Annotated in this window: 46 protein-coding genes and 2 riboswitches (1 of these 48 running past the window's edge); of the genes, 32 read left to right on the forward strand and 14 right to left on the reverse strand. The window is 71.8% G+C overall.

Going from position 1 to position 57671, the window contains the following annotated elements:
• Window positions 1–37: 37 nt before the first annotated feature.
• Window positions 38–1687: an FAD-dependent monooxygenase gene (locus ACFWVC_RS25115; protein ID WP_384290347.1), complete on the reverse strand. Its 1650-nt coding sequence runs from the start codon at window positions 1685–1687 to the stop codon at window positions 38–40.
• Window positions 1688–1826: 139 nt separating this feature from the next.
• Between ACFWVC_RS25115 and ACFWVC_RS25120 the strand changes: the two genes are divergently transcribed.
• The 10 genes from ACFWVC_RS25120 (at window position 1827) to ACFWVC_RS25165 (ending at window position 10793) form a co-directional block, all read left to right on the forward strand.
• Window positions 1827–2939, forward strand: a complete 1113-nt coding sequence (locus ACFWVC_RS25120; protein WP_384290350.1) for a SchA/CurD-like domain-containing protein — start codon at window positions 1827–1829, stop codon at window positions 2937–2939.
• Between the two features lie 86 nt (window positions 2940–3025).
• Window positions 3026–3526 (forward strand): cupin domain-containing protein, encoded by a 501-nt coding sequence (locus tag ACFWVC_RS25125; RefSeq protein WP_384290353.1) that lies wholly within the window; start codon window positions 3026–3028, stop codon window positions 3524–3526.
• Window positions 3523–4791: a beta-ketoacyl-[acyl-carrier-protein] synthase family protein gene (locus ACFWVC_RS25130; RefSeq protein ID WP_384290355.1), complete on the forward strand. Its 1269-nt coding sequence runs from the start codon at window positions 3523–3525 to the stop codon at window positions 4789–4791. Before ACFWVC_RS25125 ends, ACFWVC_RS25130 begins: the two co-directional genes overlap by 4 nt.
• Window positions 4788–6008, forward strand: coding sequence for a ketosynthase chain-length factor (locus ACFWVC_RS25135; protein WP_384290358.1), 1221 nt, complete (start codon window positions 4788–4790; stop codon window positions 6006–6008). Before ACFWVC_RS25130 ends, ACFWVC_RS25135 begins: the two co-directional genes overlap by 4 nt.
• A 32-nt stretch (window positions 6009–6040) precedes the next feature.
• Window positions 6041–6298, forward strand: coding sequence for an acyl carrier protein (locus ACFWVC_RS25140; RefSeq protein ID WP_319659883.1), 258 nt, complete (start codon window positions 6041–6043; stop codon window positions 6296–6298).
• A 3-nt stretch (window positions 6299–6301) separates the two neighbouring features.
• Window positions 6302–6769 carry an SRPBCC family protein gene (locus ACFWVC_RS25145; protein WP_384290360.1) on the forward strand — a complete coding sequence of 156 codons (468 nt, stop codon included), beginning with the start codon at window positions 6302–6304 and terminating at the stop codon, window positions 6767–6769.
• Entirely contained in the window at window positions 6766–7098 is a 333-nt protein-coding gene (locus ACFWVC_RS25150; RefSeq protein WP_384290363.1) for a TcmI family type II polyketide cyclase, read from the forward strand. The genes ACFWVC_RS25145 and ACFWVC_RS25150 overlap by 4 nt, the downstream gene beginning before the upstream one ends.
• 1 nt (window position 7099) lies before the next feature.
• Window positions 7100–8815, forward strand: coding sequence for a carboxyltransferase subunit alpha (gene accA / locus ACFWVC_RS25155; RefSeq protein WP_384290365.1), 1716 nt, complete (start codon window positions 7100–7102; stop codon window positions 8813–8815).
• A complete protein-coding gene (locus tag ACFWVC_RS25160; RefSeq protein WP_384290367.1) occupies window positions 8812–9441 on the forward strand; it encodes an acetyl-CoA carboxylase biotin carboxyl carrier protein in 630 nt (209 codons plus the stop codon). Before accA ends, ACFWVC_RS25160 begins: the two co-directional genes overlap by 4 nt.
• A gap of 5 nt (window positions 9442–9446) precedes the next feature.
• Complete coding sequence (locus ACFWVC_RS25165; RefSeq protein WP_384290369.1) at window positions 9447–10793, forward strand: acetyl/propionyl/methylcrotonyl-CoA carboxylase subunit alpha; 1347 nt, start codon at window positions 9447–9449, stop codon at window positions 10791–10793.
• 7 nt (window positions 10794–10800) lie between these two features.
• Here the strand turns inward: ACFWVC_RS25165 and ACFWVC_RS25170 are convergent, their stop codons facing one another.
• The 3 genes from ACFWVC_RS25170 to ACFWVC_RS25180 all read right to left on the reverse strand — a co-directional run bounded on the left by ACFWVC_RS25170 (window position 10801) and on the right by ACFWVC_RS25180 (window position 13660).
• On the reverse strand, window positions 10801–11877 hold the full coding sequence (locus ACFWVC_RS25170; RefSeq protein ID WP_384290371.1) for a methyltransferase: 1077 nt from the start codon (window positions 11875–11877) through the stop codon (window positions 10801–10803).
• A 2-nt stretch (window positions 11878–11879) separates the two neighbouring features.
• The gene (locus ACFWVC_RS25175) at window positions 11880–12941 is read right to left on the reverse strand and encodes a nitrous oxide reductase family maturation protein NosD (RefSeq protein WP_384290373.1); all 1062 of its coding nucleotides are present in this window, start codon (window positions 12939–12941) and stop codon (window positions 11880–11882) included.
• 269 nt (window positions 12942–13210) lie between these two features.
• Window positions 13211–13660, reverse strand: coding sequence for a MarR family winged helix-turn-helix transcriptional regulator (locus ACFWVC_RS25180; RefSeq protein ID WP_384290376.1), 450 nt, complete (start codon window positions 13658–13660; stop codon window positions 13211–13213).
• Window positions 13661–13732: 72 nt separating this feature from the next.
• Here ACFWVC_RS25180 and ACFWVC_RS25185 point away from each other — a divergent pair, with 72 nt between their 5' ends.
• Together ACFWVC_RS25185 and ACFWVC_RS25190 are read left to right on the forward strand one after the other, a co-directional pair.
• A complete protein-coding gene (locus tag ACFWVC_RS25185; RefSeq protein WP_384290378.1) occupies window positions 13733–14824 on the forward strand; it encodes an ABC transporter permease in 1092 nt (363 codons plus the stop codon).
• A 95-nt stretch (window positions 14825–14919) separates the two neighbouring features.
• Window positions 14920–15690 carry a hypothetical protein gene (locus ACFWVC_RS25190; protein WP_384290381.1) on the forward strand — a complete coding sequence of 257 codons (771 nt, stop codon included), beginning with the start codon at window positions 14920–14922 and terminating at the stop codon, window positions 15688–15690.
• Between the two features lie 10 nt (window positions 15691–15700).
• Here the strand turns inward: ACFWVC_RS25190 and ACFWVC_RS25195 are convergent, their stop codons facing one another.
• A complete protein-coding gene (locus ACFWVC_RS25195; protein ID WP_384290383.1) occupies window positions 15701–16705 on the reverse strand; it encodes a LacI family DNA-binding transcriptional regulator in 1005 nt (334 codons plus the stop codon).
• A gap of 801 nt (window positions 16706–17506) precedes the next feature.
• On the opposite strand from ACFWVC_RS25195, the gene ACFWVC_RS25200 reads away from it, so the two are divergent.
• Window positions 17507–24352 (forward strand): glycoside hydrolase domain-containing protein, encoded by a 6846-nt coding sequence (locus ACFWVC_RS25200; RefSeq protein ID WP_384290498.1) that lies wholly within the window; start codon window positions 17507–17509, stop codon window positions 24350–24352.
• A 141-nt stretch (window positions 24353–24493) separates the two neighbouring features.
• Here ACFWVC_RS25200 and ACFWVC_RS25205 read toward each other — a convergent pair whose 3' ends face one another.
• The 3 genes from ACFWVC_RS25205 to ACFWVC_RS25215 are packed head-to-tail and all read right to left on the reverse strand — an operon-like array spanning window position 24494 to window position 28427.
• The gene (locus ACFWVC_RS25205) at window positions 24494–25288 is read right to left on the reverse strand and encodes a ferritin-like domain-containing protein (protein ID WP_384290386.1); all 795 of its coding nucleotides are present in this window, start codon (window positions 25286–25288) and stop codon (window positions 24494–24496) included.
• A complete protein-coding gene (locus tag ACFWVC_RS25210; RefSeq protein WP_384290500.1) occupies window positions 25288–27600 on the reverse strand; it encodes an SDR family oxidoreductase in 2313 nt (770 codons plus the stop codon). Before ACFWVC_RS25210 ends, ACFWVC_RS25205 begins: the two co-directional genes overlap by 1 nt.
• Entirely contained in the window at window positions 27600–28427 is an 828-nt protein-coding gene (locus tag ACFWVC_RS25215) for a hypothetical protein (RefSeq protein ID WP_384290388.1), read from the reverse strand. The genes ACFWVC_RS25210 and ACFWVC_RS25215 overlap by 1 nt, the downstream gene beginning before the upstream one ends.
• Before the next feature lie 256 nt (window positions 28428–28683).
• On the opposite strand from ACFWVC_RS25215, the gene ACFWVC_RS25220 reads away from it, so the two are divergent.
• Genes ACFWVC_RS25220 through ACFWVC_RS25230 form a run of 3 tightly spaced genes read left to right on the forward strand, consistent with a single transcriptional unit; the run spans window position 28684 to window position 31942 of the window.
• The gene (locus ACFWVC_RS25220) at window positions 28684–29475 is read left to right on the forward strand and encodes an SDR family NAD(P)-dependent oxidoreductase (RefSeq protein WP_384290390.1); all 792 of its coding nucleotides are present in this window, start codon (window positions 28684–28686) and stop codon (window positions 29473–29475) included.
• Between the two features lie 43 nt (window positions 29476–29518).
• Entirely contained in the window at window positions 29519–30226 is a 708-nt protein-coding gene (locus tag ACFWVC_RS25225) for a lysophospholipid acyltransferase family protein (protein ID WP_384290392.1), read from the forward strand.
• Window positions 30227–30238: 12 nt separating this feature from the next.
• The gene (locus ACFWVC_RS25230; RefSeq protein WP_384290394.1) at window positions 30239–31942 is read left to right on the forward strand and encodes an FAD-binding oxidoreductase; all 1704 of its coding nucleotides are present in this window, start codon (window positions 30239–30241) and stop codon (window positions 31940–31942) included.
• Window positions 31943–32014: 72 nt separating this feature from the next.
• Here ACFWVC_RS25230 and ACFWVC_RS25235 read toward each other — a convergent pair whose 3' ends face one another.
• The 4 genes from ACFWVC_RS25235 to gcvT all read right to left on the reverse strand — a co-directional run bounded on the left by ACFWVC_RS25235 (window position 32015) and on the right by gcvT (window position 36469).
• Complete coding sequence (locus ACFWVC_RS25235) at window positions 32015–33397, reverse strand: L-serine ammonia-lyase (protein WP_384290396.1); 1383 nt, start codon at window positions 33395–33397, stop codon at window positions 32015–32017.
• 155 nt (window positions 33398–33552) lie between these two features.
• Window positions 33553–34824 carry a serine hydroxymethyltransferase gene (gene glyA / locus ACFWVC_RS25240; RefSeq protein ID WP_384290399.1) on the reverse strand — a complete coding sequence of 424 codons (1272 nt, stop codon included), beginning with the start codon at window positions 34822–34824 and terminating at the stop codon, window positions 33553–33555.
• 64 nt (window positions 34825–34888) lie between these two features.
• Window positions 34889–35269 carry a glycine cleavage system protein GcvH gene (gcvH, locus tag ACFWVC_RS25245; RefSeq protein ID WP_319659863.1) on the reverse strand — a complete coding sequence of 127 codons (381 nt, stop codon included), beginning with the start codon at window positions 35267–35269 and terminating at the stop codon, window positions 34889–34891.
• 87 nt (window positions 35270–35356) lie between these two features.
• The gene (gcvT, locus tag ACFWVC_RS25250; RefSeq protein ID WP_384290402.1) at window positions 35357–36469 is read right to left on the reverse strand and encodes a glycine cleavage system aminomethyltransferase GcvT; all 1113 of its coding nucleotides are present in this window, start codon (window positions 36467–36469) and stop codon (window positions 35357–35359) included.
• Between the two features lie 58 nt (window positions 36470–36527).
• Window positions 36528–36653: riboswitch (glycine riboswitch) on the reverse strand.
• A gap of 1 nt (window position 36654) precedes the next feature.
• Window positions 36655–36757: riboswitch (glycine riboswitch) on the reverse strand.
• A 172-nt stretch (window positions 36758–36929) separates the two neighbouring features.
• Between gcvT and ACFWVC_RS25255 the strand changes: the two genes are divergently transcribed.
• Complete coding sequence (locus tag ACFWVC_RS25255; RefSeq protein ID WP_384290404.1) at window positions 36930–37619, forward strand: AAA family ATPase; 690 nt, start codon at window positions 36930–36932, stop codon at window positions 37617–37619.
• 49 nt (window positions 37620–37668) lie between these two features.
• On the opposite strand, the gene ACFWVC_RS25260 is transcribed toward ACFWVC_RS25255, so the two are convergent.
• On the reverse strand, window positions 37669–38424 hold the full coding sequence (locus ACFWVC_RS25260) for a hypothetical protein (protein WP_384290406.1): 756 nt from the start codon (window positions 38422–38424) through the stop codon (window positions 37669–37671).
• 184 nt (window positions 38425–38608) lie between these two features.
• Here ACFWVC_RS25260 and ACFWVC_RS25265 point away from each other — a divergent pair, with 184 nt between their 5' ends.
• Together ACFWVC_RS25265 and ACFWVC_RS25270 are read left to right on the forward strand one after the other, a co-directional pair.
• Window positions 38609–39400, forward strand: coding sequence for an enhanced serine sensitivity protein SseB (locus ACFWVC_RS25265; RefSeq protein WP_384290408.1), 792 nt, complete (start codon window positions 38609–38611; stop codon window positions 39398–39400).
• Between the two features lie 54 nt (window positions 39401–39454).
• Window positions 39455–40231 (forward strand): enhanced serine sensitivity protein SseB C-terminal domain-containing protein, encoded by a 777-nt coding sequence (locus tag ACFWVC_RS25270; RefSeq protein ID WP_384290409.1) that lies wholly within the window; start codon window positions 39455–39457, stop codon window positions 40229–40231.
• Window positions 40232–40285: 54 nt separating this feature from the next.
• Here the strand turns inward: ACFWVC_RS25270 and ACFWVC_RS25275 are convergent, their stop codons facing one another.
• Complete coding sequence (locus ACFWVC_RS25275; RefSeq protein ID WP_384290411.1) at window positions 40286–41797, reverse strand: DUF885 family protein; 1512 nt, start codon at window positions 41795–41797, stop codon at window positions 40286–40288.
• Between the two features lie 324 nt (window positions 41798–42121).
• Here ACFWVC_RS25275 and ACFWVC_RS25280 point away from each other — a divergent pair, with 324 nt between their 5' ends.
• The 13 genes from ACFWVC_RS25280 to ACFWVC_RS25340 form a co-directional block, all read left to right on the forward strand.
• On the forward strand, window positions 42122–43114 hold the full coding sequence (locus ACFWVC_RS25280; protein WP_384290413.1) for an ABC transporter permease: 993 nt from the start codon (window positions 42122–42124) through the stop codon (window positions 43112–43114).
• 151 nt (window positions 43115–43265) lie between these two features.
• On the forward strand, window positions 43266–44987 hold the full coding sequence (locus ACFWVC_RS25285) for an ABC transporter substrate-binding protein (RefSeq protein ID WP_384290416.1): 1722 nt from the start codon (window positions 43266–43268) through the stop codon (window positions 44985–44987).
• Between the two features lie 107 nt (window positions 44988–45094).
• Window positions 45095–46093, forward strand: coding sequence for an ABC transporter permease (locus tag ACFWVC_RS25290; RefSeq protein WP_384290417.1), 999 nt, complete (start codon window positions 45095–45097; stop codon window positions 46091–46093).
• Window positions 46090–47205, forward strand: a complete 1116-nt coding sequence (locus ACFWVC_RS25295; protein WP_384290420.1) for an ABC transporter ATP-binding protein — start codon at window positions 46090–46092, stop codon at window positions 47203–47205. Before ACFWVC_RS25290 ends, ACFWVC_RS25295 begins: the two co-directional genes overlap by 4 nt.
• A gap of 11 nt (window positions 47206–47216) precedes the next feature.
• Entirely contained in the window at window positions 47217–48278 is a 1062-nt protein-coding gene (locus tag ACFWVC_RS25300; protein WP_384290421.1) for an ABC transporter ATP-binding protein, read from the forward strand.
• A 35-nt stretch (window positions 48279–48313) separates the two neighbouring features.
• Window positions 48314–48979 (forward strand): trimeric intracellular cation channel family protein, encoded by a 666-nt coding sequence (locus tag ACFWVC_RS25305; RefSeq protein ID WP_384290424.1) that lies wholly within the window; start codon window positions 48314–48316, stop codon window positions 48977–48979.
• A gap of 110 nt (window positions 48980–49089) precedes the next feature.
• On the forward strand, window positions 49090–50259 hold the full coding sequence (locus tag ACFWVC_RS25310; protein WP_384290429.1) for a cysteine desulfurase family protein: 1170 nt from the start codon (window positions 49090–49092) through the stop codon (window positions 50257–50259).
• Between the two features lie 24 nt (window positions 50260–50283).
• Window positions 50284–51447, forward strand: coding sequence for a tRNA 2-thiouridine(34) synthase MnmA (mnmA, locus tag ACFWVC_RS25315; RefSeq protein ID WP_384290432.1), 1164 nt, complete (start codon window positions 50284–50286; stop codon window positions 51445–51447).
• A gap of 61 nt (window positions 51448–51508) precedes the next feature.
• Window positions 51509–52048 (forward strand): TIGR00730 family Rossman fold protein, encoded by a 540-nt coding sequence (locus ACFWVC_RS25320; RefSeq protein WP_384290434.1) that lies wholly within the window; start codon window positions 51509–51511, stop codon window positions 52046–52048.
• Between the two features lie 25 nt (window positions 52049–52073).
• Window positions 52074–52763 carry an SDR family oxidoreductase gene (locus tag ACFWVC_RS25325; RefSeq protein WP_384290437.1) on the forward strand — a complete coding sequence of 230 codons (690 nt, stop codon included), beginning with the start codon at window positions 52074–52076 and terminating at the stop codon, window positions 52761–52763.
• Between the two features lie 3 nt (window positions 52764–52766).
• Complete coding sequence (locus tag ACFWVC_RS25330) at window positions 52767–53795, forward strand: methionine synthase (RefSeq protein WP_384290439.1); 1029 nt, start codon at window positions 52767–52769, stop codon at window positions 53793–53795.
• Window positions 53796–53814: 19 nt separating this feature from the next.
• On the forward strand, window positions 53815–56043 hold the full coding sequence (gene ligA / locus ACFWVC_RS25335) for an NAD-dependent DNA ligase LigA (protein WP_384290442.1): 2229 nt from the start codon (window positions 53815–53817) through the stop codon (window positions 56041–56043).
• Between the two features lie 214 nt (window positions 56044–56257).
• Window positions 56258–57671: the 5' portion of a putative bifunctional diguanylate cyclase/phosphodiesterase gene (locus ACFWVC_RS25340; RefSeq protein ID WP_384290444.1), read on the forward strand. The gene runs 695 nt beyond the window's last position; 1414 of the gene's 2109 nt are visible here — the first part of the coding sequence; it begins with the start codon at window positions 56258–56260; its stop codon lies beyond the right edge, outside the window.

Genomic DNA, 57671 nt, shown 5'->3' on the forward strand with positions numbered 1-57671 from the left:
GTCCCGGCCCCCCGCGGGGCCCTTGTCCGGCGGGTGGTCAGCCGCGCCGCAGCACCGTCGTCAGCACCCCGGCCACGGTGGCCTCGGGGTCGTCCACGGCGTCCTCGGCCCGCCACGCGACGAAGCCGTCCGGGCGGACCAGCACCGCCCCCCGCGGCGACATGCCGTGCAGGGCGGCCCAGTCGGTGTCGCCCTCGGGGGTGAGGTCGGCCTCGGCGGAGTCGCCGAGGCGGTACGCGGCCAGCGGAACGCCGAGGCGCGCGGCGGCCGTGCGGGCCGCCTGGTGCCACGCCCGGCCTTCGGCGCCGTCGCCGCAGAGCAGCACCATGGAGCGCTCGTACAGGTCGAGCGTCGAGCGCCGCTCCCCGTCCGGCGTCGTCGCCCACAGGTGCGGGGCACGTCCGCCGGGCTCGGCGACCGGGCGGAAGTCCTCCGGGACGACCGGGCGGGCGGGGTCGCCGCCGAGGAACGCGCCCTCGGGGTAGCGGTAGCCGAGGGCGACCACGAGCACGCCCTTCTGCGGGCCGCCGCCCGCCGGCGGGGCGTACCCGGGGTGGGCGTGCTCGGCGGAACGGGCCGAGGCCCGCTCGCTGGTCGCCACCGCGACCGGGCGGCGCTCGGCCTCGTAGGTCTCCAGCAGCCCGGGGCCGGCCCAGCCGTCGACGACCGCGGCGAGCTTCCAGGCCAGGTTGTGGGCGTCCTGGATACCGGTGTTGGAGCCGAAGGCGCCGGTCGGGGACATCTCGTGGGCGGAGTCGCCGGCGAGCAGCACCCGGCCGCGGCCGTAGGAGTCGGCGACGCGCTCGGCGGCCCGCCAGGGCGCGCGGCCGGTGATCTCGATCTCCAGGTCGGGCACGCCCACCGCGGTGCGGATGTGGGAGATGAGCCGCTGGTCGGTGAAGTCCTCGATCTTCTCGCCGTGTTCGGGGTGCCAGGGGGCGTGGAAGACCCAGTTCTCCTGGTTGTCGACGGGCAGCAGCACCCCGTCGGCCTCGGGGTTGGTCAGGTAGCAGGCGATGAAGTACCGGTCGCCGACGGCGTCGGCCAGGCGCTTGGCCCGGAACGTGGCGCTGATGTTGGCGAACAGGTCGCCCCGGCCGCTGTGGCCGATGCCCAGCCGCTCCCGGACCGGGCTGCGCGGGCCGTCGGCGGCGACCAGGTAGTCCGCCCGCACCGTGCGGCGCGCGCCGGTCTCCCGGTCCAGCAGCTCGGCGGTGATGCCGGCACCGTCACCATCGGCGGATTGCTCGAACGAGAGCATCTCGGTGCTGAAGGCGAGGTCGCCGCCCAGTTCGCGGGCGTACTTCAGCAGCACCGGCTCCAGGTCGTTCTGGCTGCACAGGCACCAGCCGCTGGGGCTGATCCCGGCGAGCCGGCCGCCCGGGTCGATGTCGCGGAAGAGCCACTCGGCGTTGGCCGAGGTCAGCGACTCGGCCTGGAGGATGCCGTGGTTGTCGGCGAGTACGGAGGCGGCCTGCCGGATCTTCTGCTCGGCGCCCGCCGTGCGGAACACCTCCATGGTCCGCAGGTTGTTGCCGCGGCCGCGAGGGTGGATGGACGTTCCCGGGTGCTTCTCGACGAGGAGGTGCCGGACGCCGAGCCGGCCCAGGAAGACTGAGGTGGAGAGCCCGACGAGGGAGCCCCCCACGATGAGGACCGGGACCCGGTCTTCGCCCTGTGGAGTCATAGCTCCCTTGATGCCCGATAACGGAGCGTATTTGCGCCCATCACCCAATCGGATCACATATCTCGCACCGGTTGGGCCACCACAGCACGATCAATGGACGACGGACCTCGGGGTTGCTCGCTCTCGAAAGAGGTGGAATATGACACCCCTGGCCGAAAAGGTCTCGCAGTCCGCGCTCGATGGCACTCGCCTGCGCGTCGTCCTCATGCTGGATGTCGAGGACGGTGCCGAGCAGCGGTTTCTTGACGCGTATGACCAAATGTGCCGCCATGTCGCCGCCGTGCCCGGGCACGTCAGCGACCAGCTTTGCCAGTCGATCGAGAATCCCTCGCAATGGCTGATCACCAGTGAGTGGGACAGTGCGCTGCACTTCCTCGCCTGGGTGGACAGCCCTACCCATCTGGAGATGGTGCAGCCGATGCACGGCTGCGTGAAGGACACCCGCTCGCTGCGCTTCGGCGTGCTGCGGGAGACCCGTACCTCGTACGAGCCGGGTCTCCTGCAGTCGGTGCCGAGGGTCGGCGACGGGCTGAACCGACACGCCATCACCTTCACCGTGAAGCCCGGCAGCGAGGCGGCGGTCGCCGACATCCTGTCCGGCTACACCTCACCGCAGGCGCAGGTCGACGAGACCACGCGGCTGCACCGCACCTCGCTGTTCATGCACGGCAACCGTGTCGTGCGAGCGGTGGAGGTGGAAGGCGACCTGATCCGGGCGCTGCGCCACGTGGCGCGGCAGCCGGAGGTGCAGGAGGTCGAGGAGGCCATCAACCCCTACCTCGAGGCACACCGCGACCTCAGCGACCCCAGTTCCGCACGGGAGTTCTTCGCCCGCGCGGCACTGCCGGCCGTGCACCACGTCGCCAAGGGCGCCGACCGGCCGGAGACCCTGAGCCGGCACGCCCTGTTCTACCCCGCCAAGGACGGCTGCGGGCCATCCGTCGCCAAGATGCTGGCCGCGCAGGACGAACAGGCGGTGGAGGACCCGAAGGGCCCGCTCGCGCGGAGCACCGTCTATCTGCGCGAGGACATCGTCGTCCGGCTGATCGACCTGCGGATGCCGGTCGAGGAGGCGCCCCTGATCGCGGTCGGGGCCGCCGGCCGGCACAAGGCGAGCGTGCTCGCCCGGCTGCTGGACGTCGGTCCGGACCTGGACGTCTCGAGCGACCTGGGCCTCAAGCGGTTCCTCAACGAGTGCGACATGCGGATGCTCACCGACCGGCGAGCCCCCGCGAACGCGCCCGCGTCCTGAACCACCCCCCACACCCGCCATCGCAACCGGCAGGTACCGGCCGGCCCCGGGTACGCCCCGGGCCGGCCCGGCCGGAGGAGAGAAGCATGGATGACCTGCTGACGAACGACCGGAGCAACCGGGACGTTCCGTTCACCCCGACGATCGTGAATCTCGGCGACACCGCGCCCAACCGCCGCCGCGGCGGCGACCTGCGGGCGATGCTCACCCCGACCGCGGTCGGCGCCACGAGCGGCTTCATGGGCGTGGCGCTCGTGCAGCCCGGCGAGCGGATCGGCGAGCACTACCACCCGTACTCCGAGGAGTTCGTGTACGTGGAGTGCGGCTCCCTGGAGGTCGACCTCGACGGGGTGCCGTGCCCGCTCCGGCCCGAACAGGGCCTGATGATCCCCCCGTACGTCCGGCACCGGTTCCGCAACGTCGGCAGCACCGAGGCCCGGCTCGTCTTCCACCTCGGCCCGCTCGCCCCGCGCCCGGAACTCGGCCACGTGGACACGGAGGTCACGGAGGTCACGGAGTCCACCGGGTCCGCCCGGTCCACCGGGTCCGCCCAGGGCCGCGATACACACCAGGGCCCGGCGTCATGACCCGCCGGGTGGCGGTCACCGGGGCAGGTGTCGTCGCCCCCGGCGGTGTCGGGGTCCCCGCGTTCTGGGAGCTTCTCACCGCCGGCCGTACGGCGACCCGCGGGATCACGCTCTTCGACGCGACGGGTTTCCGGTCCCGCATAGCCGCCGAGGTCGACTTCGACCCCGCGGCCTGCGGCCTGAGCCCCAAGGACACCGAACGCGCCGACCGGTACGTCCAGTTCGCGCTCGTCGCGGCCGCCGAGGCGCTGCGCGACTCCGGACTGGACCTGGACGACGAGGACCCGTGGCGCGTCGGGGTGTCGCTCGGCACCGCCGTCGGCGGCACCACCCGGCTCGAACACGACTACATACGCGTCAGCGCGTCCGGTGCCCGCTGGGACGTCGACCACACCAAGGCCGGCGCCCATCTCCACCGGGCGTTCGCACCCAGCGCGCTCGCCTCCGAGATAGCCGAGCGGCACGGCGCCCGCGGGCCCGTGCAGACCGTCTCCACAGGCTGCACCTCGGGCCTGGACGCGGTCGGCTACGCCTTCCACACCATCGAGGAGGGACGCGCCGACATCGTGATCGCCGGCGCCTCGGACTCCCCGATATCCCCGATCACCGTGGCCTGCTTCGACGCCATCAAGGCCACCTCGCCCAACAACGACGACCCGGCGCACGCCTCCCGGCCCTTCGACGCCCGCCGTGACGGGTTCGTCATGGGAGAGGGCGGAGCGGTCCTCATCCTGGAGGACCTGGAGCACGCCCGGGCCCGCGGGGCCCGTGTCTACTGCGAGATCGGCGGCTACGCCACCTACGGCAACGCCTACCACATGACCGGTCTCACCACCGAGGGCCTGGAGATGTCCGAGGCCATCGACCGCGCCCTGGACCACGCGCGGCTCGACCCCCGGGACGTGGACTACGTCAACGCCCACGGCTCCGGCACCAAGCAGAACGACCGCCACGAGACCGCCGCGGTCAAGCGCTCGCTGGGCCGGCACGCCTACTCCACGCCCATGAGCTCCATCAAGTCCATGGTCGGCCACTCCCTCGGTGCCATCGGCGCGATCGAACTCGCCGCCTGCACCCTCGCCCTCGCCCACGGCGTGGTCCCGCCGACCGCCAACTACGAGACCCCGGACCCCGAGTGCGACCTGGACTACGTCCCGCGCACCGCCCGTGAACTCAAGCTGCGCACCGTGCTGTCCGTCGGCAGCGGTTTCGGCGGCTTCCAGTCCGCGGTGGTCCTCAACCGACCGGAGGGGAGCCAGCGATGAGAAGCCGAGCGGTGGTCACCGGGATCGGCGTGGTCGCGCCGAACGGCATCGGGGCCGACGCCTTCTGGAAGGCGACCCAGGAGGGTGTCGCCGTCCTCGACTCGGTCAGCCGCGAGGGCTGCCGGGACCTTCCGCTGCGCGTCGCCGGGGAGGTGCGCGGCTTCGACGTCTCCGCGGTCGTCGAGGAGCGCTACACCGTCCAGACCGACCGGTTCACCCACTTCGCGATGGCGGCGGCCGACCAGGCGGTGGCCGATTCCGGCCTGCGCCCGGACGAGAGCGCCCCGTTCGACATCGGTGTGGTGACGGCGGCCTGCTCCGGCGGCGGCGAGTTCGGCCAGCGCGAGCTGCAGCACCTGTGGGGACAGGGGCCGAACTTCGTCGGCCCGTACCAGTCCATCGCGTGGTTCTACGCGGCGAGCACGGGCCAGATCTCCATCCGCGGCGGATTCAAGGGCCCCTGCGGCGTCGTCGCCAGCGACGAGGCCGGCGGCCTGGACGCCATCGCGCACGCGTGCCGCAACATCACCCGCGGCACCGGCACCCGGGCCGTCGTCGTCGGCGCCGCCGAGGCGCCGCTGGCGCCGTACTCGGGTGTGTGCCAGCTCGGCTACTCCGAACTCAGCCTGGAGACCGAACCCGACCGGGCCTACCTGCCCTTCACCGACCGGGCCCGCGGCTTCGCCCCCGCCGAGGGCGGCGCCATGCTCGTCGTCGAGGACGCCGAGCACGCCGCCCGCCGCGGCGCCGAGGCCCGGGCCGTCATCGCCGGGCACGGCGCCACCTTCACCGGGGCCTCCCAGTGGGAGAGGTCCCGCGAGGGCCTGGCCAGGGCCATCCGCGACGCCCTCGCCGAAGCGGAGTGCGCACCCGAGGACATCGATGTCGTCTTCGCCGACGCGCTCGGCACCGTCGAGGCCGACCGGGCCGAGGTGCTGGCGCTCGGCGACGCCCTGGGGCCGCGGGCCGCCCGCGTCCCCGTCACCGCCCCCAAGACCGGTACCGGCCGCGCCTATTGCGGCGCCCCGGTGCTGGATGTGGCCGCCGCCGTGCTCGCCCTGCGGCACCAGGTGGTCCCCCCGACCCCCAACGTCACCGACATCTGCCACGACCTCGATCTGGTCACCGGCCGGCCCCGCCCGGCGGACCTGCGCACCGCGCTGGTCCTCAGCCGCGGCCTCATGGGCTCCAACTCGGCCCTCGTGGTCCGGGCTTGAGGCCCGTCCCGTCCATCCAAGGAGAGCGCTCCATGTCCAAGGAACTCACGTACGGCGAACTCGCCGCCCTGATGAAGTCCAGTGCGGGCATCACCGTGGAACCGACCATGCTGGCCGGTCACCCCGACACGCCCTTCGCCGAGTACGGCCTGGACTCGCTCGGCCTGCTGGGAATCGTCGGCGCCCTGGAGAACGACCGGGGCGCGTCGATCGCCGGCGACGCCGATTCGTGCAAGACCCCCGGCGCCTTCATGGACGTCGTCAACAACTCACTCAAGGCAGGAGTCTGATCCATGTCCGGCCACACCGAGAACGAGATCACCATCCCGGCCCCGCTCGACCTCGTCTGGGACATCACCAACGACGTGGAGAACTGGCCGCAGCTCTTCAGCGAGTACGCCTCCGCGGACATCGTCGAGCGCGACGGCGACCGGGTCGTCTTCCGGCTCACGATGCACCCCGACGAGAACGGGCAGATCTGGAGCTGGGTCTCCGAGCGCACCGCCGACCGCGCCTCCCGTACGGTCCGCGCGCACCGGGTCGAGACCGGACCCTTCCAGTACATGGACATCCACTGGTCGTACCAGGAGGCGCCCGAGGGCGTCCGGATGCGCTGGGTCCAGGACTTCTCCATGAAGCCGGGCGCGCCGCTGGACGACGAGGCGATGACCAACCGCATCAACGAGAACTCCAAGGTGCAGCTGGAGCTGATCCGCGAGCGCATCGTCAAGCGCCACCGGGACGGTGAGGGGCGGGCATGAGCACCTATCGCACGCTCATCGTGGCCCGGATCAAGCCGGGCGCCGAGGAGCAGGTCGCCGGTGTCTTCGCCGATTCGGACCGGGGCGAGCTCCCCGGTCTGATCGGGGTCACCGGCCGCAGCCTCTTCCAGTTCGGCGACGTGTACCTGCACCTGGTCGAGGCCGACCGGCCGCCCGGCCCTGAGGTCGCCCGGCACAAGGACCACCCCGCCTTCCGCGACATCAGCGAGCAGCTGTCGTCCTTCGTGCTCCCGTACAACCCCGAGACCTGGCGTGAGCCCAAGGACGCCATGGCCCGGGAGTTCTACCGCTGGGAGCGGAGCGGCTGACATGGCCACCACCGAGCCGGAGTGGGTGCGCTGCGAACGCTGTGAGGCGCTCGTGTACGCCAAGCGCTACGCCCGCACGCTGCGCGTCTGCCCCGACTGCGGAGCGCACGGCCGGCTCACCGCCCGGCAGCGGCTGGACCAGCTGCTGGACCCGGGCTCGCAGGCGCCGCTCGTCCCCGAGGGTGGCGAGCGGCCGCCTGCGCACGACCCCCTGGACTTCACCGACACCCGGCCCTACGCGCAGCGGCTGCGGGACGCCCGGGAGGCCACGGGCCTGGACGAGGCCGTGGTGTGCGTACGCGGCACGATCGGCGGCCGGCCCGTGGTCGCCGCCGTCATGGACTTCCGCTTCCTGGGCGGCAGTCTGGGCCTCGGCGTGGGCGCCCTGATCACCCTGGCCGCCCGGACCAGCCTGCGCGACCGCGTCCCGCTGCTGCTGGTCACCGCCTCGGGCGGGGCCCGGATGCAGGAGGGCGCGCTGTCCCTGATGCAGATGGCGGCGACCGCGCAGGTCCTCGCCGAACTCGACGAGGCCGGCGTCCTGGTCCTGTCCGTGGTCACCGACCCCACCTACGGCGGCGTCGCCGCCTCGTACGCCACGCTCGCCGACGTCATCCTCGCCGAGCCCGGCGCGCGCCTCGGCTTCGCCGGGCCCCGGGTCGTGCAGCAGACGACCGGCCGGCGACTGCCCGAGGGTTTCCAGACCGCCGAGTTCCTGCTCGCGCACGGCCTCGTCGACGACGTCGTGCCGCGCGCGGCACTGCGCCGCACGCTGTCCCGGCTGCTCGGCCTCGGCCCCGGCGTACGGCGGCCGGCCACGGCCCCCCGGGCGCCCGTGCTCGTCGTCCGCGACGTGGCGGCCCTGCCCGAGCGCGATGCCTGGGACGCCGTGCGGCTGGCCCGCCACTCCGGGCGGCCGACCGCCGCCGACTACGCGGCGCACCTGCTGGACGACTTCCACGAACTGCACGGCGACCGGCTCGGCGCCGACTGCCCGGCCGTGATCGGCGGACCCGGCCTGCTCGACGGACGGCCGGTCATGCTGATCGGCCACCACAAGGGCGGGCCCACGCTCGACGACCGCCGCCGGCGGCACTTCGGCATGGCCGGCCCGGCCGGCCACCGCAAGGCCGCCCGTCTGATGCGTACCGCGGCCAAGCTCGGGCTGCCCGTGATCACCCTGATCGACACTCCGGGCGCCGACCCCGGGCCGGAGGCCGAGAGCGGCGGTCAGGCGCTCGCCATCGCCGAGAACCTGCGGCTGATGTCCCGGCTGCCGGTGCCCGTGGTGGCGGTCATCACCGGCGAGGGCGGCAGCGGCGGCGCCCTCGCGCTGGCCGTCGCCGACCGGGTGCTGGTCAGCGCCAACGGCATCTACTCCGTCATCAGCCCCGAGGGCTGTGCGGCGATCCTGTGGAAGGACGCGCTGGCCGCGCCGCTTGCCGCGGCCGCGCTGCGGCTGCACGCCCGGGACCTGCTGCGGCTGGGCATCGTCGACGGAGTGGTCCCCGAGCCGCCGGACGGCGCCCACACGGACCACGCGGCCGCGGCCGCCTACGTCGGCGGCGCGCTCTCGGCGGCCCTGGACGAACTGGGCACCCGGGAGCCCGGGCGGCTGCTGGCGGAACGGCGCGATCGTTTCCACCGATTCCACGGGATCCACGAGTTCCAGCGCTTCCAGCGTTTCGGCCGACTGGAGGAGGAGGCAGCACCATGACGCTCCATGGCGACAACAGGTTGCCCGCCCACGCCGCCGGCGTGGGCCGCAACCTGAACGGATCGGCCCCCACCGCGCGACCGGCGCACCCGGTGCTCGACGCCGTGTGCCGCAGCGCGACCGAACTGGCCACGTCGGTCCCGACCCCGCCACGGCGTATCCGGCTCCGGCACGGTCAGACCTCCGTCGAGATCGAGTGGCCGGAACCCCGGGAGCACGAGGAGCCTTCACCGGACGGCGTCGCCGGGGCGGCATCGCGGGCCACCGTGGAGGACGCCGCGCAGGACGTCCCGGAGGAGGCCGCGGCGCCGCCCGGCGAGGAGCCCGGCGAGCCGCCGTCGAAGACCCTGCACTATGTCTGCGCCCCCACCGTGGGCACCTTCTACCGCGCCCAGGAACCCGGGGCCGAGCCCTATGTGTCCGTGGGCGACCTCGTCGGCCCCGGCCGGCCCGTGGGCGTCCTGGAGGTCATGAAGATGATGAGCACGATCGAGGCGGACGTCGCCGGCCGGGTCGTGGAGATCATCGCGGAGGACGGGCAGTCCGTGGAGTTCGACCAGCGGCTGATCGCCGTGGAGCCGGCCGCACCGGCGCCCACGCCCGGCACGGACACCGGAGGGGAGTGAACGCCGTGTTCTCCACCGTACTGGTGGCCAATCGCGGCGAGGTCGCGCTGCGCGTCGCCCGCGCCTGCCGCGAACTCGGCCTGCGCACCGTGGCGGTGTACTCCACCGCGGACCGGGACTCGGCCGTCGTCCGGTTCGCCGACGAGGCCGTGCACATCGGGCCGCCCCCCGCGCGGTCGAGCTATCTCAACATCCCCGCCGTGATCGAGGCCGCCCGGCGCACCGGCGCCCAGGCCGTCCATCCCGGCTACGGCTTCCTGTCCGAGGACCCGGACTTCGCGGAGATCTGCGAGGCCAACGGGCTGACGTTCATCGGCCCCTCGTCGCAGGTGCTCGCGCGGCTCGGCGACAAGGCGGCCTGCCGCGCCCTGATGGCCGAGGCGGGCCTGCCCGTGCTGCCCGGCAGCCCCGGCCCGCTGGACGGGCCGGCCGAGGCGAAGGAGGCCGCGCAGCAGACCGGTTACCCCGTGATCCTCAAGGCCGTCGCGGGCGGCGGCGGGCGGGGCATGGCTGTCGTCACCGAACCGGACCGGCTGCTCGACGCCTTCCGCGAGACCCGGGCGCACGCCCGCGCGGTCTTCGGCGACGACCGGCTCTACCTGGAGCGGTACATCGACGGGGCCCGCCATGTCGAGGTGCAGGTCGTGTGCGACCGGCACGGCGCGGTGGTGCACCTGGGCGAGCGCGACTGCTCCGTCCAGCGCCATCACCAAAAGCTCGTCGAGGAGACCCCCGCCCCCGACCTGCCGGCCCGGCTGCGCGGCGCCATGTGCGACGCCGCCGTGCGCGGCGCGATGGCGGTCGGCTACGAGGGCGTCGGCACCTTCGAGTTCGTCCTCACCCCGGAGCGCGACTTCTATCTGATGGAGGTCAACTGCCGGCTCCAGGTGGAGCACCCGGTCACCGAGATGGTCACCGGCGTCGATCTGGTGCGCGAGCAGCTGCTGATCGCCGCCGGCCATCCGCTGACGCTGCGCCAGGAGGACGTCGTGGCGCGCGGGGTGGCCGTGGAGTGCCGCGTCAACGCCGAGGACCCGGCGTGCGACTTCGCGCCCACCCCCGGGCTGCTCACCGAGTTCGTGCCGCCGGGCGGCCCCTTCGTCCGGTTGGACACCCACGCCTTCGCGGGCTGGCGGATCGGCCCGGACTACGACTCGCTGCTGGCCAAGGCCGTGGTCTGGGCGCCGGACCGGGAACGGGCGCTGGCCCGGATGGACCGCGTCCTGGAGGAGCTGCGGGTGCGCGGCGAGGGCGTGTGCACCACGGCGGGCTTCCTGCGCGCGGTGCTGGCCCGCCCGGAGTTCCGGGCGGGCCGTCACACCACGTCTCTGGTGCGGGAGATGACCGGCTGAGCCGGGCTCACACCCGCCCGATGGTGCTGTGGATGGCGTGCAGGAAGGGGTTGACCGGGGTGACCTCGCCGACGGCGAGGCCCGCCTCGGTCATCAGCCCGGTCAGGCTGTCGCGGGTGTGCTTCCGACCGCCGACGTTCATCAGCAGCATCAGGTCCATCGCGGTGGTGAACCGCATGGACGTCGTGTCGTCCACCAGGTTCTCGATGACGACCACCCGGGCGCCGGGGTGGCCCGCGGCCACGACGTTGCGCAGCGTGCGGCGGGTGCTCTCGTCGTCCCACTCCAGGATGTTCTTGATGATGTACATGTCGGCGGTCACCGGGATCTCCACCCGGCAGTCGCCGGGCAGCAGCCGTGCGCGGGAGGCGAGTTCGCCGCCCTCGCGCAGCCTCGGGTCGGCACCGGCGACGACCTTCGGCAGGTCGAGCAGCGAACCGTGCACCTCGGGGTGCTTCTCCAGCAGCGCGGCCAGCACATGGCCCTGGCCGCCGCCGATGTCGGCGACCGAGGAGATGCCGGTCAGGTCCAGCAGATCGGCGATGTCCTGCGCGGACTGGCGGCTGGAGTGCGTCATGGCCCGGTCGAAGACCTTGGCGCTCTCCTGCGCGTCGTCGTGCAGGTAGTCGAAGAACTCCTTGCCGTAGATGTCGGGGAAGATGTTGCGGCCGTGCCGCACCGCCTCGTCGAGCCGCGGCCAGGCCTCCCACGTCCACGGCTCGGTGCACCACAGGGCGATGTAGTGCAGGCTGTTCGGGGTGTCCTTGCGCAGCATCCGCGACATGTCGGTGTGCGCGAAGCGGCCGTCGGACTGCTCCTGGAAGACGCCGTAGGAGGACAGCGCGCGCAGCAGCCGGCCCAGCGGGCGCGGTTCCGCGCCCACGGCGGCCGCGAGCTCGTCGCAGGTCGCCGGCTGGTCGCCGAGCGCGTCGGCGACGCCGAGCCGGGCCGCGGCCCGGACGGCGGCGGCGCAGGCCGCGCCGAAGACGAGCTCGCGCAGGCGCATCGCGCCCTGCGCGGCGGCCGGGCCCGCGCCGGCGGCGGCGCCCGTGGTGTCGGTGGTGGTGGTCTCGGTCAGGCTCATCGTCAGCACAGGCCCTTCGGCTGGGAGACGCGGCAGGTGCTGCCGCTGAACACGTTGTCCTTGCTCTGGTCGTCGGCGGACAGGTCGGCGGGGCTGTTGCCCATGGCGGTGTTGTCACGTACGGAGTTGCCGGTGTTGGGGGCGCCCACCACGCTGCGGAAGAGCACGATGCCGCCGGACATCGGCGAGGTCCCGATGTTCTCCACGACCCTGTTGTGGATCACCTGGGTCTTCTCGGCGCCGGTCAGCACGATGCCGGCGCCCTGGATGAAGGGCAGCCGGGCGTTGGCCGGGCAGTACTTGTTGTTGGCCGCCACCAGGTTGCGGGAGAGGGTCAGCGACCCGGCCCGCGGGACGCCCTCGTCGCCGACGACGAAGACGCCGCCGCAGTTGGCGGTGATGTCGTTGTACTCGGCGTCCACGGTCCGCACCCGGCGCAGCACGAGGCCGATCCGGTTGCCGGACAGCTCGTTGTCGGCGATCAGGGTGTGCTTGGTGTCCAGGGCGCCGCCCTCGGCGTCCACCGCGTTGGCCAGGAAGATCCCCGACTCACCGTTGTTCTCCGCGACGTTGTCGCGGAACACGGCGCGCACCGACCGCTGCTGGCTGATGCCCTGCTGGCCGTTGGCGCGTGCGGTGACCCGGTTCACCTCCATGCGGTCGGTCCAGGCGGCGTCGACGCCGTTCTTCCTGAACCCGGAGACCGTCAGCGACCGCAGCCGCACATAGGTCAGCGGGCTCTGCTCCGTGCCGGTGACGCAGATGCCGTGACCGGCCGCGGCGCAGGCGTTCTCCGTCCCCTGCGCGCTCGGGGTGATGACGGTGTTGCCGCCGGCGCCCTGCAGGGTCAGCCGCGGCTTGGTGATGTTGACGCTGCCCGGGTAGGTCCCGGGCGCGATCTGGATGACGTCGCCCGGCTTCGCGCGGTCGACCGCCGCCTGGATGGACTCCCCGGGATGCACCACGAGCGGGGCGTCCGCGGCCTCGACCCCGGGGGCACTGCACAGCCCCACGACGACGGCGGCCGTGGCGACCGCGGCCGCAGGGGACCGACGAAGTGTCATGACTGCCGCACCTGCCTTCCGGGCGGCCTCCGCAGCCACCCGGAAAAGTACGTTATGAGGTGTTATGACCTCCTGCCACTCTGTCGGGCCATCAGAGGCGGCGGCCTCGGGGCGGCACGCCGGCCGCCGCCCGGGTCAGGCGGCCGGGCGGACCTCGGTGCGCACGCCGGGGTGGCGCGGCGGCGTCGGGTGGCCGGCCTGTACCAACTCGGCCGCGTCGGTGCGGGGCCGCCGTTCCCGTTCGCCGGTCCCGCACCAGCCCCGGTCCGTCACGGGTGCGGCAGCGCGTGCGGGTTCATCGACCGCAGCATCCGTCGCAGATCCGCCTTGAGCTGCGACCTTTCGCCCTCCGTGAAGGGGGCCAGGGCCTCCGCCTCGCACGGCTGAACCGCCTCCTGGCCTCGCTCGGCCAGTGCCTCGCCCGCCGGTGTGACGCGGATCTCGATGATCCGCCCGTGCGTCGGGTGCGCGTGCCGCTCGACCAGTCCGCGGTCGGCCATCCCCTGCACCGCGGCGCCCATGGACTGCGCGGTCACCCCGCAGCGGCGGGCGAGTTCGGCGCCCGACAGGGCCCCGTCCAGGCACAGCCGGACCAGGGAGCTGTACTGCGTCTGAGTCAGGCCGAGCGGGCGCAGCGCCTGCTCCAGCAGCTGTGCGTAGGCCTGCGAGAGCTGCCAGAGCAGATAGCCGACGCGCTCGCCCGGGTCGCCGACGGGCATACCGGACCGTCCTTCCACGTTGTTGTCTGTTAACTTATATAAGTCAACTTACATCATGGGAGGAAGGCCGCCGTGCCCGACACCGCCTTCATACGCGATGCAGACCCCCTCGCGGAGGAGAGCACCCCGCCGCACCACCGGCACCGGCATGTGCCCGGACCGCAGACCGACGCGCCGCCCGCCCGGCCGGGGATGACGGGCGCGCAGGCGGTGGTCAAGCCCGTCTTCACGGTACTGGTCATCGGCCTCGCCTTCGTCAGCGTCTTCCTCGCCGCCTTCCATACGCCCACGGCGCACCGGCTGCCCGTCGCGGTGGCCGCCTCCGACCACTCCGCGGCGCTGTTCGACGTCAAGCTCCAGCGCATCGCGCCCGAGGCGTTCCAGGTCGACCGCTACCCCGACGAGGCCTCCGCCCGCCGGGCCGTCGAACACCGCCAGGCCTACGCGGCGTACCTCTCCGACGGCGGCAAGCCCAGGGTCGTCTACGCCGGTGCCAACGGTCCCGCGGTCTCCGCCCTGGTGGCGCCGCTGGCGTCGGTGCCGCGCGGGGAGGGGCACAAGATCCCGGTGATCGACATCCTCCCGCTGTCGGACGGGGACAGCAGGGGACTGTCGGTCTTCTACGCCTCGTTCGGCCTGGTCCTGGCCGGCTTCCTGTTCGGGCAGATGACCTATCAGGTGGCGCCACGGCTCTCGTTCGGGCAGCGCGTCCTCAGCCTCTCGCTCTTCGCCGTCGTCGGCGGCCTGGCCACCGCGCTGATCGCCTGCACCGCCTTCGGCGCCATCCCCGGCCCCTTCTTCGGCATCATGGGCATCATCACGCTCATGGCCGGCGCCGTCGCCGCGGCCACCGTCATGCTGATCAGAACCTTCGGCCCGGTCGGCGTCCTCCTCGGCTCGATCTTCATGCTCGTCATGGGCAACGCCACCAGCGGCGGCGTCCTCCCACCGGACTTCCTCCCCGGCTGGCTGGAGCCCCTCGCCTCGGTCATGCCGGCCGGCGTCGGCGTCCGCGCGCTCGACGGGCTCGCCTACTTCCACCACGACGGCCTGACCCGCGGCATCGTGATCCTCCTGGCGTGGATCGCCGTCTGCGTCGGCGCGGTCTATCTGCTCGACCGCATCGCGGCGTCGACGGGTATCGCGCACGCGGCGCACCGCTGACACCCGGCGGCGCGAGGCGGCTGCTCCCGGTGGCGTACGCCTCCGGCCTCCGGCCGGAGGACGACCGGCCGCAACGCACCCGGCAGGCTGGGGCCATGGCGACCACCACCCTCAGCCCGCCGCCCGCGCTGCGGGCCCCTCGCGCGGCCGAGCGCGCGTGCTACGCGACCGGCGCGCTCCTGGCCCTGTCCGGCCTGTTCCATCTGGCGGTCTTCGCCGTGGACGGCGGTCCCTGGGACGGTCCGGTGTCCTGGCGCAAGCCCTTCACCTTCGGTGTCTCCTTCGGGCTGACCCTGATCGCGGTCGCCTGGGTCACCTCGTATGTGCGCGTCGGGGAGCGCCGGCGGGCCGTCCTGCTCGCCGTGTTCGCGGCCGACTGCGTCGTCGAGGTCGGCGGCATCACGCTGCAGGCGTGGCGGCGGGTGCCCTCGCACCTGAACATGGAGACCGGCTTCGACACCGCGGTGTCCATGACGCTGGCCGTGGGCGGGGGCGTCCTGGTCGTCGTGCTGACCGCCTTCGCCGTCGCGGCCTTCCGCCACCGTCCCGCCGGGCCCGCGGGCATGGCCCTCGCCTTGCGCTCCGGTTTCGCGATCCTGCTGGTCGGCCTGGCCTCCGGCGCCGCCATGATCGCCCGCGGCGTCTACCTCACCCGGACCGGCCACCAGGAGGCCGCCTACCACTCCACGGCGCCGCTGAAGCCGCTGCACGCCGTGAGCCTGCACGCCGTGCTCGTCCTGCCCGCGCTGGCCTGGCTGTTGTCGCGGACGCGGTGGAGCGATGCGGCACGCAGCCGCCTGGTCCTGCTGGCGACCGCCGGCTACGTCGTGGCGGTCATCGGTGCCGGGGTGTGGGCGGTGGTCTGACCGTCTCCCGTCAGGCGGAGTCGCGCAGCAGCAACTCGGCCCGGACGACCAGCTCTTCGGGGTCCAGCGGAGCGCTACCCGACAGCAGGCGGGCGGCCTGGTCGATGGCGAGCGCGCCGAGCCGCCGGGTGTCCAGGGCGACGCTGGACAGCGCGGGCTCCACCAGCGTGCCGAGCTGCAGGCCGTCGAAGCCGATCACGGCGAAGTCCGCCGGGACGTCGCGGCCCGTACGGCGCGCCTCGCGCAGGGCACCCATGGCGATGATGTCGTTGAAGGTGAGGACCGCCGTGACATCGGGGTGGCGGCCGAGCAGCGTGCGCAGGGCCGCGGCGCCGCCCTCGGCGGACTGGGCGGCGCCGATCACCGCTTCCGTGCCGAGCCCGTGGGCCGCCGCGGCCGCCGCGAACCACGCCCGGCGGACGCTGGGTTCGGCGCGGCCGTCGTGGTCGAGCATGCCGACGCGGCGGTGACCGCGGCCCACCAGGTGCGCCACCGCGGCGTGGAAGCCGGCCTCGCCGTCGACCCGGATCGAGCTGAACCGCGCCACATGGTGCTCCCGGCCGATGAGCACCACCGGCATGCCCCGGGTGAAGTGTTCGAGCTCGCTCTCCGCGCAGCTGAAGTACCCCACGACCGCGTCCACTTGCGAGCCGATCACCTGCAGCGTGCCCAGCTCCTCCGTGGCGCGGTCCCCGGTGTCGTACACCACGACGTGCCAGCCGCGGGCGCGTGCCGCCTCCAGCGCGGCGGCGGCGACCTCGGTGAAGAACGGGTTGAGCAGGTCCGGGATCACCAGCCCGATGGTCGTGGTGTCCTGCCGCACCAGCCCTCGGGCGAAACGGCTCGGCCGGTATCCCAGTTCGCGCGCGGCGTCGAGCACCCGCTGCTTCGTCAGCCCGTCGATCTCGTCCTTGTCGTTCAGCGCCCGTGACACGGTCTGCCGCGACACCCCGGCGGACCGGGCGACGTCATGGATCGTGATTCTCCGCGGCTCCGTGCCCGACGACGACACCATCGCGTACCTCCCGCTGCCCACGGGCGCCGTTCCGCCCGAGGGGCTGAGTATGCCCCTGTGGGGCGCGACGGCGCGAGGCCGGGCTCGCCCGGCCCGGACCGGAGCGCCGGCGCGACCCCCGCCTCTCAGCGCGGCACCGCGGCGCCCGGCCGGCTTGGCCAGGGAGGCGTTCCCCGCCGGGTCGAAGGCGACGAACCGCAGCGTCTTGGAGCCGCCGGCCGCGGCCAGGTCGAACGGCCCGGTGGTGGCGCCCCGGCAGCCTTGTCCTGGGCGCCCGCTCCTCCCCGATCTGGAGGGGTCCGCGCGGCGGGCGGCGCCATTGCGGCTACCCTCTGACACGTCGTCGGCCGAGGTGCCCGACCTGCGGGGACGGGACCGGATCCACTCGGCACACCCCGGCGGCGGAGCCGCCCCCGTACGCCGACCCGCCCGTCGTCTACGCGGCGTCCGGCACCCACACGCTGTACGAATTCTCTTTGCCCGCCGTACGCCTTGTCCGTGTGTCATGGCGGACGGTCGTGAACGCGGCGGGTGCGAATCCGTGTGTCCACTGCCGACTCGCTCTGGGTCGCACGCCCGGCATTCGGGCTGACAACGTTGTCTTCCGTGGGGCCGGACCATGCGTGCGCATCGCGACGCTGGAGAGGTTACGTGCCCATCAGATCCCATCCCCCCTTGCCCCGCGTGTTCCTTCCGGGAACCGCCCGCCAGGGCCGCAGACCACTGCGCGCGACGGTCGCCGCGCTGCTCACCGGCGCGCTCGGCCTCGCCGTGCTGGCGGGCGGCGGCACAGCCGCGGCCATGCCCGTCGCGACCTCGTCCGCAGGGTCCGCCGGGACGTCCGGCGGCACGGACTGGACGAAACTGGTCGACCCGTTCGTCTCGACCGCCGCCGACGACGGCAACGACCTGCCGGGCGCGCAGGCACCGCACGGTCTGGCCAAGGTCAACCCGCTGACCACGCCGAACCGCAACCACACCGGGTACGACTACAACGAGGACCAGATCGCCGGGTTCACCTCGACGAACCTCGACGGCGTCGGCGGCTCGGGAGGCGGTGGCGACCTGCTGGTCGTCCCGACCTCCGTGCAGTACGACAAGCGGCCCGCCACCGGCACGTACGCCCACTCGTACAGCCACGACGACGAGACCGCGACGCCCGGCTACTACCAGGTGGGCCTCGGCGCCATCTCCGGAACCGCGTCCTCGGTGACGCACGATTCCGGCACGGTCAAGGCCGAGATGACCGCGACCACGCGCACGGCGCTGCAGCGGTACAGCTTCCCCGCCGGGTCGAACCCCGAGCTCGTCCTCGACCTCGCGAACAACTTCACCAGCCGCACCCGCTCGACGATGAACGCGACGACGCTCCCTGACGGGACCACCTCGATCAGCGGGCTCATCGCCGGGTCGTTCAACGGCGCCTCGTACAAGCTGTACTACGACGCGACCACCAACGTCCCCGTGACCTCCCTGAAGAGCTGGGGCAACGACGGCAAGCTGAGCGACGCCACCACGCAGGACGGGTCCGACACCGGCGCCGTCCTCGGCTTCGACAAGGCCGCCGGCAACGACATCGAACTGCGCATCACGCTGTCGCCGATCAGCGCCGAACAGGCCGCGACCGACCAGCACCACGAGGTGGGCGGCCTCACCTTCGACCAGGCCCGCGCGAAGACGAAGGCGGAGTGGAACGCCGCGCTCGGCGCCGTCGCCGTGAACGCCTCGGCGAAGTCCGACCCCGGGTCGACGCTCACCAAGGAGTTCTACACGCACCTGTACCGCATGTACGCGCTGCCGGTGAACGCCACCAGCACCAGCGGCACGTACCGCGGCGCGGACGGAGCGGTGCACAAGGCGAACGGCTTCACGTACTACGACGGCTGGTCGACCTGGGACGACTTCCGCAAGTACTCCGTCGAGGCCTACATCGACCCGGCCACCTACCGGGACATGATCCAGTCGCTGATCGAGCTCTTCGCCGACACGCGCACCTCCGGCAAGAGCCTGGGCAGCCTCACCCACTCGGTCCCGACCGTGCGCTGGGAGCGCTCGGCCGTGCTGGTCGCCGACGCGCTGTCGAAGGGCTTCAAGAACTTCGACCGGCTCGACGAGGCGTACCCGGCGCTGCTGTCGTACTCCGGCTACTACACGGGCGCCCAGCTGCGGCAGGGCTACGTCACCGGTGACCCCGGCACGACCGTGCAGCGCGGCTACGACCAGTGGGCGCTGTCCGTCATCGCCGATGCGCTCGGCAAGAAGGACGACGCCAAGAAGCTGCGCGACCAGTCGACCATGGCGATCGACAACCTCGTGAAGTCCGGTGCCTGGACCGCGGCCGACGGCACCAAGGTCGGCCTCCTCACCCCGCGCGCCGCGAACGGCGACTGGCAGAGCGCCGACTACGAGAAGTTCGAGGCGGCCGGTCTCTACCAGGGCACGCTCTGGCAGTACCACTGGTACGACGCCTACGACATGGGCGGTCTCATCGAGGCCATGGGCGGCGACAAGGCCGGCAAGGCCGCTGTCGAGCACATGTTCGGCGAGGACTCCGGCGTCGATGACGGCTCGACCATGCTGCACTCCAACGCGAACGAGATCGACCTCCAGGCCCCGTACCTCTTCAACTACGTCGGCGAGCCGAGCCTGACGCAGAAGTGGGTGCGTGCCATCTACACCGGCACGACCTGGAATCGCTACATCGCGACGGGCTCCACGAACGAGGCGCCCAGCTCCGGCGGCCAGTTCACCCCGCCGGTCAAGACCCAGGTCTACAAGCTCTCCCCGAACGGCTTCCTGCCGACCATGGACAACGACGCCGGCACGATGTCGACCATGTTCGTCGGCGCCGCCCTGGGCCTGTTCCCGGTGACCGCCGGCTCCAGCCAGTTCCAGATCGGCAGCCCGTTCTTCGATTCGACGACGATCACGTACGCCAACGGCTCGAAGTTCACGGTGAAGGCCGACGGCGTCTCGCCGGGCAACTACTACGTGCAGAGCGCGAAGCTCAACGGCAAGCGTTTCGACAACACGTGGCTCGACTACTCGCAGATCATCTCCGGCGGAACCCTGGACTTCACCATGGGTTCCAAGCCCTCGCAGTGGGGCGCCCACACCGCGCCCGCGTACTCGCTGAACACCGACTCCGGCGACACGGGTGACGGCGACACCGGAACGGACAAGGGCGACACCGTCGTCTCCGCCCGCCCGGGCACCGTCGGCACCGCCGCGGACGGCACGGTCGACGACAGCGTGAAGCTCACCCTGGACGGACCGGCGTCGTTCGACGCCCGCAAGGGCACCAGCCTCACCAAGACCGGGGCGGCGAGCGTGACCGGCCTGCCGGCCGGCGTCACGGCCGACCTCCGCGTCGGCGACAAGCGGACGGCGACGTTGTCGCTCACCGGCACCACGCAGACCGACGTGCGCTTCGGCATCACGTTCCGCGACGCGGCCTTCGCCCACGGCGTGCGGGCCTCGACGGTGACCGGCACCGGGATGTCCCCGACCGACCCGCTGCTCATCTCCGCCGCCGCGGTGCACCGCAAGGCGCTCGGCGCACTCGTCGACCAGGCGTCGCTGGTGCGCAGCGCCAACTACTCCTACGGCTCCTGGACCCTGTTCCAGTCCGCCCTGGAGCGCGCGCGGACCGTCCTCGCGGACAGCGCCTCCGGGACCGGCACGATCATGGCCGCGGACGACGCGCTGCACTCCGCCATCGACGCGCTCACCATCGACGAGGGCGGCTACACCGTCCTGCAGGCCGAGGCCCCCGACCAGATGCAGGGCCCGAACCTGGTGAAGGAGGCGTACTTCTCGGACGGCGACCTCGGCGGCGTCACCGAGGGAGCGTGGGAGCGGTACACCAAGCTGGACTTCGGCGGGGTCGCCCCGCGGAGCATCTCGGTGCACTACGCGAACTCGCAGCCCACGAACGCCAAGCCGAGCAGCGTCGACATCCACGCCGGTGACGCCGACGGCCCCGTCGTGGCCACCGCCTCGCTGCCCGGCACCGGCGGCTGGCAGTACTACACCACGGTGCAGGCGGCCGTCACCGACCCGGCCGCCCTGCTGGACGCGAAGAGCGCGACGATGGTGTTCCACGCCCCGTCCGGTCAGCAGTGGGTGTCGAACTTCGACTGGTACCAGTTCTCGCCGAACGAGGTCTCCACGTCCCCCACGACCACGCTCGCCACGCTGACCGCCGTGAACAGCACCGCGACCGGCAACGGTTCGCTCCCGCTCAACCTCGGCAACGGCGTCTTCGAGAACGTGACGAACGGCGCCTGGGCGCAGTGGAAGGACATCAACCTCCAAAGCGGCGCCGACACCGTCGCCGTCAGCTATGACAAGCCGCAGTCGCGGGCCGCGTCGGACTCGCACATCGAGCTGCACCTCGGCTCGAAGGACGGCGTGAAGAAGGTCGACATCCCCCTCGACTACACCGGCTCGGGCTGGGGAACCGTCGCCACCAAGACCGTGCAGCTCGACCCGAGCGTCTTCGCCGGCGTCCAGGACGTGTACGCCGCCTTCGTCTCCAGCACGCAGACCGCGTCCCAGCCCTACGTGGGCAACGTCTACTCGCTGACCCTGACGAAGACCGCCGACGCCCCCGTGGGCTTCGACGCCACCGCGTGGCGCTCCAACAGCGGCGGCGGGCTCAAGAGCGAGCCGGTCGGCTGGACCGGCGCGGGTTCCGCCACCGACCTCGGCGGCACCTACAACGGGGCCTGGCTCGACTACGGTGACATCGACTTCGGCGGCTCCCCGAAGAGCACCGTCACGATCACCTATGTCAACAACTCCGCCCGCTGCGGCACCGGCTCCGCCGTCCAGCTCTACCTGGACTCCTTCGACACGGCCAGCCCCGGCACCCCGTACGCGACCGTGCCGCTGCCGGTGACGGGAGCCGCGTGGTCGTCGGGAGGGACGACGAGCCTGACGCTGCCCAAGGGGATCACCGGCAAGCACACCGTCTACCTGCGGCTGACGACGACCCCGGACTCCTCGCACCCGTACGTCGCGAACCTGGGCCGGATCACCTTCAACCACGTCGAGACGCCCGCCGTCACGGACAAGACCGCCCTGCGGAAGGCGATCGACCAGTACGAGGGGCTCTCCGGCGACGAGGAGCGCTACAACGCGATCGACTTCGGTGTGTACCTGCGTGAACTCGCGGCCGCACGCGCCCTCGTGGACGCCGACGGCGCGACTCAGCTCGAGGTCGACACGCAGACCCGCAGCCTCACCCTCGCCGCCGGCCAGCTGGTCCCGCTGCCGAGGCTGAAGCTGGAGGACCTGGTCGCGACCGCGTCGGCCCTCGACAACACCCGCTACACGGACGCGTCGTGGAAGGCCTTCACCGAGGCACTCGCCGCGGCGAAGACCGCGGTCGCGGACGGCACGTCGACGGACCAGGCCCTCACCGCCCGGTACGACGCTCTCCGCCACGCGATGTCCGCGCTCACCACGAAGCCCAAGGCGGTGCCTGCCGCGCCCGGCGCGGTGTCGGCGACGTCGTCCGGCACAAGTGTGACCGTTGCCTGGTCCGCGCCCGAGGACGACGGTGGCTCTCCGGTCACCGGCTACAAGGTCACCCTCAGCGACGGCCACCAGGTCGAGATCGACGACCAGGACAGCCGGAGCACGACGTTCACCTGGCTGCGATCCGGCAGGTCCTACACGGCCCGCGTTCAGGCCGTGAACACGTTCGGCGCCTCGCGCCCGAGCGCCGCCACGGCACCCGTGGTGACCGGTGGCGGCAAGCCGCAGACGCCGGCCGTGACGGGTGTGCTCACCGACGGCAAGCAGGTCCGCGTGACCTGGCGGGCGGCCGGCGACGGCGGATTCCCGATCATCGGCTACACCGTGGCCCTCGGCGACGGAACCACCGCGCACGTTCCCGCCACGGCGGACACGGCGCTGCTCACGACCACGGGCAAGGCGAAGGCCCACACGGCCACCGTGACCGCGGTGACCCTGGCCGGAACCTCGGACGACCCCGCGACGACCACCTCGGTGGCCGCCTCGGCGGACGCCTCCGACCCGGCGTACGAGCCGTCCCCCTTCCCGGACGACACGCTCAAGGCGAACTACGCCTCGGACGCGTGGCCGGGGACCGGAGACGGGACCGACTACTTCTACGGGCTGCTCAACGGGATCGGCGACCTCGGCTCCGGCATCCTCGCCCCCAACACCAAGGTGCCGGGCGGCACGCCGCTCACCGCTGAGAACGACCGGATCGCCGTGCGCATCAACAACGCGGCGACGCAGAAGGAGGTCGACCGGGCCGAGGTCGACGCGACGAACAGCTCCACCGTCACGATGGCCGACGGCCTCGGGTCCCGGCTCGGCCAGGTCTACCTCGACGCCTTGAACGGCGGCCGGCTGCCCAAGACCGGCGCGCTGTTCGGCCGCGTCACGCAGGGCCTCGACAAGGGCGGAGCGGCCAAGGACCACTTCGGCTACCAGCGTCCGTACGTGCGGCTCGGGTTCGTCGGCGACGGCGGTGACGTCTACGAGTCGCAGGACGGCTCGTACGGCAGCCTCACCACCAGCGGTTCGTACCCCAGCGGCCACACCTACGGCGGCTACGAGGCCGGGACCATCCTGGCCACGCTGCTGCCGGAGCTGGCGCCGTCGATCCTGGCGCGCACCTCGGAGTACGGGAACAACCGCATCGTCCTCGGGTTCCACTACCCGCTCGACGTCATGGGCGGCCGCATCAGCGGTCAGGCCACCGTCGCGCACCGGTGGGCGGACCCCGACTTCGCGAAGCTGCTCACGCAGGCCCACACCGAGATCGAGAACGTGCTTCTCGACAGTTGTGAGCAGCAGGGCTACGGCGACACGCTCGCGGCCTGCGCGGGCGACTCCTACGCGGGCCTCAGCCCGGCGCAGGACGTCGACCTGTACACGCAGCGCCTGACCTACGGGTTCTCCCAGGTGGGCAAGGCCGGGCAGACGCTCAGGACGCCGTCCGACGCGGCGGCCCTGCTGATCACGGCCTTCCCGGAGCTCACCACCGGGCAGCGCACCCAGATCCTGGAGCAGACCGCGACGGACTCGGGCTACCCGCTCGACCTCACCGGAGACGGCGAGGCGAGCTGGCAGCGGATCAACCTGGCGGCGGCGATGGCGGCGAAGGTGGTCGTGGGCGCCGACGGGTCGGTCACGGTGACGAACCACTCGGACGCCACCAAGGCGAGTGTCGCCGACGCCAAGGCGATCACCGTGTCGGGTGTCGCGATCGACGGGTTCGACCCGGACGTGTCCACGTACGTCGTCGACTGGCCGAAGGACAAGAAGATCCCGGCCGTCTCCGCCGTACCGGCCCAGTCCGGTGCGCGGGTGAAGGTCACCGACGGCAGCCCGGTCCTTTCGGGCGGGCACCACTTCAGCACCCGCACCATCAAGGTGACCTCGGCCAACGGCGCGGTCACCCGGACCTACACGGTCGGGTTCGAGCCCACGGACCGCGACCACCGGCCGGCCGCGGCCGGCGGTCACGGTGACGACGGCGGTCACGGCGGCCACCACGGCAACGGGGGTTCCGGTTCGTGGCCGTTCGGCGACGCCGGAGCCTGGGCGCCGGAGACCGAGTGGGCGGAGCCCATGTGGATCCCGGGGGCGCAGAGCGCGATGTGACCCCAGGGCCGGCCGCGCCCCCCGGGGCCGCGGCCGGATCCCGCTGAAACCCGGCAGGCTCACCGCCACCGGCGAACGGCCCCTCGGGGCGAACCGTCACGGTTCGCCCGGAGGGGCCGTCGGCGTGTGCGGCGCGGCCGTTCAGGCGGCGATGCCGCGCTTGTCCATGGAGTCCTCGACGATGCGCAGCCCCTCCATACCGGGCAACTTCGCGATGTGCGAGTCGATGTCGCGGATGAGCCTGCGGCCCTCGGCGCCCGCGAAGAGGTGGGTCATGACATGCGTGACCTCGCTCTCGGACATGACGCCCGAGCCGACCGGGCCCCAGGCCTTCTCGAGCGCGAACCGGGCGACCACGCGGGCCTTCTTGCTCGCCGCGAGCCGGTCACGCGCCTGCGACGCGTAGAACGCGACGTGCTTCGTCTCCTGCTGCGCGATCCGCTTCAGCAGCGGCACCAGCACCGGGTGGCTCTCCAGCGTGGCCAGCCGGTGGTACGCCGCGTTGGCCGACCACTCGTTCGCCGCACCCCACGCCATGTGCACGGCGACGAAGTCGTTTCCGATGAGGCGGCTCATCGCCGTCTGCTTCACCGTCCCGAGGCGGTCCTTCCAGCCGAGCTTCAGACGGGTCGCCTTGAGAGCGTCGAAGTCGACTCGGATGCCGTGGCGTTCGAGCACGGCCGCGAGTGCTTCGCCGTGCCAGAACTCCTCGCGGTTCCACATCGTCATGAAAGCGCCCACCGCGGGCTCGTTGTGAGACGGGGTCGTCAGCAGATCACGCATGTAGCAGACCGTGTGGTACTCGATGTCGCACATGTAGCGCAGCGTGCGCAGCGTCCCCTCGGGAAGCGGGTCGCGCTCGAACGCGTCGAAGTCGAGGTCGGCCCACTGCACGCCGGTGGAGTTCTCCGCGTACTTGTCTATGTCGAAAGCCATCAGTCACTCTTCTCGTCGGTGCGCGCCGGGATCGTCGCCCGGGCAGCGATGACCTCGCTGCGTACCCCCGAACCCCCGCTCTTCCAGCGGTGGATGTCCCAGTTCCTCCTGTGCGACTCGCGCGCCAGGCCGGCGTCGGGGTTGATCGCCGAGGGCTTGCCCAGCAGCGCCAGCCACGGCAGGTCGCAGTGGCTGTCGCCGTAGCCGTAGGAGGCGGCGAGGTCGTAGCCGCCCTCCTCGGCGTACCGCACAAGCCACGCGGCCCTGGCCTCGTCCACGAGCGGGGGCCTGTCGAGGTAGCCGGTGAGTACACCGTCCTTCATGTGCATGGAGCTCCCGACGACCTCGTCGAACAGGCCGGCCAGCGGAGCGGCGAGCAGGCCGATGGAGCCGGTGACCAGGACGGTGCGGTGACCCGCCGCCCGGTGCTCGCGGATGCGCGCCAGGGCGTCCGCGCTCGTGTGCCGCAGCATCGTGTCGGCGTAGCCGCGCCGCACGGCCTCCTCGAGACGGGCGACGGGCATGCCGCGGTAGCGGCGCAGGAACGCGCGGATGAACTCGCCGCGGTCGCGCTTCTCTGCGCGGAGGTGGCCCGGCAGCGAGGCGAGCAGGTGCGCGACCTCCTTCGGCCAGGCCGCCTTGCGGAAGCCCGCGGTACGCACCCAGAGGTACTGCTCGACGATGTTGGAGTCGACGACGGTCCGCTCCAGGTCGAAGACGGCGAGCACGTCGGTGCGTTGCGGCAGCCCGGGTGTCGGGCGGGCGTTCGCCGGCCCGGCCGCCGCGGCCTTACGGCGGCGGTGGACCGCCGTCAGCTCGCTCAGGGAGGGGAGGTGCACCTTCTGCAGGTACTCCTCCCAGTCGATCCGCTCCACATCGAAGCCACGGTCCTCGCGCGCCTCGGCCGGAAGGGCGTTGTGCAGCGCGCGGGCGTTGCGGTCGTCGAAGATGATCTCGGTCCGCACATACGCGCGGTAGAGGTCGGTGAAGTTGCGCAGGGTGGCGATGCCGGCGCGCAGCTTGGCGTTCTCGGCCGCCAGAGCGCGCTTGCGCTCGTCGTTCGGCATCAGCCGCAGACCGGCGTCCCACAGGTCGGCCTTCTTCTTCGCCAGCGAAAGACGCCGGTTGAACGTGCGCTCGCCGGCGAACTTCCAGGTCGGCACCGTGACGAAACCGTCGTCCTTGGGCAGCGGGTGCTGCGTGTAGTAGTCGCGCACGTTCTCGTACATGCGGTGGAAGGGCAGCGGATTGGACGCGCCCGAGGCGATGTGGAAGTACTCCGGCTCGTCGGCAGGGGCCGGGTTCGCCGCCGCGGCGAGGATGGCGTTGACGACGAAGTCGACGGGGATGACGTCGAGGATCGAGTCGGGCAGCCCAGGGAAGTCCGGCAGCTGACCGCGGCCGTAGGCGAAGATCAGTGGATCGGCGACCTTGAAGCCGTCGATCCAGCCGGGGAACGGATGCCGCAGGGCGCTTTCGATGATCGCCGGCCGGACCACGGAGAGCCGGTGCCCGGCCTCGCCCCAGAGGTCTTCCGCGGCACGTTCCGCGAGTGCCTTCGTCAGCGTGTAGACGTCGGTCCACCCCAGGCTCTGGGCGCGCCGCCGGCCGGCGTCGACGAGGTGGGAACGCACCCACTCGCGCCGCGCGTCCTCGCTCGCGCGGGCCGCCGCGATCGGGCCCTCCTTGCCGTGGTCGCCGCGGGCGCGGGACATGAACCGTTCGAGCCGCGCGGGTTCCCGCGAGGCGAGTTCGGTGCGCTCGTGGGCCTGTGTCGCGGAGCGCCACTCGGTGCGCCAGTCGACGTCGTGGCCGAGTTTGGCCTCGGACACCACACCGCGCCGCAGTCCCCCGACGTAGCAGGTCGACACGTGGACGACGTGCGGGTCCGATCCGGAGGCGAGCAGGGCCTGGTAGAGGCTCACGGCGCCGTTGACGTTCGTGTCGAACGCCTCGTGGACGGGAGGGTCGAACGAGACGACCGACGCCGAGTGGATCACCACGTCGAGGTGCGAGGGCAGCTCGGGAATGCCGGTCATGCTGCCGTCGAGCACGGTGATCCGCTCACCGGCGATCCGCTCGGCCTCCTCGGCCCCCACGGCATCCCGCCAGCGCTCGAACACGGGTTTGCGCAGAAGCCGCCGGAGCCGGTCCTGCCCGGTCTGGCTGCCCTTCCCGCGCACGAGGAGCCAGATGTGGGTGGCGGGGTGGTCGGTGAGCAGCCGCTCGAGCACGGCCTGCCCGACGAAGCCGGTCACGCCGGTGAGCAGGACGTGCGCGTCCCCGAGTTCGGTCTTCGCACTGTGCGGCATCACGGAAGGAGCCTCGATTCCACGGTGGACGCGACACCGGGACCGATGCCGGGGAGCGCGGCGACCATCGCGCGGATACGGCCCGCCTCGGCCCGTCCGCGCCGGTCGCCGAAGACCTGGCGTTCGAAGAAGGCGCGCTCGTGCCGGGAGCGACCGACCGAGCCGAGCGGCCAGGCGGAGTGCCGCAGGGCGCGGCGGGTGATGCGCTGGGCGCGGACCGAGCGCGCGAGCCGCAGCTCCGACTCCTCGGCCAGGAAGCGGATGTGACGCTGCTTGATCTCCACCACCGGGTCGATGACCGCCGCCATGGCGGGGGACACCCCGGCCAGACGCCGGTAGGCCGCCTGTGTGATCCATTCGTCCACGAGGCCCGTCGTCACGTGTGCGGCGACGATCTGCGTGCCGGTGACGTTGGCGATGAGGGAGCGGCGGATCGGGCCGCGGCGCTCGCGGCGCTCCGCCAGCACCCACCGGGCCGGGCCGGCGCTCGAAGGCAGGCCCCGGGCGGCGGGAGAGGCGTCCAGGACGGCGTCGAGGGCGTCGGCGATCCAGAACCTCTCGAACATCCACGTGGTGAGGAACGCGGTGACCCGGGCGTCCTTGTGTGTCGCCGTCACGAGGAGATCGCGCACGCGGTGCAGCGTCGTGCGCTCCATGTCGCGCAGCGCGCGGACGAGCCGGACGGATGCGGCGTCGAGCGGCTCCTCGGCGAGCGACCCGAGGTCGAGCCTTCCGCGGTGGCTGCCGTGCGCCGTACGGGCGAACTCACGCACGTCGAAGCCCGCTGTCTCGGGCGGCGCGGTGCTCGCCTCGTCGTTTGAGTTCATGCGCGGGCTTTCTGGGACCGGAGTGGGGGGCAACTCTGCACAGGCCCCGGAACGTGCGAAAGGCAGTCGGGGGCCATCACGTGAGACCGGGCAACCGGCTGATGTGTGACAGCCCCGCGATTCCCGGGTCGGCATGAGCGTGTGCGAAAGCCCGTGTCACAGGATCGGCGTATGCCCGGTCGAAGGAAGGAGCCGAGAAACGAGAGGTGCGTCATGCGCGAGGAGTTCGTATGCCGAGCAGATGGCATGTGAAACCATGCTGAGCCGTACCGGAATCGCACTTGTCACCGGTGCCACGTCGGGTATCGGAGCGGCGTTCGCGCGCGCTCTGGCGGACCGTGGATGGGACCTGGTCCTGGTGGCGCGCGACAGGGAGCGGCTCGGCCGGATGGCGGTCGAGCTGGAATACCGCGGACGTGTCGTCGAGGTACTGCCCGCCGACCTGTCCGATCGCGCCGACGTCGTACGTGTCGCCGCCCGCCTGGAGGACCCCGTCCGCCCGGTGGACATGCTCGTGAACAACGCCGGATTCGGCGTCCACGCGTCGATGACCTCGGCCGACACCGCTCCGCACGACCGGGCGATCGAGGTCATGGGGCGCGCGGTGCTGGTGCTCGCCGGCGCCGCCGGGCGGACCATGCGCGAACGCGGGCACGGTGCGATCGTCAATGTGTCGAGCACGGCCGGCTTCGTCACGATGGGGAGCTATTCGGCCGTCAAGGCCTTCGTGACCTCGCTCACCGAGGGACTGGCGAACGAGCTGCACGGAACGGGCGTCACCGTGACGGCACTTTGTCCGGGCTGGGTCCGCACGGAATTCCACGACCGGGCCGGAATCCGGTCGTCGGGCATTCCGGACTTCCTCTGGCTCGACGCCGATCGACTCGTGCAGACGAGTCTGCGCGACGTGCGACGCGGACGGGTGATCTCCATGCCGAGTTTTCGGTACCGGCTGCTCATCTGGTTCACGCGTCATCTTCCGCGCCGCACCGTGCGCTGGATCTCGCGACGGATCTCGTCCGGCCGCAACCACAGTCCCACTCATTGAAAGAAGCAGTGCGGGCGAGCCAGCCCGCACCGGAAGGAAGCGGATGTCCGCGACGATGCGCGACCGTTTCACGTCACGCTCTCACGCCGCGGCGCGTTTCGTCGCGCAGCGGGGGTTGTTGAAGCCCGTCGTCTGGGGCGTGACCAGCGTCACGGTACTCGGGTGCGAGCACTTGGCGAACGTCGAGGACACGTATGTCGTCGTCGCCAATCACACCTCGCACCTCGACACGCCTCTCATCATGGGCGCGCTGCCCCGCCGGTTGGCGCGCTACCTCGCGGTGGGAGCCGCCGCCGACTACTTCTTCGACGTGTGGCGGCGGCGCGGCCTCACGGCTCTCTTCTTCAACGCCTTCCCGGTCGACCGCACCGGAGCGAACGCGCGCAGAGTCAGCGCCAGGGCCCTGCTGAACCGGGGAGTGCCGCTCCTGATCTTCCCCGAGGGCACCCGCTCGCGCGACGGATCGCTCGGGGCGTTCAAGCCCGGGGCGGCGGCGCTCGCCTCGTCGGCCGAGGTGCCGGTGCTCCCCGTCGCGGTCATCGGCGCGCACGCGGCGCATCCCCGCGGATCGAACTGGCCCAAACCGGGCCGCCTGCCGGTCGGCGTCGTCTTCGGCGAACCGCTCACCGCCTTTCCCGGAGAGCCGGTGAGCGAGTTCAGCGAGCGCATCCGCTCGGCGATCGCCACCCTGGCCGAGGAGAACTCCGACCGGATCCTCGGCGCGCATGCCACCTCACGTCGTCACATCTGAGGGAGACCGTCCGTGACCGAATCCACCTTCCGCACCGACGCGTTGCGCAACGGTGAGGTGAAACACATGAAGTGGTGGGGCTGGGGCGTGGAAGGCGTCGGCTTCCACCACGAGGACAAGCCCGGTTTCGCGCCGTTCGTGCACAAGGCCGTCGGTCTCGAACTCCGGGCGGGGGAGCGCACCGAAGGGCCCGACTTCTCGCGGTTGAAGGTGCCGGCCTCGACGGCACCCGAGGAGTTCGTCACGGTCCTGAGCGGCATCGTCGGCGCCGGGAACGCCGTCGTGGACGACCTGTCCCGGGTCGTCCACACGTACGGCAAGAGCCTGCGTGACCTGGTCCGCCTCCGGGCCGGTGAGATCGCGCGCAGCCCCGACGTGGTGGTCTACCCGGCCGACGAGGATCAGGTGCAGCGCGTCATCGACGCGGCCGTCGCGGCGGACGCCGTGATCATCCCCTTCGGGGGCGGCAGCAACATCGCGGGCAGCCTGGAGCCGCATCCGGACGAGTCGCGGGTGGTCGTCTCGCTCGATCTCGGCCGCCTGGGCCGGGTGCTGGAGATCGACACCGACTCCGGCCTGGCGCGCGTCCAGGCCGGGGTGCTGGGTCCTGATCTGGAGGCCCAACTCAACGGGCACGGCTGGACGATGGGGCACTTCCCCGACTCGTTCACCCACTCCTCGCTCGGCGGGTGGGTCGCCACGCGCTCGTCCGGCATGCAGTCGGACAAGTACGGCGACATCGCGGACATCGTCAAGGGACTGCGGGTCGTGCGGCCCGGCGGCGTCCTCGTGATCCGTGCCGTGCCGAGCGCGTCGACCGGGCCGAGCGTGCGGGAGATGGTGGTGGGCTCCGAGGGGCGGCTCGGCGTCATCACCGAGGTCACGGTGCAGGTGCACCGGCTCCCCGAAAGGCGTGCCATCCACGCCTACTTCTTCAAGGACTTCGACCACGGCCTCGCCGCGATGCGGGAGATCGCCGAGAGCGACGTGACGCCCTCGGTCACCCGTGTCTCGGACGCGCACGAGACGGGCTTCTCCCTGGCGACGAGCAAGGAGTCCAAGGGCATCAAGAAGAAGGCACAGGCCGGTCTCATGGCGTATCTCAGGCGGCGCGGCTGGAACCTCGACGAGATGTGCCTGTCCTTCATCGGCTTCGAGGGCGACGAGGCGCACGCGAAGCTGCAGAAGTCGCTCGTCGACCGGATCGTGCGCAAGCACCACGGCATCGGCGTCGGCAAGGGGCCCGGTGCGCTCTACGACCAGAAGAAGTTCGACACCCCGTACATCCGGGACTTCCTGCTCGACCGCGGTGCCGCCGGCGACGTGAGCGAGACCGCCGGGCCGTGGTCGAAGCTGCGCGACATCCACACGGCGGTCTACGAGGCGGCCGACCGCGCCTACGAGAAGATCGGCCGCAAGGGCTGGACGATGTCGCACATGTCCCACTCGTACCACTCCGGGGCCTGTCTCTACTTCACCTTCGCCTTCGTGTTCGGCGACGAGGACCCGCTCGGCGAGTACGACACGGTCAAGCGCGCGATCCAGCAGGCGTTCATCGACGCCGGCGGCACGATCTCGCACCACCACGGGGTGGGCCTGGAGCACGCGCCGTGGCTGGAGGAGGACATCTCGCCGCAGGGCGTCGCCGTCATGTCCGGCCTCTTCGACGCCGTGGACCCGGGCGGCAACTTCAACCCGCGCAAGATCGTGGTCTGAGCGCGGCCGCGCGGGCAAAGCAGGCCCCGACAGCGCCGAAGGGTACGAACGCGCCGGCCGGGGCCTGCTCTTCTAGCACTCGATGACGTTCACCGCGAGCCCGCCCCGCGCCGTCTCCTTGTACTTGACCTTCATGTCGGCCCCGGTCTCCTTCATGGTCTTGATGACCTTGTCGAGGGAGACGTGGTGCCGCCCGTCGCCCCGCATCGCCATCCGGGCCGCCGTGACGGCCTTGACCGCGGCCATGCCGTTGCGCTCGATGCAGGGGATCTGGACAAGGCCGCCGACGGGGTCGCAGGTGAGGCCGAGGTTGTGCTCCATGCCGATCTCGGCGGCGTTCTCGACCTTCTCCGGCCCGCCGCCGAGGACCTCGGCGAGGCCGCCCGCGGCCATGGAGCAGGCGGAGCCGACCTCGCCCTGGCAGCCGACCTCGGCGCCGGAGATGGAGGCGTTCTCCTTGAACAGCATGCCGATCGCGCCGGCGGCGAGCAGGAAGCGGACGACGCCGTCCTCCTTCTCGGCCTGCGTCGACCGCCCGGCCACGAAGTTCACGTAGTAGTGCAGCACGGCCGGGATGATGCCGGCGGCGCCGTTGGTCGGGGCGGTGACGACGCGGCCGCCGGCGGCGTTCTCCTCGTTGACGGCCATGGCGTAGAGGGTGACCCACTCCATGGCGTGTTCGGCGGTGCCGCCCTCGGCGCGCAGCTGGCGGGCGGTGGCGGAGGCGCGGCGGCGGACCTTGAGGCCGCCGGGGAGGATGCCCTCGCGGGTGAGGCCGGCGTTCACGCAGTCCTGCATGACGCCCCAGATCTCCAGCAGGCCCGCGCGGATCTCGGCCTCCGAGCGCCAGGCCTTCTCGTTCTCCAGCATCAGGCCGGAGATGGACAGGCCGGTCTCGCGGGTGAGGCGCAGCAGCTCGTCGCCGGTGCGGAAGGGGTACTTCAGCACGGTGTCGTCGAGCTTGATGCGGTCCTCGCCCACCGCGTCCTCGTCGACGACGAAGCCGCCGCCCACCGAGTAGTAGGTCTTCTCCAGTACGGGCACCCCGGCGTCGTCGTACGCGAAGAGCGTCATGCCGTTGGCGTGGTACGGCAGCGAGCGGCGCCGGTGCAGGACCAGGTCGGTGTCGGCGGAGAAGGGGATCTCGTGGGCGCCGAGCAGGTTGATGCGGCCGCTGCCGCGGATCAGCTCGACACGCTCGTCGGCGGTGTCCACGTCGACGGTGCGGGGGGAGTCGCCCTCCAGGCCCAGCAGGACCGCCTTCGGGGTGCCGTGGCCGTGGCCGGTGGCGCCGAGGGAGCCGAAGAGCTCGGCGCGCACCGAGGCGACGCCGGCCAGGAGTCCGTCGTTCTTCAGGCGCTGGGCGAACATCCGCGCGGCGCGCATCGGGCCCACGGTGTGCGAGCTGGACGGGCCTATGCCGATCGAGAAGAGGTCGAAGACGGAGATGGCCACGGTGAAGGACTCCTCGGGTTCGCGGACCCCGTTGTCCGCCGGGGGCCGGCGGGGTCGCCGCCGGGTGGTTCGGATCGCGCGCACGGGTGTTGCGCGCAAGGTCCAGTGTGCGGGACCGCCCGCCCGGGGCGGTCCCGCACAACGGGTGACGGTCGCTACTTCAGACCGGGGTACAGCGGGTGCTTCTCGGCGAGCGCGGTGACCCGGGCGCCGAGCGCCTTGGCCGTCTCCGCGTCGAAGCCCGGCTTCAGGGCTTCGGCCATGACCTCGGCGACCTCGCGGAAGTCCTCGGTGCCGAAGCCGCGGGTGGCGAGCGCCGGCGTGCCGACGCGCAGGCCGGAGGTGACCATCGGCGGGCGCGGGTCGTTCGGGACGGCGTTGCGGTTGACCGTGATGCCGATCTCGTGCAGCCGGTCCTCGGCCTGCCGGCCGTCCAGGTCGCTGTCGCGCAGGTCGACCAGGACCAGGTGCACGTCCGTGCCGCCGGACAGCACCGAGACGCCCGCCGCCGTGACGTCGGCCTGCGTCAGCCGCTCGGCGAGGATCTTCGCGCCCTCCAGGGTGCGGACCTGGCGGTCCTTGAACTCCTCGCTCGCCGCGATCTTGAAGGCGACCGCCTTCGCCGCGATGACGTGCTCCAGCGGGCCGCCCTGCTGGCCCGGGAAGACCGCCGAGTTGATCTTCTTGGCGAGTTCGGCCTTGCTGAGGATGACGCCGCCGCGCGGGCCGCCCAGCGTCTTGTGCGTGGTGGTGGTGACGACGTCCGCGTGCGGCACGGGGGAGGGGTGGAGCCCCGCCGCGACCAGGCCGGCGAAGTGCGCCATGTCGACCATCAGGTAGGCGCCGACCTCGTCGGCGATCCGCCGGAAGGCCGCGAAGTCCAGCTGCCGCGGGTAGGCGGACCAGCCGGCGATGATCAGCTTCGGCCGGGACTCCTTGGCGAGGCGCTCGACCTCGGCCATGTCGACCTGGCCGGTCTCGGCGTCCACGTGGTAGGCGACCACGTTGTAGAGCTTGCCGGAGAAGTTGATCTTCATGCCGTGGGTCAGGTGCCCGCCGTGGGCGAGGTTCAGGCCCAGGATCGTGTCACCGGGGTTCAGCAGCGCGAACATCGCGGCCGCGTTGGCCTGCGCGCCCGAGTGCGGCTGGACGTTGGCGTGCTCGGCGCCGAAGAGCGCCTTGACCCGGTCGATGGCCAGCTGTTCGACGACGTCGACGTGCTCGCAGCCGCCGTAGTAGCGGCGGCCGGGGTAGCCCTCGGCGTACTTGTTGGTCAGCACCGAGCCCTGGGCCTGGAGGACCGCGACCGGAGCGAAGTTCTCCGAGGCGATCATCTCCAGGGTGGACTGCTGGCGGTGCAGTTCGGCGTCGACGGCGGCGGCGACGTCGGGGTCGAGCTCGTGCAGGGAGCTGTTGAGAAGCGACATCTGGGGGATCATCCGTCCGGAGGTCGTGGTGGGCAGGGCGGGGCGGCGGGGTGCCGCGGCGGGGTCAGCTGCCGGTGAAGGCGGTGTACTCGTCGGCCGAGAGCAGGTCGGCGGGCTCCTCGGACACCTTCACCTTGAACAGCCAGCCGCCCTCGAAGGAGGCCGAGTTCACCAGGGAGGGGTCGTTGACGACGTCCTCGTTGACCTCGGTGACCTCGCCGGAGACGGGGGAGTACAGGTCGCTGACCGACTTGGTCGACTCCAGCTCGCCGCAGGTCTCACCCGCGGACACCGAGTCGCCGACCGTCGGGAGCTGGACGTAGACGACGTCGCCGAGGGCGTTCGCCGCGTGCTCGGTGATGCCCACCGAGGACACGCCGTCCGCGTCCGCGGCCGACAGCCACTCGTGCTCCTTGCTGTAGCGCAGCTGCTGGGGGTTGCTCATGGCGTGAATTCTCCTGGATGAGGGGATGTGCTGGTGAACGGCTGTCTTGACAGGTGGGACGGCTGTGCCCGGTGTGCGGGCGGGGCCTCAGCGCTGCCGCTTGTAGAACGGCAGGGCCACCACCTCGTACGGCTCATGCGTACCGCGGATGTCGACGCCCACACCGGAGGTGCCCGGCGCGGCGTGCTCGGCGTCCACGTAGGCCATCGCGATCGGCTTGCCCAGGGTCGGGGACGGGGCGCCCGAGGTGATCTCGCCGATCACGGCGCCGCCGGCCACCACCGGGTAGCCCGCCCGCGGGACCCGGCGGCCCTCGGCGACCAGGCCGACCAGCTTGCGCGGCGGCTCGGCCGCGGCGCGCTCCGCGGCGGCGGCCAGCGCCTGCCGGCCCACGAAGTCACCGGGCTTGTCGAACTTCACGACCCGGCCGAGACCGGCGTCGAACGGGGTGAGGGCGGTGGTCAGTTCGTGCCCGTACAGCGGCATGCCCGCCTCCAGGCGGAGCGTGTCCCGGCAGGACAGCCCGCAGGGCACCAGGCCGGCGTCCGCACCCGCGTCGGTGAGCGCCTGCCACAGCTTCTCCGCGTCGGCGGGGGCGACGAACAGCTCGAAGCCGTCCTCACCGGTGTACCCCGTGCGGGCGATCAGCGCCGAGACGCCGGCGACCGTGCCGGGCAGCCCGGCGTAGTACTTCAGGCCGTCGAGGTCGGCGTCGGTCAGCGACTTCAGGATGCCGGGGGACTCCGGGCCCTGGACGGCGATCAGCGCGTACGCGTCCCGGTCGTCGCGCACGGCGGCGTCGAAGCCGGCCGCGCGCTCGGTCACCGCGTCCAGGACCACCTGCGCGTTGGAGGCGTTGGCGACGACCATGTACTCCTGCTCGCCGAGCCGGTAGACGATCAGGTCGTCCAGGATGCCGCCGTCGGGGGCACAGATCATCGTGTAGCGCGCGCGGCCGACGGCCAGCGCGGAGATGTGGCCGACCAGCGCGTGGTCCAGCGCCTCGCCCGCGGCGGGGCCGGTGACCGTGATCTCGCCCATGTGGGACAGGTCGAACAGACCGGCCCGGGTCCGTACGGCGGTGTGCTCGTCGCGCTCGCTGGCGTACCGCAGCGGCATGTCCCAGCCCGCGAAGTCGGTCATGGTGGCACCGAGGGAACGGTGCAGGGCGTCCAGCGCGGTACGGCGGGGTTCACTCATCGGGCGGGCTCCCAAGGACATGGAAAGACAAGTCGGGCGATGACAGGAAGGGGGCTTGCCCTCCCCATCTGTCATCGGAACCTGAGAGGTTCACCTCGACCCTCCGTGCGGAGGAGCCCGGGTTTGCACCTTGGGTGGGGCGGCCGCCCCGTGACCGGGAGGGCTCGCCCGCTTTTCAGATGTGCCTCGGACGCGCGGTATCTGTGCCTGAGAGATTCAAGGGAGGACTTGCTCCTTCGGCGCCCCGCCCGCCGTGGCGGGAACGGGGAACTCTCCCGCGCGGCCTCGAACGGCCGATATGTGATTGAGGCCGCCATCATTGCACGGCCGCCCGGCCTTGTCTCGGCCGTGTCCCCGATGTCCCGGTCGGGTCCCGATCGTGTTGTCACCGCGTCGCTTCCCTGGGTAGGCGCATACCGAGGATTTACCATTTCTTGAAAGTCTCACCGGGAGGGCGACTGTGCGGTGGCAGAGTGCGTACGCGACGGCCGGGGCACCGGCCGCTCCCCGTCCGGCGGCCGTGCGGCCGGCGGTCCGTCCCCGAGGTGCGGTCCGCGCCGGGCGCTCGGTGCGCCCGAGCAGGCTGGTCGACCTGCGCGCGGGGCGCACCCGGGTACGCCGGCTGCGCTACCCGGCCGGTGACGTCCTGATCGTCTCCGGGCTCCCCGGCGGCGGCAAGAGCACCCTGATGCGCCGCGTCTCCGGTGACGCCTGGCTGATCGACTCCCAGGACGTGCGCGAGCGCTGGCAGGTACGGATGCCCCGCCTGCTCCCCTATGCCGTCTACCGCCCCCTGGTGCGGCTGGCGCACTACCTGGGGCTGTGGCGGGCCCTGCGTTCCGGCGCCGGCGTGGCCCTGCACGACTGCGGCACCCTGCCGTGGGTACGGGCCTGGGTCGGCCGGGAGGCGCGGCGCCGCGGCCGGGGGATGCACCTGGTGCTGCTCGACGTGCCCGTGGAGGCCGCCCTCGAGGGGCAGCGCGCGCGGGGGCGGGGGGTGTCGGCGTACGCCATGGCCCGGCATCAGCGGGCCTCACGGCTGCTGCTGCGCGCGGCCGAGGAGGGCCGGCTGCCGGCCGCCTGCACCTCGGCGGTGCTGCTGGACCGCGAAGCGGCCCGGCGGCTCGAGGCCATCGACTTCGACGGCTGAGCGGCCGGGCCGCCACGGTGGTGCGCCGATGGTGCGGTGATCGCGCGGACTACTGGACCTGCGAGAAGGGCGCCACAGGCATCTCGGGAGCCTGGGGAGCCGCGGCCGGGTCCTGGGGCGCCAGGGCCTCGGGAGCCTGCGGGTCCAGCGCCGACTGGTCGTCCAGCGGCAGCGTGATGGGAAGGGGAAGCGCACCGGTCAGCAGCTTCGGCACGGACAGCAGGAGCGCCTGCAGGTCGGCGACGACCCTGGTCACACCGGCGGTCACGCCCGCGAGGTCCTTGGCCAGGGCCGCCTTCAGCAGCGCGGCGACATCTGCCACCAGCGTGTCGAGCTGCTTCTGGACGTCGGACACGGGGTCCGCGGCGCGCTCGCTGCTGTCGGCGGGCAGCGCCACGTCGGCGAACTGCGGGTCGGTGGCGGGGCCGGCAGGGAACTGTGCCGCCGGGTCGATGCCGGACTGGTAGGTCTGCGACGGGTCGGCCGCGCCGGCCGCCTGGCCGACGACCGTGGACAGCTGCTGGGTCGCCTCCTCCAGGCCCTGGCGCAGCTCCTCGAGCTTCGCCGAGTCGGGAGCCTGGGCCTGGGCCTCCTGAGTGAGCTTCGCGCCGATCGACAGCGTGTCACCCAGCTTGGCGATGAGGTCGGCTCGGCCGGTCTCCGCCGCATCGGCGGCAGGCGCCAGGTGAACGGCCGTGATCCGGACCGGGGCGTGGGCACTCGCGACACCGCCGGTGAGGCCCATCGTCAGCGAACCGCAGACGGCGGCCGCTATGAGGGCGGAGGTGGTCCTGGTGATGCGCATATTGAGGAATCTCCCAAGTGAGGGTTTTGTCCTTGCCTGCCCCACCTTGTGAGAAGTCGTGACCCCTCGCAACCGGACGATCGCACGGTGTGACGGATCCGGGCCCGCGGGGGTCCCTCGGGCCCTGCTGCGGATAGGGTTTTGGGTGAGGGCACGACGACCGGATTTTGCGAGGCGAGACGCAGTGGACATCCCTGGGCAGCGGATACCCGACGGGTTCGCCCCGGCGTTCGCCGGCGGACAGGCCGCAGGCACCTGGCCCGCCAACGAACTCGAGGAGGTCCTCACCGCCGCCCTCGGCGATCCGGGCGCGACCGCCCGCGTCCTGGAGGTGCTCGGCCGCTCGGAGTTGTGGATCCCGCTGCCGGCCGGCGGCGGCCCCGGCAGCCCCGACCTGGACCTGCCCACCATCGAACTCGGCGGCGGCGCCTACGTCCCGGTGTTCAGCTCCGAGCAGCAGTTCCTCCACGCGGCGCAGGGCATGGACTTCGCCGTCGCCCCGGCGCGCGAGTTCGCCCGCGGACTGCCGCCCCAGGTCGGCATCGCCGTCAACCCCGGTGGCGCGGTGGGGATTCCGCTGCCGCCGCCCGCCGTGATGGAGCTGTGCCGCACCGACCGCGAGCCCGGCACGCCGACCGGGGCCCGGGTGCGGCTGTGGGAGCCCTCGCCGGACGAGGAGCCGGTGGAGTTCCTGGCCGCCGCCGCGGGCGAGTTCGCCGTCACCCCGGTCGTCCTCACCGCACGTCGCGCCCTGGCCAGCGTCGAGGGGGACCCGGCCGCGCTCTTCATCGGCGTCGAGCTCGACCGCTGGCAGGAGGAGGACCGCGTCGCCGCGATGACCGCGCTCGGCCGCGCGCTCGGCGCCGTCCCGGTGCCGTGGCAGGTCAGTCTCGTCCTTCTCGACGTCGCACAGGACCCCGTGGGGGACTGGATGATCGAGCGCGTGCGACCCTTCTTTGTCGGCACCGGCGCATAACCTTGGTCCGGCAGGCGAAGCAGCAGACGACGCAGAGGTGGAAGGGCGGGTCACGTGGTCGCGGGCGCGGGAGGGGACAGTGGGCTGGAGCATGCGCTCCGGCAGGTGACGCCCGGTAGGTTCGACGCGTACGAGACGTTGCTGCGGGCCCTCGCCGACGGCGAGGTCTGGATGCTGCTGTGGCAGGGCAGCCCCGGCGCCGCGGACGCGCAGTACGGCAACATGGAGGTGGGCGGCTACGGTTACGCCCCCTGCGTGACCTCCTCGCGCGAACTGGCCGCCAGCGGCTGGACCCGGGCGCACGAGGTCGTGTCCGGCCGTGAGATCGCCGCCTCCCTCTTCCCGGACCGCTGGGGCCTGTGGCTCAACCCGCACGCCCCCGGCGGCGGCGTCGGCGTCCCCTGGCTCGATCTGCGCCGGATCGGTCTCGGGCTGGACCATGCCCCCGCGGGACCGCTGCGGATAGCCGAGCCCGCACTCCAGATCCCCCAGTACTATGCCCTGTTGTCCCAGCAGGCCCACCGCAACCCCGCGGTGCGGTCCCTGCGGCGCGCGTGGGTCCAGCCGGCCGTCGGCGAGCCGTATCTCGCGATCGGCGTCGACCTCTACGACAGCGGCTCCCAGTCGGCCGAGACGGTGCGGCTGATGATGCAGTCCGCCCTCGCCGCGGTGCCCCAGGGACTGCCCGTCGCCGCCGTCGCCCTCGCCGACGAGTACGACCCCGTCGGCATGTGGATGCGGGCCGCCGCGCAGCCCTTCTACGACCGCGACGCGCACGCGGGCGGCGGTGCCGCGAGCGCCGTCCACGGCCGGGCGCCGCAGCGGTACTGAGCCGTCCGGGGACGGCTCGCGGGGGGTCTCCCCCCAAGCCGCCCCCGGGGCCCGTCAGATCACCGCGGAGATCAGTCCGAGCGGGGGGCTGCCCAGCTCCAGCAGGGACGTGTGGAACCGCTGCAGCGTGAAGTCCCGCCCCCACTCCTGGCGGGCCCGCTCCCGCAGCCGCATGATCTCCAACTTGCCCCAGGTGTAGCGCCCGTAGGCCGCGTCGAAGGTGCCCCTGCGGGCCTCCGAGGCGGCACCGGCGCGCGCGAGGCGGGCGTCGCGCATGAACCGGACTGTGGCCTCCTCCAGCGTCATGGCCCCCGTGTGCAGCCCGATGGCGCAGGCGAGCCGTGTGACGCGGACGAGCGCCTCCAGGGCGACGCCGATGGCGAAGCGGGGATCGCGGGAACGGAAGCCCTCCTCCAGGCAGACCTCCTCCACGTAGTGCGCCCAGCCCTCGCAGAAGGACAGGGAGTGCAGGACGCGCCGGACCTGGGTGGGCGCGTGCCGCAGGGCCCGGCCGTGGGCGAAGTGACCCGGCGCGACCTCGTGCACGGTGATCGCGGGCAGGCTGGTGCGGCTGAAGACCGACAGCCACTCCTCCCGCTCGTCCTCGGGCCAGTCCGGTTCCGGCGGGGTGACGTGGTACCAGGAGGCGCTGTCGGCCTCCTCGGGGGCGGCCCAGGTCATCATCGCCATGGACCAGCGCCGCGACGGCGGCGCGGGACCCACCAGGCAGTCCCCGTCGAGCCACGGCACCAGCCCCCGGCGCCGGGTGAACTCGATGACCTCCTCGGTGAGCCGGGCGGCCTCGGGGATCACCCCCTCCGCGTCGGGGTGGTCCGCGAGCAGACGCGGGATCAGTTCGTCGACGGTGAGCTCCGGGTCGAGCCGCCGGCAGGACTCCGCCAACAGCTCGGTGAGCCGGTCGCGTTCGCGCTCCGCCTCCTCCGCGAGCGCCGACAGGTCGACCGACAGGCCTTCTTGACTGCCCATCAGTGCCGCGAGAGCGTCACCGCCGAGCCGCGGGTCGGGATCGCCGGTCTCGGCGGCGCGGGCGATGTGGTCCACCAGGCGGCGGTGGGCGGCGAGCGCGGGGCCGGCCTCCGGCTCCTGGTCCGCGTCGAGGCCGGCGGCCAGACCGCGGACCGCCCCGAGCAGTGCCCCGGCGACGGGCGCGCTCACCCGGTCGAGGGACGCGACCGCCGCGTCCACGGCGTCCGGCCACTGCAGCAGATGACGCCTGCGGGCCTCGGCGAGCTCTTCCCGCGGCGCGTACTCCCGGTCGTAGGCGGTCAGTTCGAGGTTCGACAGATGGGGATAGGGGTCCCGCCGGTGCAGCTCCAGCTCGCCGTACTGGACCCTGAGGGTGTCCTCGAAGACCGACAGGTGCCGTTCGTCGTGTTCGTCCGGAAGCGCCGCTTCGCGGCGTCGCGCGTGGGCCAGCGCGGACAACCCGCGCCGCACGCCGTCCGGTGACAGGTCCTGTACCTGGCCGTCGTACTCGTGCAGTCCTGCCATCTCCCTGACCACGGGGACCATGAGGTCGCACACCGCGCGCAGCCGATCATTCATGGGTCCGACGGTAGCGAGTCGGCAACCCTCCCGGCGATCTGTCAACGCGCGTAACACTGCGGTAATAACGGACGAAGGGTCACCGCATCACGGTTGCGCATCGCTTCCCTGCCAGGTCTGGCGCCTGATCGATGCGCCGTTGAAGACTCACGCCTCAAGGCCGGCTCGCACGAGCCCTAACGATCCATCACGCGACCGACACACAGTCCAGCGCCACCGCACCACCATCAAGAGCTGCGCCCGACATGGTCGGTCCGCTCCGTCGACCCGGACGGACGGCCAGGCGAAGCCGGCCACCGCCGGCAGGGGGATGCACGAGGAGACATGACAGCACCGCTGCACGACACCGCTGAAACGGCCGTCGCCGACGTCGCCGCCGACATACCCGCGAAGGCGATCGAGGGCCGTTCGCCCGGTCGTATCGCATGGATGCGCCTCAAGCGCGACAAAGTGGCGCTGGCGGGCGGCGTCGTTGTCGTCCTCCTCGTCCTCGTCGCGATCTTCGCGCCCCTGATCGTGAGCGCGTTCGGCCATCCGCCGAACGACTTCCACGAGGACAAGATCGACCCGCTGTTCGGCACCCCCACGGGCAAGTGGGGCGGCATCAGCGGCGATTACCTCTTCGGGGTGGAGCCGGTCAACGGCCGCGACGTCTTCAGCCGCATCGTCTACGGAACGCAGATCTCCCTGCTGGTGGCGTTCCTGTCCGCCGTCGTGGCGGTCGTCCTCGGCACCTTCTTCGGCATCGTGGCCGGCTACTTCGGCGGCTGGGTCGACGCCGCCATCGGCCGCGTGATGGACGTCCTGCTGGCCTTCCCGCAGCTCCTGTTCATCATCTCCCTGGTCTCGGTCATGCCGAACTCGCTGCTCGGCTTCAGCGGCACCGGCGTTCGCATGGGCGTCCTGGTCGTGGTCATCGGCTTCTTCGGATGGCCGTACGTCGGGCGCATCGTCCGCGGCCAGACCCTGAGCCTGCGTGAACGCGAGTACGTCGACGCCGCACGCAGCCTGGGCGCCGGCCGCGGGTACATCCTCTTCCGCGAACTGCTGCCCAACCTGGTCGCGCCGATCACCGTCTACGCGACGTTGATGATCCCGACCAACATCCTCACCGAGGCCGCCCTGAGCTTCCTCGGGGTCGGCGTGAAGCCGCCCACCTCCTCATGGGGCCAGATGCTCTACAAGGCGCTGTCCTTCTACGAGACGGACCCGCTCTTCATGCTGATCCCGGGTCTGGCGATCTTCATCACCGTGCTCGCCTTCAACCTCTTCGGTGACGGCGTACGGGATGCGCTGGACCCGAAGGGCTCCCGTTAGCCCTTGCACACCCGCCCCTGCCGCTCACGTCAGGTGGCTTCTCACCGATAGGAACGCAGGTCCGCCGACGTGGCGGACCGCGAATCACGGAGGTTGCGAAAAAGTGATTTCCCCACGCTCATCGAGGCGCCTGGCCGCAGGGACGGCCGTCGTGGTCGCGACCCTGCTCGCCACCGCTGCTTGCGGCGGCGGCGGTGACAAGTCCGACGGCAACGCCGCCAAGGCTCCGGGCTTCAACGCGGCCGTCAACAAGGTCGCCAGCGTGTCCGACAAGAAGGGCGGCACGCTCAAGTTCGTCGGCACGCAGGATGCCGACTCCTGGGACCCGCAGCGTGGTTACTACGGCTTCATGTGGGACTTCAGCCGGTACTACACCCGCCAGCTGATCTCCTTCACGCCGGAGCCCGGCACGGCCAGCACCACGCTGAAGCCGGACCTGGCCACCGCCAACGCCAAGATCTCCGACGGCGGCAAGACCTACACCTACACGCTGAAGGACGGCCTGAAGTGGGAGGACGGCTCCGCGCTGACCTCCAAGGACGTCAAGTACGGCATCGAGCGCATCTGGGCCCAGGACGTCATCTCCGGCGGCCCGATCTACCTGCAGCAGGTGCTCGACCCCAAGGGTGAGTACAAGGGTCCCTACAAGGACACCTCGGCCGACAAGCTGGGCCTGAAGGCCATCGAGACCCCGGACGACAAGACCATCGTCTTCCACCTGCCGACGCCCAACAGCGACTTCGAGCAGATGCTGGCGATGCCGTCCGGCTCCCCGGTCCCGGCGGCCAAGGACACCGGCGCCAAGTACGGCCTCAAGCCGTTCTCCAGCGGCCCGTACAAGTTCGAGTCGTACACGCCGAACAAGTCGATGGTCCTGGTCCGCAACACCAACTGGAGCGCGTCCACCGACGACCTCCGCAAGGCGCTGCCGGACAAGATCACGGTTACGCTGACCACCAACGCCGACGACATGGACAAGCGTCTGATCAACGGCGACTACGACCTGGACCTCAACGCCACCGGCGTCGGTCAGGCCGCCCGCGCCGAGGTCCTCGGCAAGAACAAGGCCAACGCCGACAACCCGGACACGGGCTTCATCCGCTACGCGGTCTTCCCGACCACGGTCAAGCCGATGGACAACATCCACTGCCGCAAGGCGGTCATCCTCGCCGCCGACCACAAGTCGCTGCAGACCGCCCGCGGCGGCCCGCAGGCCGGCGGTGCGATCGCCCCGAACATGCTCCCGCTGGGCATCAAGGGCTCCGACGGCGCCTACGACCCGTACAACGTCCTGAAGGACACCACGGGCAACGTCGAGGAGGCCAAGAAGGAGCTCAAGGCCTGCGGCCAGCCGAACGGCTTCAAGACCACGATCGCGGTGCGCAACAACAAGCCGATCGAGGTCGCCACGGCCGAGTCGCTGCAGGAGTCGCTCAAGAAGGTCGGCATCACCACCGAGCTCGACGAGTTCGACGGTGCCCAGACCTCCGGCATCATCGGTGCCCCGAAGACGGTCAAGTCCAAGGGCTACGGCATCATCATCATGGGCTGGGGCGCCGACTTCCCGTCCGGTCAGGGCTTCCTCCAGCCGCTGGTCGACAGCCGGTTCATCCTTGAGAGCGGCAACAACAACTTCGCCGAGATCAAGGACAAGGCGATCGACGGCCTGTTCGACAAGGCGCTGCAGCAGACCGACCCCAACGCGGCGGCCGACGTCTACAAGCAGATCAACCAGAAGGTCTCCGAGGGCGCGTACTACCTGCCCTTCACCTTCGAGAAGAACATCATCTGGCGCAGCTCGCGCCTGACCAACGTCTACACGGCCGACGCGTACAACGGCCGCTACGACTACGCCTCGCTGGGCGTGCAGTAACAACTCTCGAATCGATCGAGTGCCACACCCGCTAGGCACGAAGGGCAGGTGATGGCCGCGTGCGGCGGCCCGGGGACAACCCCCGGGCCGCCGCCGGGCCGAGCACAGTGCTTGCATACCTCATTCGGCGACTGTTCGCTGTCGTCGTCATGCTGCTGGTCATCACACTGGTGACCTTCGGGATCTTCTTCCTGATCCCCAAATGGGTCGGCGTCGACCCCGCGACCTACTTCATCGGGAAGCAGGCGGACCCGGCCTCTCTTGAGGGCATCCGGAAGAAGATGGGCCTCGACGATGCCATCCTCGTCCAGTTCGGCAAATTCCTGTGGGGACTGGTGGCCGGGCGTGACTACGCCAACGGCGTCGACGTCACCCACTGCGCCGCGCCGTGCTTCGGCTATTCGTTCCGCAGCGAGCAGGCCGTCTGGCCGATCCTGACGGACCGTCTGCCGGTCACCCTGGGCCTCGCCGCCGGCGCGGTCGTCATCTGGGTGCTGGTCGGTGTCGGCACCGGAGTCGTCTCCGCCCTCAAGCGGGGCTCCGCGCTCGACCGCGGCCTCATGACCGTCGCCCTCGCGGGCGTCTCGCTGCCGATCTACTTCACCGGCATGCTCGCGGCGGCGCTGATCGTCTTCAAGTTCCACTGGATCGACGGGCAGTACGTCGAACTGAGCCAGAGTCCGACGGGCTGGTTCGGCGGCATGCTGCTGCCCTGGATCACCCTGGCCTTCCTCTACGCGGCCATGTACGCCCGGATGACCCGCGCCACCATGCTGGAAATCCTCGGTGAGGACTACATACGCACCGCGCGCGCCAAGGGCCTGCGCGAACCCGTGGTCATCGGCAAGCACGCCATGCGCTCCACGATGACCCCGATCCTCACCATCCTCGGCATGGACCTCGGCGCCCTCGTCGGCGGCGCGATCCTCACCGAGACCACGTTCAGCCTGCCCGGACTCGGCCAGGCCGCGGTGAAGGCCATCTCCGACAAGGACTTCCCGGTGATCCTGGGCATCACCCTGATCGCCGCCATGGCGGTCGTCCTTGCGAACCTCGTGGTGGACCTGCTGTACGCCGTGATCGACCCGCGAGTGAGGCTCTCATGACGGACCTCCCCATCCAGAAGACCGGCGCCGAGGCGCAGTCCGCGCCGAACGAGCCGGTTTCCGGGACGGCGTCCAGGCCCACGGCGTTCCTGGAGGTGCGCGACCTCAAGGTGCACTTCCCGACCGACGACGGCCTGGTCAAGTCCGTCGACGGCCTGTCCTTCCAGCTGGAGAAGGGCAAGACCCTCGGCATCGTCGGCGAGTCCGGCTCCGGCAAGTCCGTCACGTCGCTGGCCATCATGGGCCTGCACCGGGCCGGGCAGTACGGGCGCAGCAAGGCGCAGATGTCCGGCGAGATCTGGCTCGACGGCAAGGAACTGATCACGGCCGACCCGGACGAGGTCCGGCGGCTGCGCGGCAAGGACGTCGCGATGATCTTCCAGGACCCGCTGTCCGCGATGCACCCCTACTTCACAGTCGGCGCCCAGATCGTCGAGGCGTACCGGGTGCACCACGCGGTCTCCAAGTCCGTCGCCCGCAAGCGCGCGATCGAGATGCTCGACCGGGTCGGCATCCCGCAGCCCGACAAGCGCGTCGACGACTACCCGCACCAGTTCTCCGGCGGTATGCGGCAGCGCGCCATGATCGCGATGGCGCTGTCCAACAACCCCGAGCTGCTGATCGCGGACGAGCCGACCACCGCGCTCGACGTGACCGTGCAGGCGCAGATCCTCGACCTGATCCGGGACCTGCAGAAGGAGTTCGGCTCGGCCGTCATCATCATCACCCACGACCTCGGCGTGGTCGCCGAGCTCGCGGACGACATCCTGGTGATGTACGGCGGCCGTTGCGTGGAGCGCGGGCCGGCCGACAAGGTGTTCTACGAGCCGCAGCACCCCTACACCTGGGGCCTGCTGGGTTCGATGCCCCGGCTGGACCGCGAGCGCACCGACCGCCTCAACCCGGTCAAGGGTTCGCCGCCGAGCCTCATCAACGTGCCCTCCGGCTGCGCCTTCCACCCGCGCTGCCCGTACGCGGAGCTCACCGGGGGCGCCAGCACCACCGTCGTACCGGAGCTGCGCGAGGTCGGCAGCCGGCACCACGCCGCCTGTCACCTCCCCACCGCGGACCGGCAGCGCATCTGGACCGAAGAGATTGCGCCGAAGCTGTGAAAGGCCAGGAGATGACGATCCCCCAGCAGACGACCGCCGACGGGTCGGATGCGCTGCTCAAGGTGAGCGGCCTGGTCAAGCACTTCCCGATCACCAAGGGCCTGCTGCGCCGTCAGGTCGGCGCGGTCAAGGCGGTCGACGGCATCGACTTCCACGTGCGCGCCGGCGAGACCCTGGGTGTCGTGGGCGAGTCCGGCTGCGGCAAGTCGACCATGGGCCGGCTGATCACCCGGCTGCTGGAGCCGTCCGGCGGGAAGATCGAGTTCGAGGGCCGGGACATCACGCACCTGGGCACCTCGGGCATGCGCCCGCTCCGCCGCGATGTGCAGATGATCTTCCAGGACCCGTACTCCTCGCTCAACCCGCGCCACACGGTCGGCTCGATCGTCGGCGCGCCGTTCAAGCTGCAGAAGGTGCAGACCGAGGGCGGCGTCAAGAAGGAGGTGCAGAACCTCCTGGAGCTGGTCGGCCTCAACCCCGAGCACTACAACCGCTATCCGCACGAGTTCTCCGGCGGCCAGCGGCAGCGCATCGGCATCGCCCGCGCGCTGGCGCTGAAGCCGAAGCTGGTGGTGGCGGACGAGCCGGTCTCCGCGCTCGACGTCTCCATCCAGGCCCAGGTGGTCAATCTCCTGGACGACCTGCAGTCCGAGCTCGGCCTGACGTATGTGATCATCGCGCACGACCTGTCGGTCATCCGGCACGTGTCGGACCGCATCGCGGTCATGTACCTCGGCAAGATCGTCGAGGTCGCCGACCGCGAGGACCTCTACACCAAGCCGATGCACCCGTACACCAACGCCCTGCTCTCCGCGGTGCCGGTGCCGGACCCCAAGCGGCGGACCCAGCGCGAGCGCATCCTGCTCACCGGTGACGTCCCGTCGCCGATCGCGCCGCCGCCGGGCTGCCGTTTCCACACCCGGTGCTGGAAGGCGACCGAGGTGTGCAAGACCACCGAGCCGCCACTGGTCGCGCTGGCCACCGGCCACCAGGTGGCCTGCCACCACCCGGAGAACACCGGCGGGGAGTCCGGCGGCGCGGGTCCGGCGCAGAAGGCGGCGGAATCGGCCTGATCGGCCTGATCAACCCGCCCGGCACAATGGGACCGGTGCACACCGAACTGTTCAGCCACTCCGTCCAGCACATGCTCGACCTCGCCGGAATCTTCGTCTTCGCGATCTCCGGCGCGCTGCTCGCCGTACGCAAGAACTACGACGTCTTCGGCATGGCGGTGCTCGCCGAGGTCACGGCGCTGGGCGGAGGGCTGATCAGGGATCTGATCATCGGGGCGGTCCCGCCGGCCGCTTTCACCGACCTCGGGTACTTCCTGACCCCGCTCATCGCGACCGCGGTGGTCTTCTTCCTCCACCCGCACGTCGAGCGGATCAACACCACCATCAGCGTCTTCGACGCCGCCGGGCTGGGCCTGTTCTGCGTCTCCGGCACCACCAAGGCCTACAGCTACGGCCTGAACCTCACCGCCTCCGCCACCCTGGGCCTCGCCACCGCGGTCGGCGGTGGTGTCCTGCGCGATCTGCTCGGCAACGAAGTGCCGTCCCTGCTGCGCTGGGACCGCGACCTGTACGCCGTGCCGGCCATCGCCGGGGCGTCCATCGTGGCCCTGCTCATCCACTTCGGGGCGCTGACCCCGGCCACCGGCGTGGTCGCCGTCGTGACCGCGTTCACACTGCGGCTGCTGGCGATGCGCTTCCACTGGCGCGCCCCGCGCGCCTGGCACCGGCGCAGCCGGGCCGAGGAGGACGCCGCCGTGTGAGACGTGCCACGGCGCGTGCCGTGCGGCGCCCGTGCGGCCCGGGACCGGGGCCCTGGCGGCCCGCCGGGGCGGGTCCGCGCGGTCGGCGGACCCGTAGAATCAAGGTCACCATGGCCTACTTCGACCACGCCGCCACGACGCCGATGCTGCCGGAAGCGGTCGCGGCGATGACCGCGCATCTCGCCGTCACGGGCAACGCCTCCTCCCTCCACGCGGCCGGCCGACGGGCCCGGCGCACGGTGGAGGAGTCCCGCGAGGCACTGGCCGCCGCGCTCGGCGCCCGGCCCAGCGAGATCGTCTTCACCGGGGGCGGCACCGAGGCCGACAACCTGGCCGTCAAGGGCCTGTTCTGGGCCCGGCGCGCGGCCGACCCGCGGCGCACGCGGGTGCTGGCCAGCCCCGTCGAGCACCACGCCGTCCTGGACGCCGTCGACTGGCTCGCCGAGCACGAGGGCGCGCGCGTGGAGTGGCTGCCCGTCGACGGCTACGGGCGCGTGCACGCCGACGCGCTGCGCGAGGCCATCGCCCGGGACCCGGACGACGTCGCCCTGGCCACCGTGATGTGGGCCAACAACGAGGTCGGCACCATCATGCCGATCAAGGAACTCAGCGCCGTGGCACGGGAGTTCGACGTACCCCTGCACTCCGACGCGGTCCAGGCGCTCGGCCAGGCCGAGGTGGACTTCGCGGCCTCGGGACTCGACGCGATGACCGTCACCGGCCACAAGGTCGGCGGCCCCTACGGCGTGGGCGCCCTGGTGCTGCGCCGCGAGGTCGGCCCCGTGCCGCTGCTCCACGGCGGCGGCCAGGAGCGCGGCGTGCGCTCCGGCACCCTCGACGTCCCCGCGGTCGCGTCCTTCGCCGTCGCCGTCACCCACGCGGCCGAGCACCGCCAGGAGTTCACCCGGGACGTCGGCGCCCTGCGCGACGACCTCGTGGCCCGGGTCCGCGCCGCCGTCCCCGACGTCATCCTCAACGGCGACCCCGCCCCGGAGGGCCGTCTCGCCTCCATCGCCCACTTCTCCTTCCCCGGCTGCGAGGGCGACTCCCTGCTCCTCCTCCTGGACGCCCGGGGCATCGAGTGCTCCACCGGCTCCGCCTGCACCGCCGGCGTCCCCCAGCCCAGCCATGTCCTGCTGGCCACGGGCGCGGACCCCGACCTCGCCCGCGGCTCCCTGCGCTTCTCCCTCGGCCACACCTCCACCTCCTCCGACGTCGACGCCCTGGTGACCGCCATCACGCCGGTCGTCGCCCGCGCCCGCAGCGCCGGACTGTCCTGACGCGCGCGTATTCTTGAAAGCGCTATGACTGACTTCCCCGGTGCACCCACAGGCCCTGGCGACGGCCGTCGCCTCCGCGTGCTCGCCGCGATGAGCGGTGGCGTCGACTCGGCCGTCGCGGCCGCCCGTGCCGCCGAAGCGGGGCACGACGTGACCGGCGTGCACCTGGCGCTGTCCGCGAACCCCCAGTCGTTCCGCACCGGCGCGCGCGGCTGCTGCACCATCGAGGACAGCAACGACGCCCGCCGTGCCGCCGACGTGATCGGCATCCCCTTCTACATCTGGGACCTCGCCGAGCGGTTCCGCGCCGATGTCGTGGACGACTTCGTCGCCGAGTACGCCGCGGGACGCACGCCCAACCCGTGCCTGCGCTGCAACGAGAAGATCAAGTTCGCGGCGCTGCTGGACAAGGCGATCGCCCTCGGATTCGACGCCGTGTGCACCGGTCACTACGCCACCGTCGTCGTCAACCCCGACGGCGGCCGCGAGCTGCACCGCGCCTCCGACGCCGCCAAGGACCAGTCGTACGTGCTCGGGGTCCTGGACGAGCGGCAGTTGGCGCACGCGATGTTCCCGCTCGGGGACACCCTCACCACCAAGGACGAGATCCGGGCGGAGGCGGCCCGGCGCGGTCTGTCCGTGGCGAAGAAGCCGGACAGCCACGACATCTGCTTCATCGCCGACGGGGACACGCAGGGCTTCCTCGCGCGGCGGCTCGGCACCGCGGAGGGCGACATCCTCGACGAGGACGGCAACCGCCTGGGCACCCACGAAGGCGCCTACGGCTTCACCGTGGGCCAGCGCAAGGGCCTGCGGCTGGGCGTCCCGGCGGACGACGGCAAGCCCCGCTACGTGCTGGACATCTCGCCGGTGGACAACACCGTCACGGTCGGCCCCGCCGACGCCCTGGACGTCATCGCGCTCACCGCCATCCGCCCGCGCTGGTGCGGCACCGCGCCGGTCGTGGACGGCCCTCGGGCCTTCACCGCGCAGTTGCGCGCGCACGGCGAGGACGTGCCCGTGGTGGCGGAACTGGCCGGGGAGGAGCTGCGCGTGCGCTTCACCGGCGACCCCGTGCGCGGTGTCGCGCCGGGCCAGGCGGTCGTCCTGTACGACGGCACCCGTGTCGTGGGCTCGGCCACCATCGCCGCCACCGAGCGCCGCGCCCGCACCGCCGCCTCGGCCTGACCGGATCACACCACTTTCGCGCCGGGCGCTCGCGGTCCCGTGATGCGGAAGACTGGCCCGTATGAACATCTGTGTCTTCCTCTCCGCCGCCGACCTGGACGCCCGCTACACCGAACCGGCCCGCCGGTTCGCCGAGTTGATCGGCAAGGGCGGCCACACTCTGGTGTGGGGCGGCTCGGACGTGGGCCTGATGAAGGTGGTGGCCGACGGCGTGCAGGAGCACGGCGGACGGCTGGTCGGGGTCTCCGTGGAGTTCCTGGCGGCCAAGGCGCGTAAGAACGCCGACGAAATGGTGACCGCCGCGGACCTCGCCGAGCGCAAGGCGGAGCTGCTGGCCCGCGCCGACGCCGTGGTGATCATGGTGGGCGGCACCGGCACGCTGGACGAGGCCACCGAGATCCTGGAGCTGAAGAAGCACGGCCTGCACACCAAGCCGGTCGTCCTGCTCAACACCGCGGGCTTCTACGACGGCCTCAAGCAGCAGTTCCAGCGCATGGACGCGGAGGGCTTCCTGCCGCTGCCCCTGACCGACCTGGTGTTCTTCGCGGAGGACGAGGTCGCGGCGCTCGCCTACCTGGAGGAGACCGCGGGCATCGTGTGAGCCCGGGTGATGCGAGCATGGGGCCATGTCCATTCACCTGATCACCGGAGCCGGTTCCGGCATCGGCGCCGCCGTGGCGCGGCGCCTGCTCGACCGCGGCGACGAGCTGTGGCTGCTGGCCCGCAACGCCGGACGCGCCAAGGAGCTGGCCGACAGCTTCCCCGGGGCCCGTACGCTCGTCGGCGACCTGGCCGAGCCCGAGCGGCTGTCGTGGGCGCTGGGCCACCAGGAGCCGCCGGACCGGCTGGACTCCCTGCTGCATGTGGCGGGCGTCGTGGACCTCGCCCCGATCGGCGAGCTGACCCCGAAGATCTGGAATCAGACGCTGGCGGCCAATCTCGTCGGCCCCGCCGAGCTGACCCGTCTCGTCCTGCCCCAACTGCGCCTGTCCCGAGGCCATGTGGTCTTCGTCAACTCCGGCGCCGGCCTCAACGCCCACGCCCAGTGGGGTGCCTACGCGGCCAGCAAGCACGGCCTCAAGGCGCTCGCGGACTCGCTGCGCGAGGAGGAGCACGCCGCCGGGGTACGGGTCACCTCCGTCTTCCCGGGCCGCACCGCGACCCCCATGCAGGCCAAGGTCCACCAGCAGGAGGGCAAGCCGTACGACGCCTCCCGCTGGATCGGCCCGGAGTCGGTGGCGACGGCCGTCCTCACCGCCCTCGACCTCCCGCGCGACGCCGAGATCAACGACCTGACGATCCGGCCGGGGGCCTGACCGGTGGCCATCGGCGAGGAAGAACGGTTCGCGCTGTCCCCGGGCACGGCCACCGGCGTCGGCTCCCTGCCGGGCGGCGACGCGCGCGAGGCGGCGCGCACGGCGACCGGGGCGGTGGAGGCGCTGCCGTTCCTGCCGGAGCTGCCCGCGCGCGGGCCCGGCGCCGACATGATCGGACGCAGCCTCGGCATGCTCGTCGAGCTGTACGCGCGGGTGGAGCCCAGCGGCTGGCGGTTCGGCGACCGGCCGGGCCGGGACACCCGGCGCGCCAAGGCGTGGCTGGGGGAGGACCTGGACGCGCTGGAGGAGTTCACCCAGGGCTACCGGGGCCCGCTGAAGATCCAGGCGGTCGGCCCGTGGACGCTGGCGGCGTCGGTCGAGCTGAAGAACGGTGAGGCGGCGCTGTCGGACCCGGGTGCCTGCCGCGACCTGGCCGAGTCCCTCGGCGAGGGCCTGCGGCTGCAGGTCGAGGACGTACGCCGCCGGATCCCGGGGGCGCGCCCCGTGCTGCAGCTGGACGAGCCGTCGCTGACCACGGTGCTGCGCGGGCACATCCGGACGGCCAGCGGCTACCGGACGCACCGCGCCGTCGACCGCACGGTGGTCGAGGGCGCGCTGCGGGACATCATGGCCGCGGTGGGCCGTGTCGGCGGTGTATCGGTGATCGTGCACTCGTGCGCGCCGGACGTGCCGTTCGCGCTGCTGCGGCGCGCCGGGGTGGCCGGGGTGTCCTTCGACTTCTCGCTGCTCACGGAGCGTGACTGGGACGCCTTCGGTGAGGCGGCCGAGGCGGGGACCGCGCTCTTCACCGGTGTCGTGCCCGGCACCGATGCCCCATTGTCGGACCCTGCCGGTAGCGTCAGTGGTGTTCGGGCGCTGTGGCGCAGGCTGGGGCTGTCCCCGGAGGCTCTGGGCACCTCCGTGGCGGTCACCCCGGCCTGCGGTCTGGCAGGGGCCTCCCCGGCCTATGCCCGTGCCGCGCTCACGCACTGCGCGAAGGCGGCACGCTCGCTCGTCGACAACCCTGAGTGAGCCCCGAGTGAGGCCCTGAGTGAGGAAGGACGTGTACGTGGAGAACTCCGAGATCCCCGAGGGCGCCAGGAACGAGGACGTGCCGGCGAAGGCGCGCGAGCTGCACGCCTCCCTGGCCGAGCAGGTCGAGGAGCACCGCTTCCGCTACTACGTCAAGGACCAGCCGGTCGTCAGCGACGCCGACTTCGACAAGCTGCTGCGGGAGTTGGAGGCGCTGGAGGACGAGCACCCCTCGCTGCGCACGCCGGACTCGCCCACCCAGAAGGTCGCCGGCGCGTACGCCACCGAGTTCACCTCGGTCGAGCATCGTGAGCGCATGCTCTCCCTCGACAACGCCTTCACCGAGGAGGAGCTCGACGCCTGGGCGGACCGGCTCGCCGGCGAGCTGGGACCCCCGGCCGGCGAGGGCGGCAACTACCACTTCCTGTGCGAGCTCAAGATCGACGGCCTCGCCGTCAACCTCACGTACGAGAACGGTCGCCTGGTGCGCGCCGCCACCCGCGGCGACGGCCGCTCCGGCGAGGACATCACGCCCAATGTCCGCACGATCGCCGAGATTCCGGACCGGCTCGCGGGGGAGCGGGTGCCCGCCCTGGTGGAGATCCGCGGCGAGGTCTTCTTCCCCATGGAGAAGTTCGAGGAGCTGAACGCCCGCCTGGTCGAGGCAGGCGACAAGCCCTTCGCCAACCCCCGCAACGCCGCCGCCGGTTCCCTGCGCCAGAAGGACCCGCGGGTCACCGCGAGCCGGCCGCTGCACATGGTGGTGCACGGCATCGGTGCCCGCGAGGGCTTCACGATCGACTGCCAGTCGCACGCCTACGAGCTGCTGCACGAGTGGGGCCTGCCCACCACCAAGTACGCCCGGGTCGTGGGCACGGTCGCCGGGGTCAAGGAGGCCATCGCCTACTACGGCGAGCACCGCCACGACGTCGAGCACGAGATCGACGGCATCGTCGTCAAGGTCGACGAGATCCCGCTGCAGGGCCGGCTCGGCTCCACCGCCCGCGCGCCGCGCTGGGCCATCGCGTGGAAGTACGCCCCGGAGGAGGTCAACACCAAGCTGGTCGACATCCGGGTCGGTGTCGGCCGCACGGGGCGCGTGACGCCGTACGCGGTGGTCGAGCCGGTCACGGTCGCCGGCTCCGAGGTCGAGTTCGCCACCCTGCACAACCAGGACGTGGTCAAGGCCAAGGGTGTGCTGATCGGTGACACCGTCGTGCTGCGCAAGGCCGGGGACGTCATCCCCGAGATCCTGGGCCCGGTCGTGGACCTGCGCGACGGCAGCGAGCGGGCGTTCGTCATGCCCGCGCAGTGCCCCGAATGCGGCACCCCGCTGCGGCCGATGAAAGAGGGTGACATCGATCTGCGCTGCCCCAACGCGCGTTCGTGCCCCGCTCAGCTGCGCGAACGGCTGTTCTACCTGGCCGGCCGCAAATGCCTGGACATCGAGAACTTCGGCTATGTCGCGGCGGCCGCGCTCACCGGACCGCTGGAGCCCGCCGACCCGCCGCTGCACGACGAGGGCGATCTGTTCGACCTCACCCCAGAGCAACTGCTGCCCATCCGCGCCCATGTGCTGGACCAGAACAGCGGTCTGCCCAAGCGCGACCCGGAGACCGGCGAGGAGAAGGTCGTCTCCGTCTTCGCCAACCAGGAGGGGGAGCTGAAGAAGAACGCCGTGGCCATGCTGGAGAACATCCAGAAGGCCAAGGAGCAGCCGCTCGCCAGGATCATCGCCGGACTGTCGATCCGTCACGTCGGCCCCGTCGCCGCCGAGGCGCTCGCCCGCGAGTTCCGCGACCTGGAGGCCATCTTCGCGGCGGACGAGACACGGCTCGCGGATGTGGACGGGGTCGGCGGGATCATCGCCGCCTCCCTCAAGCAGTGGCACGAGGAGGAGTGGCACCGCGAGATCCTGCGCAAGTGGAAGGCCGCCGGCGTCCGCTTCACCGAGGAGGGCTCGGACGAGGGGCCGCGCCCCCTGGAAGGGCTGACCGTGGTCGTCACCGGCACCCTCGCCACGCACACCCGTGACGGCGCGAAGGACCAACTGACCGGCCGCGGCGCCAAGGTCACCGGCTCGGTGTCGAAGAAGACCGACTTCGTGGTGGTCGGGGACAACCCCGGCTCCAAGTACGACAAGGCGGTGCAGCTCAAGGTGCCGATCCTGGACGAGGCCGGATTCGCCGTGCTGCTGGAGCAGGGCGCGGACGCCGCCCGGGAGGTCGCCGTGAACCCAGCCGAGTGATGCCCCATCACCACCCGTTCGGCCCATACCAGAACGATCCGGGTGCCTGGGATCCATTCGGGCAACCCCCGCCGATCGGTGCCCGTGACAGCCTTTGGCGGCCTACTGTTGAGAGACGCGCCTTCCGGGCATCAGCCCTGCGGCGGTTCCGCGGCACCACGCCGCGGGCCGGGCGTGTGGTTCGACGGCACACGCCGCTGCGAGAGGGACGGGCATGGAACCGACGGACAGCGCCGGACCGGCGCCACGGCTGCGCAGGCAGACCGTGTCGGTCCTGCCCGCCGCGGCCCTGCGGTACGCGGTCGTGGGTGCGGCCACGGCGGCCCTTCTCGTGGGCGTCACCCGGATGGTGCTGGACGGTGACGCGTTCTTCCCCGGCGGTGATGTGGGCTGGGCGTTCGCCATGCTCACCGGCATCATCGTCGGCCACCTCGTCGCGATGGGCCGCGACCGCTGGTGGGGCGGCACCGGCTCCGGGGCCGCCCTGACCCTGGCCATGCTGCTGCTGTACGGCTGGGTGCCCGCGGTCCTGGTCAGCCTGGCCGTCGTGGTGCTGGTCGGCACGGCCCGCAGGCACCGCTGGCGGCAGGCCCTGCTGCACGGCGCCGTGGACATCCTCGGCATCGGCGCGGCCGCGCTCGCGCTGTCCGGGTTCGGCATCCACCCGACCGTCGAACACCCCTGGCAGCCCGCCACTTGGGGGATGGGAGCGATCCCGTCGGTGTTCGGCGCCGCCCTCGCCTACCTGGCCGCGACCCGGACCCTCCTGTGGTACGCGATCGTGCCGCGCGCCGGTGCCCTGCCGACGGTGGCCAGGACCGCCCTGATACGCCAGGGCTTCGTCGGAGTGGCGCTGCTCGGGATCTCCCCGCTGATCATCATCGTGGCGGCCGATCTGCCGCTGCTGCTGCCGCTGTTCGCCGTGCCGCTGATCGCCCTGGACTCCACCTTGTGGATCGCCCACGCGCGCGCCGAGGAGCAGTTGCGCGATCCGCTGACCGGCCTGCCGAATCGTCAGTGGCTGCTGGAACGTATCTGGACCGCGCTCGAGGACGCCGACCGCGAGGGCGAACGGACCGCGCTGGTCCTGATCGACCTCGACAAGTTCCGCTCCGTCAACGACACCCTCGGCCACATGGCCGGCGACCGCCTGCTGCTGCAGATCGCCGACCGGCTGCGGCTGGCCCTGCCGCGCGGCGCCGAGGCCGCCCGGCTCGGCGGCGACGAGTTCGCCGTCCTGCTCCCCACCTGCGACTCGCCCACCCGGGCCCAGCGCATCGCGCGGTCCCTGGTCGCGGCTCTCGGTTCGCCGCTCAGTCTCGACGGACTGACCCTGGTGCTGGAGGCCAGCGCCGGGGTCGCCGTCTTCCCCGATCACGCCTCCGACGCCGAGGGACTGCTGCGCCGCGCCGACGTCGCGATGTACCAGGCGAAACGTGACCGCAGCGGGGTCGAGGTCTACGAGTCCTCGCGGGACGGCAACACACCCGACCGGCTCGGCCTCCTCGGTGACCTGCGCCGCGCCCTGGACCGGGGCGAGGTCGAGCTCCACTACCAGCCCAAGGTGCGCTTCGACGGGCATGTGGCGGGGCTGGAGGCGCTGGTGCGCTGGGTGCACCCCGAGCGGG

It is taken from the genome of Streptomyces sp. NPDC058691 (genome assembly GCF_042714775.1).
GTDB lineage: Bacteria > Actinomycetota > Actinomycetes > Streptomycetales > Streptomycetaceae > Actinacidiphila.

Coding starts and splice junctions, on each gene's coding strand:
- ACFWVC_RS25225 (WP_384290392.1), top strand. CDS start 29,519: ATGTCCGCGACGATGCGCGACCGTTTCACGTCACGCTCTCACGCCGCG.
- ACFWVC_RS25310 (WP_384290429.1), top strand. CDS start 49,090: ATGGCCTACTTCGACCACGCCGCCACGACGCCGATGCTGCCGGAAGCG.
- ACFWVC_RS25160 (WP_384290367.1), top strand. CDS start 8,812: ATGACGCTCCATGGCGACAACAGGTTGCCCGCCCACGCCGCCGGCGTG.
- ACFWVC_RS25175 (WP_384290373.1), bottom strand. CDS start 12,941: ATGACACTTCGTCGGTCCCCTGCGGCCGCGGTCGCCACGGCCGCCGTC.
- ACFWVC_RS25150 (WP_384290363.1), top strand. CDS start 6,766: ATGAGCACCTATCGCACGCTCATCGTGGCCCGGATCAAGCCGGGCGCC.
- gcvH (WP_319659863.1), bottom strand. CDS start 35,269: ATGAGCAACCCCCAGCAGCTGCGCTACAGCAAGGAGCACGAGTGGCTG.
- ACFWVC_RS25275 (WP_384290411.1), bottom strand. CDS start 41,797: ATGAATGATCGGCTGCGCGCGGTGTGCGACCTCATGGTCCCCGTGGTC.
- ACFWVC_RS25180 (WP_384290376.1), bottom strand. CDS start 13,660: ATGCCCGTCGGCGACCCGGGCGAGCGCGTCGGCTATCTGCTCTGGCAG.
- ACFWVC_RS25130 (WP_384290355.1), top strand. CDS start 3,523: ATGACCCGCCGGGTGGCGGTCACCGGGGCAGGTGTCGTCGCCCCCGGC.
- ACFWVC_RS25145 (WP_384290360.1), top strand. CDS start 6,302: ATGTCCGGCCACACCGAGAACGAGATCACCATCCCGGCCCCGCTCGAC.
- ACFWVC_RS25210 (WP_384290500.1), bottom strand. CDS start 27,600: ATGCCGCACAGTGCGAAGACCGAACTCGGGGACGCGCACGTCCTGCTC.
- ACFWVC_RS25195 (WP_384290383.1), bottom strand. CDS start 16,705: ATGGTGTCGTCGTCGGGCACGGAGCCGCGGAGAATCACGATCCATGAC.
- ACFWVC_RS25280 (WP_384290413.1), top strand. CDS start 42,122: ATGACAGCACCGCTGCACGACACCGCTGAAACGGCCGTCGCCGACGTC.
- gcvT (WP_384290402.1), bottom strand. CDS start 36,469: ATGAGTGAACCCCGCCGTACCGCGCTGGACGCCCTGCACCGTTCCCTC.
- ACFWVC_RS25320 (WP_384290434.1), top strand. CDS start 51,509: ATGAACATCTGTGTCTTCCTCTCCGCCGCCGACCTGGACGCCCGCTAC.
- ACFWVC_RS25300 (WP_384290421.1), top strand. CDS start 47,217: ATGACGATCCCCCAGCAGACGACCGCCGACGGGTCGGATGCGCTGCTC.
- ACFWVC_RS25220 (WP_384290390.1), top strand. CDS start 28,684: ATGCTGAGCCGTACCGGAATCGCACTTGTCACCGGTGCCACGTCGGGT.
- ACFWVC_RS25115 (WP_384290347.1), bottom strand. CDS start 1,687: ATGACTCCACAGGGCGAAGACCGGGTCCCGGTCCTCATCGTGGGGGGC.
- ACFWVC_RS25260 (WP_384290406.1), bottom strand. CDS start 38,424: ATGCGCATCACCAGGACCACCTCCGCCCTCATAGCGGCCGCCGTCTGC.
- ACFWVC_RS25200 (WP_384290498.1), top strand. CDS start 17,507: ATGCCCGTCGCGACCTCGTCCGCAGGGTCCGCCGGGACGTCCGGCGGC.
- glyA (WP_384290399.1), bottom strand. CDS start 34,824: ATGTCGCTTCTCAACAGCTCCCTGCACGAGCTCGACCCCGACGTCGCC.
- ACFWVC_RS25215 (WP_384290388.1), bottom strand. CDS start 28,427: ATGAACTCAAACGACGAGGCGAGCACCGCGCCGCCCGAGACAGCGGGC.
- ACFWVC_RS25325 (WP_384290437.1), top strand. CDS start 52,074: ATGTCCATTCACCTGATCACCGGAGCCGGTTCCGGCATCGGCGCCGCC.
- ACFWVC_RS25295 (WP_384290420.1), top strand. CDS start 46,090: ATGACGGACCTCCCCATCCAGAAGACCGGCGCCGAGGCGCAGTCCGCG.
- ACFWVC_RS25190 (WP_384290381.1), top strand. CDS start 14,920: ATGGCGACCACCACCCTCAGCCCGCCGCCCGCGCTGCGGGCCCCTCGC.
- ACFWVC_RS25170 (WP_384290371.1), bottom strand. CDS start 11,877: ATGAGCCTGACCGAGACCACCACCACCGACACCACGGGCGCCGCCGCC.
- ACFWVC_RS25135 (WP_384290358.1), top strand. CDS start 4,788: ATGAGAAGCCGAGCGGTGGTCACCGGGATCGGCGTGGTCGCGCCGAAC.
- mnmA (WP_384290432.1), top strand. CDS start 50,284: ATGACTGACTTCCCCGGTGCACCCACAGGCCCTGGCGACGGCCGTCGC.
- ACFWVC_RS25120 (WP_384290350.1), top strand. CDS start 1,827: ATGACACCCCTGGCCGAAAAGGTCTCGCAGTCCGCGCTCGATGGCACT.
- ACFWVC_RS25205 (WP_384290386.1), bottom strand. CDS start 25,288: ATGGCTTTCGACATAGACAAGTACGCGGAGAACTCCACCGGCGTGCAG.
- accA (WP_384290365.1), top strand. CDS start 7,100: ATGGCCACCACCGAGCCGGAGTGGGTGCGCTGCGAACGCTGTGAGGCG.
- ACFWVC_RS25125 (WP_384290353.1), top strand. CDS start 3,026: ATGGATGACCTGCTGACGAACGACCGGAGCAACCGGGACGTTCCGTTC.
- ACFWVC_RS25140 (WP_319659883.1), top strand. CDS start 6,041: ATGTCCAAGGAACTCACGTACGGCGAACTCGCCGCCCTGATGAAGTCC.